The sequence below is a fragment of the Bifidobacterium catulorum genome (assembly GCF_003129925.1).
In the GTDB taxonomy this organism is placed as follows: Bacteria; Actinomycetota; Actinomycetes; order Actinomycetales; family Bifidobacteriaceae; genus Galliscardovia; species Galliscardovia catulorum.
In genome coordinates this window covers 1-53,115 of record NZ_QFFN01000017.1, presented here as the reverse complement: position 1 = coordinate 53,115, position 53,115 = coordinate 1, and the positions used below count along the sequence as shown (strand labels likewise).

The following is a 53,115-nucleotide window of genomic DNA, read 5'->3' as shown; positions in this document are numbered from 1 at the left end:
AAAAAAGAAAAGACGGCAAAACCAGACAGCCAGACACCCCAGGCACAACACCCGGGACACCAGCCGAAAGGAATCACACAAACTCTCCCAAACAGACAACCAGCCACCCCACCACACCGGCAAGGCAACCAGCCATCAACTGGCAATCAAAAACAATTCAGTAGTACAAAACACGCTCTTGAGTTCTCAAACCACCACCACACCAGCAAACAACACCACTCGGAAGCGATGTCCGCCGTGCCGGGCAACGAGTGAATAACTTACACCACACCACACAACCACGCAAACCAATCCCGAACACAACACCCGAAAACCTTACAAAACAAACGCCTCCCCCGGCGTGTCGAAAAACGCGCAAACCACCCACACAACACCACAAACCGCGTTGCACCCAGAATAAAACAGCCAACATTGCCGAAACATGACCGGATACCGACGCCAGCGGAAACAATCATGCAATTCATCGGAGCGAAGACGTCAACCAACGTAAGGCCTGCCGTATCGACATGTTTGCGGTGTAATACTGCATATATGAGCAAAAAAATCGCAGTACTGACCGGCGCCGGCATCTCCACCAGCGCAGGCATCCCCGACTTCCGCGGCCCGGACGGCGTATGGACCAAGCATCCCGAACAAATGAACGTCTACGACATCGACGCCTTCATCACCAGCAGGGAGGACCGCGAATACTCGTGGCGGTGGCAGAAGGAGTCGCCGGTCTGGGGCGCAAGGCCCGGCACGGCGCACAAGGCCCTCGTCGACCTGGAAAAGGCCGGTATGCTCACGCTGCTGGCCACGCAGAACTTCGATGCCCTGCACGAGAAGGCCGGGAACTCACCGGACGTCATCGTCAATCTGCACGGCACCATCGGCACGTCGCACTGCATGAAATGCCATGCCAAATACGATACGGCCGACATCATGGACCACCTCGACGAGGAGCCCGATCCCCGCTGCCACCGTCTCCTTCCCTACAGCGGGAACATGCCGTGCAACGGCATCATCAAGACCGACGTCGTGTATTTCGGCGAGGCATTGCCGGACGGCGCCATGGAGAAGTCGTTGCGTCTGGCCTGCGAGGCCGACGAATTCTGGGTTATCGGATCGACTCTGGAGGTGTTCCCGGCGGCGTCGCTCGCCCCGGCGGCGGTACAGGCCGGGGTTCCGCTGACCATCATGAACATGGGACGGACGCAATACGACCGCCTGGCCACCCGTCTGATCCACGACGACATCGCGACGGCGTTGCCGAAACTCGTGGAGGAGACCATCGCCGAGGGCTGACCGCACGGTGGTCCGCCGCCGACGACCCGTCGTTCACGCCACCCGCGTTTCCCCGCCGTGAACGGTCCTATGCCAACGGTGTCGTGCGGTGAACAACGGCGGGCGAGCGGAACATATGAGCACATGAGGATGGAGGATGAATGAGCACTACGAACAACGACGTCGCGGCGCGTCTGGCCGCCAGCGAGGACATCGACATGGCCGTCGCACCCGTGACGGAAAGCAGCGAGACCGTATACTCCGGGGCGATTTTCCATGTGGAGGACCGTGTGATCCGCCTGACGCAGAACGATGGGGGAGCGGTGCGCATACGCCGCCAGATCATGCGGCATGCGCCCTGCGTGGTCATGCTCGTGCACGATTGCGCGAACGACCGGTATCTGCTGGAGCGCGAATACCGCGTGGGACCGGACATGTACGCGTTCGGAGTGCCGGCCGGTCTCATGGACGACGGCGAGGAGCCGCATGAGGCCGCACTGCGCGAGCTGCGTGAGGAGACCGGCGTGATCCCCGACGACGTGGACATCGACGATGTGGCGCGATGCTATTCGTCGGAGGGCATGACCGACGAGCTGGCCAACATCATGGTGATGCATCTCAGGGCGTGGCATATGGGGGAGCGTCATTTCGACAAGGACGAGCATGTGGAAAGCGCGTGGGTGAGCTGGGAGGAGCTCATCGGGGCGGGAATCGTATCGTCGAACGCCACGATCGCGCTGAAGCATGAGGAGCTGCGCCGGGTGCTGAAATCCCGTTGAACCCCTGAACCGCTGAACCGCCACTGCTGAATTGTGGTCAGAACGTCCATGGAGGCCGGATATTCAAGGCCTTACGTTCGTTTCGACCACATTACCGTTACCGCGTGGTCACGTGGTCACGAAAGTGGGTATGGACGAAACAACCTCGGATACACCCTTTTCCCGCCTGATATATGGAAAAAACGGTGTTTTATTGGTGAATCCACCCACTCTCGGCACGAAACAGGCCTTACGATGGTTGAAAATCAGGAAAGCCGGATTGAAGACTTTGCAATGAATCCAATGCTCATTGTGACCCGATGGGAGCCTCTGCGTACCATGGAGACATTGCGAGAAAGGGATGTTCATGAGCGTTCTCGACCGATTTGAGAAGAGTGTCGAAGGTGCCGTCAACGGCGTGTTCAACAAATTCGGTTCCAAAGACATTCAGCCGGTAGACCTTTCCAGCGCCCTTGAGCGCGAGATCGACAAGGAAGCCATGGCGGTCGGACGTGACCGCACCGTCGCCCCGAACGAATACCGCTTCAAGCTCTCCTCCCCGGACTTCGACCGAATCGAGCAGTGGGGCGCCGAGACGTTGGCCAACGAACTGGCCGACAACCTGACCAAATACGCAGAGAGCCAGCATTACGCCTTCGTCGGACCGGTCGTGGTGATCTTCGAGGAGGACCTCAACCTGAATCAGGGCGACCTCACCCACCTCACCTCCGAATCGGTGCAGGGCAACGCGGCGCCGGTCACGGCGACGAACGAGACCAAGGACTGTCCGGTCCTGGAGATCAACGGCCGCCAGTACCTGCTCACCGCGCCGAAGACGGTGATCGGCCGCGGATCCAACTGCGACATCGTCATCGACGACCCCGGCATCTCCCGCAGCCACCTGGAGATCGACATCACCGACAACGGCGTGATCGCCCGTGATCTCGGCTCCACGAACGGCACATACGTGGAGGGCCATCAGGTTCCGGCGGCCACGCTGCTGGACGGCAACACCATCACCATCGGTCGCACGCGCATTCTATTCTGGGCTTCCTCCGCCCCTCAGGAGTAAAATACGACCGTACGCCACTGTATGAACGCGAGCCAATATGACTGAACTGACATTCACTGTTCTGAAATACGGATTCCTGGTGCTGCTCTGGGTCTTCGTCGGGTTCGCCGTACGCTCCCTGCATCAGGACGTCGCTTCATTCAGTCCGAAGACGTCGAAAAAACATCGCCGGAGGGAGCAGCAGGCGCGCAAGGCCGCGCAGGCGCCTGCCCCCCGGCCGGCACCGTCACCGGTGCCGAATCCCCGCCCGATCACCGAGCAGCCCACGATTCTGGTGATCATCGACGGACCGTTGGCGGGAACAACGGTGCCGTTGGGCAACGAACAAATCACACTGGGTCGTGCCGCCAGCAATTCCGTGGTGCTGGATGATGAATTCGTCTCCTCTCATCATGCGCGGCTGTTCCAGGATCCCTCCAACGGCCGCTGGGCCATAGAGGACCTGGGAAGCACCAACGGAACCGTCGTAGACAACAAGCCACTCACCGGAGCCGCCGTATTGCCGTCCCGCGTGCCTGTGCGCATAGGTGCGACGACCTTCGAACTGAGGTGACGGCATGAACGCTATGAACACACCCGGGTCGGCCGAAGCGCTGACGTTGTATTCCACCACGGTGTCCGATGTCGGATACGTGAGGAAGAACAATCAGGACTCCTCGTTCGCCGGTCGGCATTTCGCCGCCATCTGCGACGGCATGGGCGGCCATGCCGGAGGCGACACCGCCTCGACCATCGCCATTCGTTCGCTGGCGCATATCGAACATGAAGACGCCGCCGACGATGTGGAGATCATCGCATCGATGATGGAGACGTCGGTGCTCGCCGCGCATGACGCCATCGTGGGCAAGGCCAAGCATGAACGCCGTCTTTCCGGCATGGGCACGACCGTGACCGCACTGAGCCTCGTCCAGAACCATTGGATCCTTGCGCATATCGGCGATTCACGCGCCTATCTGCTTCGTGACGGGCATATCATTCGAACCACCAAGGACCATAGCTACGTCCAGCATCTCATCGACACGAAACGCATCACCGAGCCGGAGGCGAAGAACCATCCGCAACGCAACGTGGTGATGCGCGTGCTCGGCGATTTCGACATCGACCCGAGACCGGACATCTCCATCCGCCGCGCACTGCCGGGGGACCGCTGGCTGCTGTGCTCCGACGGCCTGTGCGGCGTGCTGGAGGACTCCACCATCCAGGAGGTGCTGGAGAAGGTGGCCGATCCCGAGGAATGCGCGCAGATGCTGGTGGCCATGGCGTTGAAGGCCGGCAGCACCGACAATGTGACCGCGGTGATCGCTGATGCGACGTTGCCGCTGCCCGGTGGCGGCTCCGACGGTACGAACGCGCCGGTCCCCTTGGTCGGGGGAGCGGTGAGCAGCAGTCTGGAAAGCATCGCCGACATCATCGACGAGCCGGTGGCGACGGCCCCGGCGCTCAAGGCCGATGCGGGCAGCCCCGCCCAACGGGCGGCGGCGCTTACGCAGAGCGAACCGGTCACGCAGGCCGAGCCGGAGCCTCCCCGCGTGGCGCAGCCGTCATCGCAGCGCACCGACGCCGAAGACGTCGCCATGCCGAACACCGGCGAAATCCCGGTGGTGCAGAAACGCGACGGCAGCCTGACCGCCGACCCGCATGACCCGGAAGTGGTGAAGACCATCAAGGCTCAGCAGCGAGCCAAGGCCCAACTGAAACGACGGCGCCACAGCCGTTCGCGCACCGTCGTCATAGCCGTCACCGTCATCGTCCTGCTGGCGCTCGGAGGTCTCGGATTCGGCGCATGGCATTGGTCCCAGAAGCAGTACTATCTCGGGGAATCGGACGGCTCGGTGGCCATCTATCAGGGCGTCCCCACTGATTTCTTCGGGCTGAGTCTTTCGCATGAGGTCACACGCACCGACATCCAGGTGACCGATCTGCCCCAATCATGGCGAGATCAGATCGCCAACGGCAGCATCGCAGTGAACTCCTACGACGAAGCCACCAGCCATGCCGAGCTGATTCGACAGCAGGCCGAGGACCTCGCCAAACAGAACGAGGCGGCCAAGACCCCGCAGCAGACGCCTTCACCGTCATCAAGCCCGGAGAAGAAGCAACAATGATCATCCGTCGTCTTCGCCAAGCCTCGCTGCTCGCACTAGCGGCGATCATCGTCGTGCTTGGCTTCTTCCAGATGTTCATGCGCGTCGAAGGATCGTTCCCCCCGGCGTACACCACACGTCTGGGAATCGTCGGCGCACTGTTCCTGGTGTTCTGGATCGTGCTCGTCAGATTCCAGCCATACACGTCGCAGGTGATTCTTCCCTGCGTGATGCTGCTCAGCGGCACGGGCGTGCTGATGATCGCCCGCATCGACAGCCAGAACGACACGTTCGGTGGACGGACCACCACCGTTGGGCTCAACCAGCTGACATGGCTGGCTCTGGCCCTGGTGCTCTGCATCCTACTGGTGATATTCCTCAAGGACTACCGCGTGCTTCGCAGGTTCTCCTACGTGAGCATGGTCACGGGACTGGCGCTATTGCTGTCCCCGATGATCCCCGGTCTCGGCAAGGAGATCCAGGGCGCACGAATCTGGATCGGATTCGGATCCCACTCGTTGCAGCCGGGCGAATTCGCCAAGCTGTTCCTCGCGTTCTTCTTCGCCGCCTACCTGTTCGACCATCGCGACCAGCTGGCCGTCGGCGGAAAGAAGGTGCTGGGACTCCGGCTGCCGCGGCTCAAGGACCTCGGCCCCATCATCGTGGTATGGGCCGTATGCATGGGCGTGCTCGTATTGCAGCACGATCTGGGCACGTCACTCATGTTCTTCGCCATGTTCGTCTCCATGCTGTATGTGGCTACAGGCCAGAAAAGCTGGATCATCATCGGCGGACTGTTCTTCGCCGGCGGCGCCGTACTGGCGTCGATGATCTTCACCCACGTGGGCAACCGCGTGAACGCATGGCTGCACCCCTTCGACTACGCCGTATACAACGCCGTCGGCGGATCCATGCAGCTGGTCCAAGGCGTGTTCGGCCTGGCCACCGGAGGCATGACCGGCACCGGCCTTGGTCAGGGACACCCCATCGTCACACCCCTCGCCAACTCCGACTTCATCTATTCGTCCCTCGGCGAGGAACTCGGCATGGCCGGCCTGTTCGCCGTCCTGACGATGTATCTCATCATCATCGGCGCCGGCATGGTCACGGCCATGAAGGTCTCCGACGGATTCGGCAAGCTGCTGGCGTCCGGCCTCGTGTTCACGATGGCGTTTCAGGTGTTCACCGTGGTCGGCGGCATCACGCTCGTCATTCCCCTCACCGGTCTGACGATGCCGTATCTGGCGGCCGGCGGCTCCAGCCTCATCGCCAACTGCATCCTCGCGACGCTGCTGCTCATCATCGCCAATGCGGCCAACAAGCCGGAGGAGGATATGGACAGCGACACCTTCCAGTACGAGGCGCTCATGGCGATCCGCGAGAAAGAGAAGGAGAAGCAGGCGGAGGCCGCCGCACGCGCGGAGCAGGAGGCCCAGGCCGGAACCCTTCCCAAGGACATGCCCTACGCGCAACAGGCCATGCAGGAGGCGCGGACCGGCGATCGGGAAGCCACCGAGGTCATCACCGCCGGACGGCATACGCCCGGTGGCCGTCACGGCGCCCACGCCATACGGCGACGCCAACAGCAGGATGAATGGAACGCACAGGACGGCGACACCCTGTCCTCCGGCGCCTCTCCGACATCCAACTGGCCGGCCTCTCCGACATCCAACTGGCCGGCCTCTCCCCGAACTCCACGGACCACGTCAAACGCATCGCCGAACGAAAGGAGGACACGACGATGAACACATCATTGCGTCAGCTGTTCACGGCGGTCATCGCATTGTTCGCCATCCTCGGTCTCTCCACGACGAAGCTCATGACCATACAGGCGAATTCGCTGAACTCCGACCCCCGCAACACCCGTGCGCTGTACCACGAATACGGCGCGCCACGCGGCGCGATCCTGGCCAGTGACGGCACCGTCATCGCCAAATCCGACAAATCGGACGACGCCTTCTCCTATCAGCGCTCCTACGCCAACGGGCCGTTGTATGCGCCCGTCACCGGATACTTCTCCGTCACCACACGCGCCGACCGCGGCATCGAGGCCTCCCGCAACACGCTGCTCAGCGGGGAGAACAGCTCGCTGTGGCTCAGCAAGTTCAAATCCCTGTTCACCGGCGAGGAGAACAAGGGCGCCAACATCGAAACATCCATCAACCCGAAGCTGCAGAAGCTGGCCTACCAGCTTCTGGGCAGCCAGCAGGGCGCGGTCGTGGCCATGGAGCCCAAGACAGGTCGAATCCTGGCCATGGTGAGCACTCCCAGCTATGATCCGAACGGACTGGCCAGCCACAACAGCGCCAACGTCAACAAGACGTATCAGGCCCTGATCTCCGACAAGGGCAACCCGATGCTGAACCGCACCACGAGCGAGCTGTATCCGCCCGGGTCAACATTCAAGATCGTCGTGGCCGCGACGGCGCTCGAAAACGGATACGACACGAACACGTCGGTGCCCGCCGGCAGCTCATACACGCTCCCCGGCACCCGGACGCAGCTGACGAACACATCCAGCGCGGCGGCCGGCTCGAACGGCAACATGCAGTTGCTCGACGCCTTCGCGTACTCGTCGAACACCGCATTCGCGCAGCTGGGCGTCAAACTCGGCAACGAGAAAATCGCCGACCAGGCCAAGAAAATGGGCTTCGGCAGCTCCATCACCGTCGACGGCACCAGCTCGTCCGGTCTGACGATGAAGGCCACCGCATCCAAGTTCCCCGACAACGCAACCAACGACCGTCTCGCATTGGCGTCCATCGGACAGGGAGACACCCTGGAGACCCCGCTGCTCAACGCGATGATCGCCTCGGCCGTGGCCAACGACGGCAAGATGATGCAGCCGACGCTGGTGGACCGCGTCCGCGCAAGCGACCTCAGCGTCGTCTCCGAAAGCTCCCCCTCCACGTTCTCCCAGGCCTTCTCCAAGGACACCGCCGGCAAGCTCAACACCATGATGCAGGCGGTCATCACCAAGGAGGACCCGCAGCTGCAGCTCGCCAACGCGAAGGTGGCCGCAAAGACCGGCACCGCGCAGATCGGCAACAACAGCGCCAACGATTCCTGGATCACCGGATTCGCGCCCGCCGACGATCCGAAGATCGCCGTGGCAGTGGTCGTGCACAACGTCAACGCTTTCGGATCCGAAGCCGCCGGACCGATCATGCAGCAAGTCATGCAGGAGGCTTTGAACAAATGAGACTCATCGAAGGGCAACTGATCCACCGCCGATACCGCCTGGACCAGCGACTCGCGCAAGGCGGCATGGGCGAGGTGTGGAAGGGCTACGACATCGAGCTGGAACGACCGGTGGCCATCAAGGCGCTGCGCGCGGACCTCGCCAACGAGGAGGCCAAGCTCCGCCGATTGCGCGCGGAGGCGCACAACTCCGCGAATCTCGCCCACCCGAACATCGCCGCGTTGTTCGAATACTACGAGCATGACGGCATCGGATTCCTCATCATGGAATACGTGCCCAGCGATTCGCTGGCCGAGATCTACAAGCGGCGTGGGGCGATGGAACCCACCGAGCTGCTGCCCATCCTCATCCAGACGGCACGGGGACTCTACGTGGCGCATTCGCATGGCGTGATCCATCGCGACGTCAAACCGGCCAACATCATGGTCTCCGATACGGGAGAGGTGAAAGTCACCGATTTCGGCGTATCGTACTCCACCAATCAGGCGCAGATCACCCAGGATGGCATGGTCGTGGGCACCGCGCAGTACATCTCCCCGGAGCAGGCGCAGGGCGAGCAGGCCACGCCGCAGTCCGACATCTATTCGCTGGGCGTCGTGGCCTATGAGGGCCTATGCGGGCACCGTCCGTTCACAGGCGCCACGCCCGTGGACATCGCGGCCGCCCATGTGAACGACCCGGTGCCGCCGCTGCCTGCCACCATCGACTGGCAGCTCCGCGAATTCGTGATGACCATGCTCGCCAAGGAACCGGCAGATCGTCCGGCCAACGCATTGGTGGTCTCACGCACGCTGGCCAAAATCGAGCGCAGACTGCTCGACCAGGAGACGGAGACCCCGGAGAACCTCGTCGAGACCATCAGCGGACCACTGGTCCGAAGGGTCACGAGCAAGCCCCACCAGCCGCTGTTGCTGTTCTCCGCCGCCGATTGGGTGGCCAGGCAGAATCCGCAACCGCAGGCCACGCCGCAACCGGACGCGAAGAACGAGATTCCGTCACCGCCGGCGAACGTCCCCGATGATGGGGGCGATGACGGCGACACAATCATGAACGATAATGAGAACGCAGGGAAGGAAGGGTCACGATGAGTATGTACATACCGGCCTCGTTGGCCGGCGGCAGGTACACCGTCGGTGAACTCATCGGCCACGGCGGCATGGCGGAGGTCCATGTCGGAACGGACACCCGCCTGGGACGCACCATCGCCATCAAGATCATGCGTGCCGATTTGGCCAGCGACGCGATATTCCTGGCCCGGTTCCGCCGCGAAGCCCATTCGGTGGCCATGCTCAACAACCCGAACATCGTATCGATCTATGACTCGGGCGAGGAAGCCATCACGGACGACGCCGGCCGTTCCGTCAACGTGCCGTACCTGATCATGGAGTTCGTCAAGGGGCAGACGCTGCGAGACATCCTGAAGGCGAACGGGGCACTGAGCCAACGCGACGCCGAACAGGTGATGATCGGCGTGCTCAGCGCGCTCGAATACTCGCATCGCATGGGCATCATCCACCGCGACATCAAGCCCGGCAACATCATGATCAGCGACCAGGGTGTGGTCAAGGTCATGGACTTCGGCATCGCACGCGCGTTGGATGACTCCTCGGCCACGATGACCCAGTCGCAGGGCGTGGTCGGCACCGCGCAGTACCTTTCCCCCGAACAGGCACGCGGCGAGAACGTGGACATGCGTTCCGACCTGTATTCCGCCGGCTGCGTGCTCTACGAGATGCTGACCGGACGGCCGCCGTTCACCGGCGACTCCGCCGTGGCCATCGCCTACCAGCACGTCTCCGAAGTGGCCACGCCGCCAAGCGCCATCGTGCCCGGACTGCCGAAGATGTGGGATTCGATCTGCGCCAAGGCCATGGCCAAGGACCGCCAGAACCGATACACCACGGCCACCGAATTCCGTAACGACATCATCGCCCTGATGAACGGCGGCACCCCCGCCGCGGCCGCATTCAACCCGCTGACCGATCTGGGCAACGCCAAGACACAGGCCATGAAACCGGTGGTCGGCCCCGAATCCAACGCCCAGCCGGCCGCATACGAACCGGGGACCGGCACCAAGACCGAGGCGTTCAATCCCGTGACCGGCACCATGAACGGCACGGGTACGGCGACGGACGCGGCGGCAGCGACCCGCGGCAGCCGGCGTGCCGCGGCGGCCGCCAAGGCGAAAAAGAAGAAGCAGATCGCCGCGATCGTCGCCGTGCTGGCCGTCGTGGCCATCGGCCTCGGACTCTGGTTCTTCCTGCATGGCGGCGTCACGCAGACGGCGACCGTGCCCACGATCACCGAACAGATGTCAAGCGCCCTGGCCAAGGAGAAGATCGAGGAGGCCGGCTTCACCTACGAGGAGAAGCAGGACAACAACTCCGACAAGGAGAAGGGCACCTTCACCAAGCAGAGTCCCGCCGGCGGATCCCAGGCCGAGAAGGGCTCCACGGTCACCGTATGGTTCTCCACAGGCCCCAAGCAGGTCAAGGTCCCCGATGTGAAGGGGGAGACCCAGGAGGAGGCCAAGGCCGAGCTGGAGAAACTTGGCTTCAAGGTGAACGGATCCGCCTCCGTGGAGGAAAGCAGCGACGTGGACAAGGACATGGTCACGCGCACCGACCCCGCTGCGGGCACCACACAAAGCAAGGGTGCCAGCATCGTGATCTACATCTCCTCAGGCATGACCACCGTGCCCGACGGCCTGACTGGAATCTCCGAGGACCAGGCCACCGCCAAACTGCAGCAGGCCGGCCTCACCGCAACGATTCGCTCCGCGTATTCCGACACCGTGGCCGCCGGCGCGGTCATGCGCGTGGATCCCGGCTCCGGCACCAAGGTGGAGCAGGGGTCGTCGATCACGCTGTATGTGTCCCAGGGCAAGGAGAAGGTGACGGTGCCGTCGGTCGACACCAGCGGTTCGTCCACGCTCTCGTCCGTCAGGCAGCAGCTTGAAGCTGCCGGGTTCAAGGTGTCGGTGAGCGGCAACAGTTCCGACGATGCACTGGTCACGGGAATCAACCCCGCGGGCGGTCAGCAGGTCGACAAGGGCAGCACGATCACGGTGACCACCAAGGCGCCCAGCAGCCCGAGTCCAAGCCCGTCGGACACCTCCACGAGCAACCCGACGCCGGGTGCTTCCACGACCGGAACCGCCGGCGACGACAACAAGGAGTAGCGTCCGTTCCACCGTGGAATCCCCTGAATATGGCTGTGCCCCGGTCCGTGGCTCTCACAGGACCGGGGCACAGCCATATTCGTGCATATGAGCGCGGCAACGCCTCTATGCCACGGCCACCTTGGGATGCAGGCCGGCCGAACGCGCCACCGCGGACTTCTGCCCGCAGACCGCCAGCCAATTGGCGAGCAGACGATATCCGCCCTCGGTCATCACCGATTCGGGATGGAACTGCACCGCATACATCGGCATCCCCTTCACGCGAAGGCCCTGCACGATGTGGTCGTCCTTCGTCCACGCGGTCACCTCCAGCGTATCGGGCACGCTGTCGGGTTCCACGGCCAGTGAATGATACCGCGTAGCGGTCATCGGATTCGGCACGCCGGCGAAGACCTCATCATCGACATGCTCGATAAGGCTGGTCTTGCCATGCATGATCGTGGGTGCATGGCTGACCGTGCATCCATACACCTCACCCAGCGCCTGCATACCGAGGCAGACGCCGAACATGGGCTTATGCTCCTTGGCGCACAGACGGATCATGTCCTCGCTCACGCCGGAATCGGCGGGCGCTCCGGGGCCGGGGGAAATCAGCACGCCATCGTAATCGTCCAGCAGTCCCGGCTTCCCCGGGTCGATGGCGTCGTTGCGCACGACCGTCACCGTGGCGCCAAGCGTCTGCACGTAACCGACGATCGTATAGACGAATGAATCATAATTGTCGATGACGAGCACACGCGCGGAATCCTCCGGCACGGTCATCGAAGAGGATGCTGAATCTGTCATGATGTCTCCTGAAAGATGTCGCCTGAGCAATCAGACGTCGAACCACTCAATCACTCCACCGCTACTCTACGGCAACAAAGTTGGACGTGACCTGAAGATACGGGATATTGGACGCCGCCCACGGGAACCCCCACTGGAACAGGCATCCGACGATGGCGAGCGCCGCGATGAGCAGCAGCACCCATCGGATAAGCGCCGGACCGGGCTGGCGGCGGTAGATCCATCCGTAGATGCTGACGCCGGGTGCCGGACGGTGGCCGGCCTTCAGCCGCCTCAGCGCCGGATACCGCCAGGCGATCAACGACGCCAGATAGACGACGACGTAGGCGATGGCGAGGCCGATGATGGCCTTGGCCATGACGGAGGACAGCCGGGCCAGAGGAGAGGCCTGGTTCTGCACGAATTCGACCTTGCCGGATGACATGTCGCCGGCCAGCTCCTGCGGTATGCCGTCGGACACCTTGGCCCAGTAGTCGAACTTGCCGTAGGAAATCCAACGATGCGTGGCCGTGGTATACCGCGGCTCGCATGTGGTGAGCGTGACGTAACGGTCCTTGGGGGTCTCACCCGGTTTGCCGGGCACGGAGGCCACGACCTCCGTATGCTCGGGCGTCACGATCGTATAGTTCGTGTACGTGTAGACGTACCAGTAGTCCTTCGTACGCAGGATGATCTTGTCGCCCTTCTGGAATTCGTCCACGTGGGCGAGCGGTTCGCCGTATCCGGAACGGTGGCCGGCGATGGCGACGTTGCCGAGTTCACCCGGCATCTGCGTCTCCTCATAGTGGCCGAGTCCGTGGCGGGAAAGCTCATAGGCGTCGGTTCCCTGCACGATGTTGCGATGCCATGCGGAACCGAATCGCGGAATATAGATCTGCCCGATCAAATCGCCGGTGTTGGCGGTTTTCGGCTCGACGGGAGGCTCGCCGGACTGGGCCTTGGCGATGGCGTAGCCGTTGCCCGACTGTTTGGGGGCCACCCATGACGCGTTGCTGCTCTGGTCGGCCTGCGCCTGTTCCGCCACGACGCCCGTCCACCACAGCTGCCATGCGATGTACAACGCCAGTATCGCGGCCATGGTCAGCAGTATCTCGCCGATGATGCCGAGAACGGATGATGCGGCCGTTCCGCCGCCGTTTCTGTTCGTACGGCGCGGCGACACCGTCGACGATGCTTGTCTTGCCATATCAGTTCCTTTGGGTTTCCTTTGCCTTGGCGTATTTCAATGCTTGCAGCGACGACGTTGCCGCGGGGAATCGAAGTTCGTCGGAGCGTTCCATCTTCCATCCCAATCCGATGGAAGCCACGTATTCCTTGTACACCCGTATCGAGGGCGAATCGTTCAGGGCCTTGATCATGGCGTCCTGCGGGCCGATGGCCGAAATGCTGAACGGGGGAGCGTATCGTTTGCCCTGCAGCAGCAGGACGTTGCCCACGCATCGGACGGCGGTGTTGGAACGTACGCGCTGGTCCTCGATCATCATGGATTCCGCGCCGCCCGCCCATAGGGCGTTGACCACGCCCTCGATGTCCTGCTGGTGGACGACGTAGTCATTGATGTCGGCCGACGAACCGGAATCGCCGACCTTCGTCTCCCATAGGGGGGAATCGTCCAGGGTGACGGTGACGCCCGGACCGGTGACGGCGGGCAGCTTCGTACCCGCGCCGGTATCCTCGCCCTTGGGCTGGTCCGTGCCTGAATCCGTGGTCAGGGTCTTCAGTGCGTCGATCTGGTTGCTGAGGTCGTCGACCTCGTTCTGGAGCTCGGTCACACGTTTCGACCGTTCGTTGAGCAGTTGCGACGTATCGGAGTTGACGGTGACGGAACGGTTCACGCGTACGTTGACGGTGAGCAGATATCCGACAAGCGCCAGCACGACGGCGACTGCGACCACGCCCACGAACGACTTGCGCGCAACGTGTCTGCCACCATGCTTTCCCATACTTGCCTTACTATTGAATCTGTCTGTTCGACGGTTTCCACTCTAGTCATTACTATGACTAGTAGCTTTTACGATAAAGGAGTATCCTCTTATGGCTGAACAGGACGAGCAGAAGCTCGACGAGACCACCACGACCGATGACGCGGTCACCGAGACGACCGCCGAAACGGTTGCCGATACGACGGATGCCGACGTGACGGACGCCGATGCCAAGGCCACCGAGGCCAAGGCCGACGACGTCGAAGCCAGTGAGACGGATGCCGATACGACGGATGCCGATACGACGGATGTCAAGGACGGGGGCTCCGACAAGGCCGACGATTCCAAGGGCTCCGACAAGGCCGACGATTCCAAGGGCGACGATGAGGATACCAAGGACGACGGCGACAGCGCCGATACGTATGGCATTTCGATGGACAAGGTCGAGGCCGTGCTGAGCAAGTCCGCCGACGAGAACGCCATGACGCCGCAGATGCGCAAGATGTTCGCTCGCCAGCAGGAAAGCACGAAGCGTGTGGAGGAGTCCATCAAGGGCACGAAGTCGAATCCGTCGTGGTTCGTTCCCGTGTTCTGCGCCCTTCTGATCATCGGACTGGTCTGGGTCGTGGTCTTCTACATGACCGGCAAATACCCGATTCCCGGCATCGACAACTGGAACCTGGCCATCGGATTCGCCATCATGCTGGTCGGCTTCCTTATGACCATGTGGTGGCACTGATATCCATCAGTCATATCGACGGCCTTAGAAAACACTGAAGGGGAGCCCCGCGGGGCTCCCTTTTCGTTCTACATCACCGGAATAAGACACCATGCTCCGATGGCGACGATGACGATCAGCAGGGGGATGCCATAGACCAGCGAACGCACGGTGAGGCTGCTGCCCCGCGTGATCGGAATACGCGTCGTCAACAGCAACGCATAGACGCCGCCGACGACGAATCCTCCCACATGGGCCTGCCATGCGATGCCGGGCATGATGAACGGCATCGCGAAGTTGATGGCCATCCACACCATCATCGACGTGATATCGGTGCCTCGACGCCGATACGTGACCAATACCGCGGCGAACAGGCCGAACAACGCTCCCGAAGCACCGTATACGGAAACCACCCAGCCGGAGCCGCCCGGGTAGAACCGCGCCCACAGCAGCAACGCCAGGTCGCCGCCGAGGCCGGAAAGCAGGTACATGCCCAGGAACCGCCAATGCCCGAGCAGATATTCCATCATCGGACCGACCGCCCACAACGTGAGCATATTGAACAGGATATGGAATATGCCGGGTTCGTGGAGGAACATCGAGGTGATGAGCGTCCAAGGATAATGCGGCACGACGGCCGGCGTGAGCATTCCAAGGCTGAGCAGGGCATTAAGCAGCGCGGGGAACAGGAATCGTGTGATGATCTCCACGGCCCAGATCGCCACGCAGATGACGATGATCGTCTGGGTGATGACCGGACCGCCGCTGCGCCATTCGCGTCGGAGGGCGTCCTTGTCGAACAGCTCGCGTGCCGAAGGGGAGTTGGGGAATAGGCGGAATCGTTGGCTCATGACCTCCACTGTATTGCACGGATGGTAATTGGTGATTGCGGTGCGACGCACATGATGTGGGAAAACACAGCATCGCCACAACGTCGGCATAGAATGGGTAGGAACGGTCTGAATGGGCAGGCTGTACAACCTTGGGAAAGGAGCCATCATGGAGAACAGGTCGTCAAGCGGGTGGAAGTTCTTCGCGCTTCTGTTTGGTGCGTTGCTTGCCGGTCTCGCCGCGCTGTACGTCTACAAGCAGCAGAATCCGGAGTATGACCCGTGGGAGGAGCCGTGGGAGAACAGCTCGTCTCCGGTCGATCTCGGCATCGCGAAGAAGGACGCCGATGACGAGGCTGATGACGAGGCCAACGGCGAGGGAACCGATTCCGCGCCCGAGGCCGAGCCGGCCGTCGCCTGATCGCCGCTCGCTGCAATAGCACGATAACGAAAAAACCGCCGCCGATGGGACTGTTCCCGTCGGCGGCGGCTTTTTCGTATGTGAGGCTTTGGGGCGCTCCCCTCAGACCGCCTACAGCGGCCAGCTCCCCTCCGCCCGGAGGGGAGCCAAGACACAGAGAGCATACAGCCCAGAGGCGCGAGGCTGATGATGCGTGTGTCCTCTAGGCGCAGAGGGTGAAGGCGTACGAAGGTACGTCGAACCTTCTGCAACGACGAGGACACTCCTCAATCACGCGAGCGGCGCGAGTCTGATGATGCGTGTGTCCTCTAGGCGCAGGAGACGGAGGCGTACAAAAGTACGTCGAACCCTCTGCAACGACGAGGACACTCCATCATCAGGCGAGCGGAAGCGAGGCTGATTGCGTGTGCGGTATCAAGGCACGGGAGGTGAAGGCGTACGAAGGTACGTCGAACCTCCCGTAACGCAGATAACGCTCCGCAATCAGGCGAGCGGGCCGGTGTGCCAGATGCGCGGAGCCGTCCATCCGGCAGTCCAGTGGACTGCCGGTAGGCGACGCCGAGCGCGATTCATCGAGCGCTCGGTAATACAGACTGCACGCATTTGGCGTGCCGGGCCACTGGACGTCAGGCCAGAGGGCCGGTGTGCCAAATGCGTTCCAAATAATCCTGGATCGAGCGGTCCGAGCTGAAGTAGCCGGAGTTGGCGACGTTGAGGAGGGCCTTGCGGTTCCACTCAAGCGGGTCGCGGTAGAGGGCTTCGATGTCGGACTGGATCTTGGAGTAGGCGGTGAAGTCGGCCAGGGTCATGAACCAGTCCTTGGTGAGCCAGTCGGCGACCAGAGGAGCGTAGGTGTTGCGGTCGCCGTTGGAGAAGGTGCCGTCGGAGACCATGTCGATGGCGGCCTTCAGACGGGGGTCGCGCTCGTAGTACTCGGCGGGCATGTAGCCCTTCTCGTAGAGAGCTTCGACCTCGTCGACGGTCATGCCGAAGAGGAAGAAGTTCTCGGCGCCGACCTTCTCGCGGATCTCGACGTTGGCGCCGTCGAGGGTGCCGACGGTGAGGGCGCCGTTGAGGGCGAACTTCATGTTGCCGGTGCCGGAGGCCTCCTTGCCGGCCTGGGAGATCTGCTCGTCGAGGTCGGTGGCGGGGATGAGGTGCTGGGCCAGACGGACGTTGTAGTTCCAGGGGTAGTAGACCTGGAGCTTGCCCTTGATGTCGGGGTCGTTGTTGACGACGCGGGCGACGTTGTTGATGAGCTGGATGGTGAGCTTGGCGAGGTAGTAGCCGGGGGCGGCCTTGGCGCCGAAGATGACGGTGCGAGGCTGGACGTCATCGATGGAGACCTTGCCGGACTTGATGTCGGCGTACTTGGCGATCAGGGCGAGAATCTTCAGAGCCTGGCGCTTGTACTCGTGGAGACGCTTGATCATGGAGTTGAACATGGTGTTCGGATCAAGGTCGAAGCCGTACTCGCGCTTGGCGTAGGCGGCGAAGTCCTCCTTGTTGGCCTGCTTGACGGCGGCGAACTTCTTGACGAATTCGTCGTCCTTGGCGAGGGGGACGAGGCCTTCGAGGAGTTCGAGGTCGGAGAGCCACTTGTCGGTGCCGAGGCCTTCGGTGATGAGGGCGGAGAGGCGCGGGTTGGCAAGGCGGATGAAGCGACGCGGGGTGACGCCGTTGGTGACGTTGGTGAACTTGTCCGGGTAGAGGTCGGAGAAGTCACGCAGCGTGACGTCCTTGAGCAGCTGGGAGTGCAGCTCGGCGACGCCGTTGACGTGGGAACCGCCGGCGGTGGCGAGGTAGGCCATACGCACCTTCGGGTTCTCCTCGTTGGTCACGATGCGCATGCGGTCGATCTTTTCCTTGTCGCGGGTCTTGGTCTTGAGCTCGTCGAGGAAGTGCTGGTTGATTTCCTTGATGATGTCGAGGTGACGCGGCAGGAGTTCGCCGATGAGGGAGGCCGGCCAGACTTCCAGGGCTTCCGGAAGCAGGGTGTGGCAGGTGTAGTTGAAGGTCTTGGTGGTGATGTCCCACGCGGTGTCCCAGTCGTAGTCATACTCATCGATGAGGACGCGCATGAGCTCGGGGATGCCGATAACCGGGTGGGTGTCGTTGAGCTGGAAGGTGATCTTCTCCGGAAGCGTGGTGAGGTCCGGCTTGTCCTGTCCGGGGTAGAACACGCGGATGACGTCCTGGATGGAGGCCGCGACGAAGAAGTACTGCTGCTCAAGACGCAGCTGCTTGCCTTCGGGGGTGGAATCCTCCGGGTAGAGGATCTTGGAGATGTCCTCGGCCTTGACCTTGGGCTTGACGGCGTCGAGGTACTCGCTCTTGTTGAAGGTGAGGAGGTCGAACTCGTCGTAGGAGCGGGCGGACCACAGGCGCAGCGTGTTCACGCGGCCGGAGGCGTAGCCCGGGACCATGTAGTCGACGGGGACGGCGCGCACGGACCAGGCCGGCTTCCAGATCTTCTTGCCGTTCTTTTCGATGACGTCGCCGCCGAAGGAGACCTTCTGCGAACGGTTGTAGTCGACGTGGCCCCACGGCTCGTCGTTGGCGAGCCAGTATTCGGGCTTCTCGATCTGACGGCCTTCTTCGTCGAACTCCTGACGGAAGATGCCGTAACGGTACTGGATGCCGTAGCCGAAGGCCGGCACGCCGAGGGAGGCGAGGGAGTCGACGTAGCAGGCGGCGAGACGGCCAAGGCCGCCGTTACCGAGAGCCGGCTCATATTCGGAGTCGACGACGGTCTGCGGGTCGAAGCCGAGGCCTTCGACTGCGGCGTCGAACTGGTCGAGCATACCGGCGTTCAGCAGGGCGTTGCGCAGCTGCTTGCCGATGAGGAATTCGGCGCTCAGGTAGCCGACGGCCTTGGTGTGGCCGTTGACCATGTCCTGCTGGGTCTTGAACCAGGCGTCCTGAAGGTAATGACGGACTACCAGGGAGGATGCGACGTACACGTCGGCAGGAGTGGCCTGCTCGGGAGTGACGCCCTGACCGTACTTGAGCTGTTCGCGAATGCCTTCGGTGAATTCGGCAGTCGTGACAGGCGATTTGGGAGCGGTAATTTCTGTCATAACATACTCTTTCTCGAGGAAACTCCTCTTTTATTATCCGTCTTTGAACGTGCGCGGCGACATCACCGGCATGAATTTTGAGTTACATTACCGGGTATGGGAGTTATCAAACAGCAGGATTTGGCGGAAGGCGAGCATTCCCTCGTCGTGTGGAAAACCACCGCAAAACATGAAATTTCGGGCGTTTTGAACGGTCAAAATACGTACTTTTCGAAGAATTCGACGGTCGACGAACACGTCGACGGCGTCGACGCCCTGCCCCGCCGCACATGGGCGATGGCCGTACGGTATTCGCTGCACCTCATGGAGCAGCGGGCCCCCGGCGAAGGCGTCGAAGTGCGAGTGGCGCCGTGGGGCGCGATCAAGATCCTCGACGGGCCCGCCTCGGACCCGCATAATCTCACCCCGCCCGACGTGATCGAACTCGAACCGGACGTATGGTTGCGTCTGGTCTGCGGCATCACCACCTGGGACAAGGAGAAAAAAGCCGGCCACATCAGCGCGGTCGGCGAGCGCGACGACCTTTCCGACCTGCTGCCATTGATATAGGCAAGATCACAGGCGGAACCATGGGCAGAAAACAATATCGGGTGATGCATGGGAAACGCATCACCCGATATTATTCACGTCATATTGCACGAGATACCGCCACATGACGGATATCGACATCATCCCTTCGCGGAAAACACAATCCCACGACGGACACGGATCATTCGGCCTTCTTCGCCTTCGCGGCAGTCCTGCGGGCCGCCGGCTTACGCGACGCCGGCTTCTTCACTGCAACGGACTTCTTCGGCTGATCCGCGGCATCTTCCTCCGAATCGGCGGACTTCACGGTCTTCTTCAATGCGGAAGGCATCGGCATGGGAATCGGCTTACGACGAACCGGCGCCTTGACCACCGGCTTCTCCTCCGCCTTCTTGGCGGCCTCGGCGGCCCACTGTGCGTACTCATCCAAATCCTCTTCATTCACGGAGCTCACGGCATCATCGTGATCGTGGGCGTGAATCTGAGTTTCGATGGAAGCGAACGGATCCGCAGCGGATGGAGTCACCTCATCCTGACTCGACAGCTCCTTCGCCAGCTCATCATAATCGGTATCAGTGGTGAGGTACTTGAGCTTCCGGGCAATTCGCGTCTGCTTAGCCTTCTGACGTCCGCGGCCCATCTGACCCCCTTCGCCAGTCTCTTGTGCCCTAGGCAACGATTTCCTAATTCATCACATAAGAGAGTACCACTTATTATGTGATGTCGGCTCAGACTTTTACGATTAGAGCGTTATTTTTCAATACCTTCAATATATGGGTTGGTGTGCAATGGCGGAAGATCAGCAGTTGACGGCAGCGGGCAACGAAATGAGCGCGAGTTTCCTCGCGGCGAAAAAACATTCGGACGCCACACTCGCCAAGCTTGAGGAGAATCCCGGCAAATTCACCATGCTCACCGGCGACCGTCCCACCGGACGACTCCACCTCGGCCACTACTTCGGCTCCATCAAGGAACGAGTCGCCATGCAGAACCGCGGCGTCAACACCAACATCATCATCGCCGACTACCAGGTCATCACCGACCGCGACACCACCGAACACATCGAAGACAACGTCCTCAACCTCGTGCTCGACTACATGGCCGCCGGCATCGACCCGAAGAAGACCATGATCTTCACGCATTCCGCCGTGCCCGCGGAAAACCAGCTCATGCTGCCGTTCCTCTCCCTCGTGACCGAAGCCGAGCTGCACCGCAACCCGACCGTGAAGTCCGAGATGGAAGCCTCCGGCCATGCACTCACCGGCCTGCTGCTCACCTACCCCGTGCATCAGGCATGCGACATCCTCTTCTGCAAAGCCAACGTCGTGCCGATCGGCAAGGACAACCTGCCGCATGTGGAGATCACGCGCACCATCGCACGCCGCTTCAACGAACGGTTCGCCAAGAAGAACCCCGTGTTCCCCGAACCCTCCGCCATCCTCTCCGACGCCCCGGAAATCCCCGGCCTCGACGGACGTAAGATGAGCAAATCCTACGGCAACTCCATCATGCTCGGCGCCACCGCGGAGGAAACCGCCAAACTCATCAAGAAAAGCCCCACCGACTCCGAGCGCCGCATCACCTTCGACCCGGTCAACCGTCCGCAGGTCTCCGCACTGCTCACCACCGCCGGCCTCGTCACCGGCCGCGATCCACAAGACATCGCCGAAGAAATCGGCGACTCCGGTGCCGGCGCACTCAAGAAACTCGTCACCGAATCCGTCAACGAATTCCTCGCACCCCACCGCGAACGCCGCGCCGAACTCGCCAAAGACATGGACTACGTACGCGACGTACTCCACGACGGCAACAAGCGCGCCAACGCCATCGCCGAGGAGACGTTGGATGAGGTGCGCTCCGCCATGGGCATGAAATACTGAGATTTGGGGGATGGAGCGTTATCTGCGTTGTGGAAAGTTCGACGTACTTTTGTACGCCTTCACTTTCCACGCCTTGATACCGCACACATCCCCCAAATCTCAGGTACCTGCGCCTTCGCCTCCTGCGCCTTGAAGCCGCACGCATTACCACACCAAATCGGATTCACACAGCTCACGTCTTCCGCGCCTTGACGACACACGCATTACACAACAATCACGGCGCAAAAAACTCCACGCCTTGATACCGCACACATCATCCAAATCTCCAGCGGCCACGGGCGTCGCCTTCCGCGCCTTGACGGCACACGCATTATCAAAACAAATCGTTCATCGTTCTTAGTCGGCAAAATCCTCGCAGCGGTAGTCGCGCCAGTCGGGCAACGGGGCATCGTTCCGCACGGCCTTCCGAATGTCGCCGTAGTAATGCATCTTGCGCAGGATGTGCGCATACGCCTCGTCGAGCGCGCGTCGCTGTTCGGCGAGCGCGTCACGTCGTTTCTCCAACAGGCTCATGATCTCATCGATATGCCCCGGTTCGTCGGATTCATATTCGAAGAACCGTCGCAGTTCGCCGATGCTCATGCCGGCATGCTTGAAGCAGCAGATCGTGCGCATACGGTTGATATGGCATTGCCGGTAGACGCGCTGCCCCTTCGCGTCGCGTCCGACATCGGTGAGCAGGCCCGCATCCTCGTAGTATCGCAGGGCGGACGTCTGCATATGGAACATTTCGGCGACCTCGCGGATGGAGTAGGTCGGTGTCTCTTCGTCGACGGTCGTCATGGTATTCGTCGTGCTGGTCATCATCACTCGTTTTCCTGTAGAAGACCCGATTTGCATTCAAGCTTACTTGAAGTGCGAGGATGAGGTCGGTGGCATGGAAACACGCCAATGAACCACCATGGGCCAATGAAGGAGCATCATGTTCGAATCGACCACCGTCTACACCCCGTCTCCCGCACGTTACGACGACATGGTGTATAACCGCTGCGGGGATTCCGGCCTGAAACTGCCGGCGCTGTCGTTGGGATTCTGGCATAATTTCGGCGACACCACACCGTATGAGCATATGCGGCAGCTGGTGTTCACGGCGTTCGACCACGGCATCACGCATTTCGACCTGGCGAACAACTATGGACCGGAGCCGGGGGCTGCGGAGCGGAACTGCGGCAGACTGCTCCGCGAATATTTCCGAGGACATCGTGACGAGCTGATCATCAGCACGAAGGCCGGCTATGAGATGTGGCGGGGACCGTATGGCGATCACGGCAGCCGCAAGTATCTGCTGGCAAGCCTCGACCAGAGTCTGGAACGGTTGGGATTGGAGTACGTGGACATCTTCTATCATCATCGTCCCGATCCGGAGACGCCGTTGGAGGAGACGATGGGCGCGCTGGCGCAGGCGGTGAGCAGCGGCAAGGCGCTGTATGCGGGATTGTCGAACTATGACGGTCCGACGATGGAGAAGGCGGCGGCGATCCTGAAGGAGCTGCATGTGCCGTTCATCATCAATCAGAACCGGTTGAACATCTTCGACCGCAAGCCGGTGGACAACGGATTGCTGTCGTCGGCGCAGAAGCTGGGCAAGGGAGTGATCACGTTCAGCCCGCTGGCGCAGGGACTGCTGACGAACCGGTATCTCGACGGGGTGCCCGCCGCCAGCCGTATGAAGGCCGCCGGCCGGTTCCTGCATGAGGCGGCGTGGACGCCGGAGCGGCTGACGCGGATTCGGGCGCTGAACGATCTGGCGGCGGAACGCGGACAGACGCTGGCGGAGATGTCGGTGGCGTGGCTGCTGCATCACCCGGCGGTGACGACGGTGCTGGTGGGTGCGTCGAAGCCGCAGCAGATCCTCGACAACATCGGGGCGTTGGGGAACACGGAGTTCAGCGACGAGGAGCTGCGTCGCATCGACGAGATCGCATTGGGGGAGTGATGCCCGGCGGTATATGGGGCGGATGAGGCGATCGTTGGCGTCAACATATGACGGTTCCGAGGAATCGCATGGCACGGAACATCGCAACTGCCGTATGCGGCGTTCCGTGTCTGATGATGTCGGCGGGGGCTGGCAGACGTTGGCGGGGAATGCGATGATCGCGGTTTGCGATGTTCCCTGCCATGGAATCGTGCCAGGGAATGCGCTATCTCTGGCATTCATGATTCCGTGGCAGAGATCAACGATGTCAGGGAGATTGGATCATTGAAAAATCAAGGATTCGTTCATCTCAACACCGAGACAATCCGGTACGGAATCAACATCGGACCTCGGATGCGTTTCCGTGCCGAAAAATCCAGTCACGGAATGTGGGTATCACCATATTCGGAATTCCGTACCACGACACACGCGGGAACACCCATTATCGGGGATGACGCGTGCAGGCGCGCGGCGCCAAGGCGCGGAAGATGAGAGGGGACAGCGGCGCATCAATGCATGAAACGGCGAAACCACGAAACGAAACACAGCATCAACGCCACCGCGCGCTCGATACGATCGCGCGCGCTTCGCCTACGGACAGTCCACCGGACTGTCCGCTTAACGGCTCATGACTCCGACGGACCGCCTCCGGCGGCGAACATACCTGCCGCGCGCTCGATACATCGCGCGCGCTTCGCCTACGGACAGTCCACCGGACTGTCCGCTTAACGGCTCAGCCCCACAGGAAAATCGCCGGATAACGCGCGCGGCGTCAAGGCGCGGAAGACGAAGGCGTACAGAGGCGAAAACCCCCACAGAGAAAAATCCCATGATGCGTGCGGTAACAAGACGCGCGAACGAAGGCGACCGCACACCTCCACAGGAAAATCGCCGGGCAATGCGTGCGGCGTCAAGGCACGGAAGACGAAGGCGTACGAAGGTACGTCGAGTCTTCCGTAACGCAGACGACGCTCCATTGCCCGGCGATTTTCAGATGTCGTAGCGCCAGGATTTGTCAGTCACCACCCTCGCCATGGCGAGTCCGATGGGCAGGCAGATGATGACCATGAAGGCGCGGAAGGCCCAGTCGAGGGCGCTTTGGGTGTTGAATTGGCCGAGGTAGAACATGGCGCGGTACATGTACATTCCGGGGACCATGATGACGATGGAGGGGACGGTGAGGCAGATGCGGGGATAGCCGAGGTGTGGGGGGAGGAGTCCTCGGCGGACGGAGGTGCGCCAGCCGGCGGCCAGAAGTCCGGCGAGGAAGGCGCCGATGAAGGTGGCGACTTCGGGGGGCATGTTGAGGAGGTCGGTGAATTCGAGTCGGAGGGTGTCGGTGATGGCGCCGATACAGGCGGCGACGAGGCACATGCGTTGGGGGGAGTTGAACATGACGGAGAAGCCCCAGACGCCGATGAAGGCGAAAACGAAACGGAGGACGCCGGTGAGCCAGGGGTCGAGCCCTTGAGGCTCGAAGCCTTGGGGGTTGAGCATGACGATGCGGGCTACTGCCCAGCCGGCGAGGGTGGCCATGAGGATGATGGAGAGGGCGTAGGTGAGCCGTTGGATGCCGGAGGGGAAGTCGATTTTGGCGATGTCGAGCCCACCGGTGATGAGGGGGAAGCCGGGGATGACGAAGAGCATGGCGCCGATGTAGGCGGTGTCGTGGGCAAGGGCGATGGGATCGTAGAGGCCGATGAGGCGCAAGGTGCCGGTGCAGGCGAGCGCTGCGACGAAAACGGCGAGGAAAGTGACGAAGAACTGGTTGAGGTGTTTGGCGAAGAGACGACGACGAAGATAGTGGCCGATGCCGGCGCCGACGAAGGCTCCGGCCATGTCGTAGAGGCCGCCGCCGAGGAGGAAGACGAAGGATGCGCAGGCGATCGCGGAGGCGAAGCCGGCGAAGGCGGCGGAATACAACGGTTTGCGGTGCTCGATGAGGTCGAGGCGTTCGTGGGCTTGTCGGACGGTGATGGGGTGGAACTCCGGATGCGCGGGATTCATCATCGGATTGGTGTGATGCTCGAAGTGTTCGGCGTATCGGCGCGGGGGCTTGCCGCCACGCTTGAAGCGGGCCGTATCGGCCGCGCGGGGGGTGGGGTCGGCGGAGTCGTGCGCATGAGCGCGCATCTGTTCGGCGACCGGATCGTCGGCGTCGATTTCGCGCTGCCGGTTGATCTCGCCGAGCCGCTCCTCCTTGGTGGATGCCGGGGTGGTCTGGACAGGTGCCCCTTCGGGGATTCGGATTTCCGCGTCCTCCTCCCTGGCCTGTTTCCTTCTGAGCCGCAGTTCCTTGGCGGCTTTGGCGGAAAGCTGGGACACGTCCTTGGCGTCAAGGTTCTCGACCAGCTTGTCGGAGACTTCGAGACCGCGGCTATGGTAGACGGCGGAATGGCCGAGGTTCACGCTGAACCAGTCGGCGAAATGTTCGAGCAGCCAGATGCGTTCGGTGTTGACGCCGGTGGTGGGCAGGTCAATCACTTCGGTGATGCGATCCTTGCCGTCGGTGCAGGAGGCTTCGATGTCGGTGAGATTCACATCGGCTCGAACGTGGACACCGAGCGGGTAGGCGATGCGGTGCATCATCTGGCGTACACGGAAGCTTCCGGTGCCCGCGCCGAGGTCGAGCATGCCGACGCGCACGATCACGCTGGTTTTCGCGGCGATGCCGGCGTCCACCACCGGCTTGTCGAGGTCACGTTCGATGTCTTCCATATCGAGAGGTATGGAATGCGTATGGTATTTGGTGACCTTGTCCACGCCGGCGGGGATGGCTGCGCCATGGACGGTCGTGCTGTCATCATGCTTCTTCCCGAAAATCACAGCACTATATTTACTCCTTCCATGGGAAGGAGCGGGGGCGGAACAGGGATTGTCCATAATTAATCGGGAAAATTTTCGCCGATAATCCGCTGAAATGAGCCGATATGCCGGGTGTACGAAAACTGTTGGAAATAAAACTCCGTAACACGGTCCTACAATGAAGGGGCGTCTGTTCACCGGCTTTGGGTTTGGAACGGTCGGCGGTCATAACTACGGAGGAGCCGTAGAAAGCCGATAGACGAACAACCGGTGACGAGGCAAAGGAGGTCTGGATGACATCAACAGACGAAACGATCAAAGCCGCGGATTCGGGCATCATCAGCACCGGAACCGGCACGAAGGGCCCTGAGGAGCAGGGTCTTCCCGCCAATCTTCGCGGCAACATGGATCTGTTCCTGCGTCTGCTGCGAACCGTGTTGAGCGAGTACGATGCGAATCTGCTCGAAAAATTCGATACCCTGCTGGATTACGCCAATGAGGCCACCAGCGAGGAGTTCGGCGGCAAGGGACTGGGATATGAAGACCCCGATCCGGAGCAGGCCGGATTCGATAAGGCCGTGAAGCTTATCGATTCGGTTTCCGTGGATGATGCGACGCTGCTGGCGCGCGCGTTCGCGACCTATTTCCATCTGGCGAATCTGAGCGAGGAGAACTACCGCGTCGCCGTGCTGCGCACGCGTGAGAAGGAAGTTCCGCTGAACGCCCCCACCGATCCGATCAACGAGATGACCGGCGCCTACAAGCGCATCATTTCCGAGGTCGGTCCGGCCCAGGCGCAGAAGCTGCTGGACAAGCTGGAGTTCCACCCGGTGTTCACCGCGCACCCGACCGAGGCCCGCCGCAAGGCCGTCGAGGGCAAGATCCGCCGCATTGCAGAGCTTTTGGAGGAGCGTCCCGCTCTGGGAGGCTCCGATCTGGCGGAGAACGAGCGCATGATGCTCAACGAGATCGATGCGATGTTCCGCACGTCGCCAATCGCGCTGAAGAAGCCGACGCCGGTCGAGGAAGCCGACACGATCCTCGACATCTTCGACAACACGCTGTTCGACACCGTGCCGAAGGTGTACCGCCGTTTCGACGATTGGGTGCTGGGCGACAACGCCGGCAAGGTGCCGCCGGTGTGCCCCGCGTTCTTCCATCCGGGCAGCTGGATCGGCTCCGACCGTGACGGCAACCCGAACGTGACCGCCAAGGTGAGCCGTCAGGTGGCCCGCAAGTTCTCCGATCATGTGATCGCAAAGCTGGAGACGGCCACCCGCGAGGTGGGACGCAACCTGACGCTGGAATCCAAGGACACCAAGCCGTGCACCGGTCTGCTGGACCTGTGGAGCCATCAGCGCGAGATGAGCGAGCGTCTGACCGAGAAGGCCAACCTGATCTCCACGAAGGAGCCGCATCGTGCGGTGATGCTGGTGATTGCCGACCGTCTGCACGCCACCATCGTGCGCGACCACGACCTGATGTACCACTCCTGCGAGGACTACATCGCCGATCTGAAGACGGTGCAGAAGTCGCTGGCCGACGCGGGTGCCCCGCGTGCCGCCTACGGCCCGATGCAGACGCTGATCTGGCAGGCCGAGACGTTCGGCTTCCACATGGTCGAGATGGAGTTCCGTCAGCACTCCGTCGTGCATTCCCGCGCGCTGGACGACATCCGCGAGCATGGCCTGCACGGCGAGCGCGGCGAACTGCAGCCGATGACCCGCGAGGTGCTCGACACCTTCCGCGCGCTCGGTTCCATCCAGCGCCGCAACGGTCTGAAGGCCGCCCGCCGCTACATCATCTCGTTCACCAAGTCCGCGCAGAACATCAAGGACGTGTATGAGCTGAACCGTCTGGCGTTCGCGCATCCCGAGGATGTGCCGACCATCGACGTGATCCCGCTGTTCGAGCAGCTTGAGGATCTGCAGAACTGCGTTGGCGTGCTGGACGGTATGCTGCGCATTCCGGAGGTTCAGGCCCGTCTGAAGGCCACGAACCGCAAGATGGAGGTCATGCTCGGCTACTCCGATTCGTCGAAGGACGCCGGTCCGACCACCGCCACCCTGGCCCTGCATGAGGCCGAGGCCCGCGTGGTCGCATGGGCCGAGGCCAACGACATCGACCTGACGCTGTTCCACGGTCGTGGCGGCGCCGTCGGTCGTGGCGGCGGCCCCGCCAACCGTGCGGTGCTGGCCCAGCCTCGTGGCTCCGTGAACTGCCGCTTCAAGCTCACCGAGCAGGGCGAGGTCATCTTCGCCCGCTACGGCAACCCGATTCTGGCGGTCCGCCACATCGAGTCCGTCGCCTCGGCGACGCTGCTGCAGTCCGCTCCGAGCGTCGAGAAGACGAACACGGAGATGACTGAGAAGTACGCCGACATGACGAAGCAGCTGGATGACGCGTCCCACGCACGATTCCTCGACTTGCTGAACACACCGGACTTCGCCCCGTGGTTCTCCATCGTCACGCCGCTCACCGAGGTCGGCCTGCTGCCGATCGGCTCCCGTCCGGCCAAGCGTGGTCTGGGCGCGAAGTCGCTCGACGATCTGCGTACGATCCCATGGGTGTTCTCCTGGGCCCAGGCGCGAATCAACCTCGCCGCCTGGTATGGTCTCGGTTCCGCCTGCGAGCAGTTCGGCGACATCAAGACGCTCCGCGAGGCATACGAGGAGTGGCCGCTGTTCAGCACCTTCATCGACAACATCGAGATGTCGCTCGCCAAGACCGATGAGCGCATCGCCAAGCTGTATCTGGCGCTCGGCGACCGCGACGATCTGCGCGACAAGGTGCTTCACGAGATGGCGCTCACCCGCAAGTGGGTGCTGAAGATCGTGGGCGACGAGTGGCCGCTGCAGCACCGTCACGTGCTCGGTCAGGCCATCCGCATCCGCTCGCCGTACGTGAACGCGCTGTCGGTCACGCAGGTGCGTGCGCTGCGTTCGGTCCGTCGTCGTGATGAGAAGAACGAGTTGAGCGAGTCCCAGACCGCCGACTTCATTTATCTCATTCTGTGCACCGTCTCCGGCGTCGCCGCAGGCCTGCAGAACACCGGCTGATTTTTTAGTGGTACCGTGTACGGGAAGACCCCGTCTCGTATGAGACGGGGTCTTTTCATACACGGTTAGCCAGTTCACGAATTGCGAGATACCCGTGAAGTTAACGCTCACAACGACCGCATCTCGCAATTCGTGAATTACCCAGCGAAGGAAATACCCATGAACACACGAATCACAAACCTTATTAACGGCAACCGACGGTTCGCAACGGGGAATGCCGAACATCCGCGCCAGAACAAACCGACACGTGCGATGCTGGTCGACGGACAGCATCCCGATGCCGCTGTGCTGTCCTGCTCGGATTCTCGGGCGACACCGGAGATCGTCTTCGACCAGGGTCTGGGCGACCTGTTCACCATCCGCACCGCCGGCGAAGTCGTGGACGATGCCGTGCTTGAATCATTGGAATACGCCGTCGAACATCTGCACGTCCATCTGATCGTCGTCATGGGTCATGAGAACTGCGGCGCCGTGGCCGCCGCGTTGAAGGTGCTTGCCGGCGACGAACACGCCGAGGACGAAGGCTTCCGCTCGATCCTCATGCGCGAGGTCGGCGCATCCGCCAGACTGGCGTTCTCCGACAATGAAGACGCGACCGCGGAGGATGTGGAACGCATCCACGTGACGCAGACCATCGAGGCGATCGTCACCGACTCCGCGGTGATACGCAACGCGGTGCGTGCCGGAGACGTCGCCATCGTCGGCGCACGGTACAGGCTTTCCGACGGCCTCGTCGAAGTCCTGTCGTCCTAAAAATCAATACCGCCACAACCATACGAACATCGTAAGGGGCCTCGGCTAGGGTGGAGTCATGTCCCTTGGCCTGAACGTACTGCTGATTTTCGTGTTCCTGCTGCTTGGCAGCATCTTCGCCGGTACCGAACTGGCGCTGGTCTCGCTGCGCGGCTCGCAAATCGACCAGATGGAGCAGGAGGACGTGCGCGGCGCCCGCGTGGCGAAGATCGCCCGCGATCCAAACACCTTCCTCTCCACCGTGCAGATCGGCGTCACGCTGTGCGGTTTCCTCTCGGCATCGTTCGGCGAATCCTCCATATCGCCGTTCATCGTGCCCGTGGTGGAAAGCTGGGGCGTGCCCGCACGCATCGCGGCGCCATTGACCACCATCGTGCTCACGCTCGTCATCTCCTACTGCTCCATCGTCATTTCGGAAATGGTGCCGAAACGCATCGCCATGCAGAAGACCGAGGCGATCGCCAGGGCCGTCGTGCCGGCCATCGACATGTTCGCCACCATCTGCCGCCCCATCATCTGGCTGATCGGCAAGAACACGAACGGCATCGTACGACTGCTCGGATACGACCCGAACGAAACCGAATCCGAAGTCAGCGACGACGAGCTTCGCGTGCTCGTCTCGTCGAACACCAATCTCAGCAAGGACGAACGCGTGATCCTCGATGACGTGTTCGACGCTTCGGAGACCATCGTCGCCGAAGTCATGCGGCCACGCGCCGACGTCGTGTTCATCGACGGCGACATGACCATCGACAAGGCCGCCGACTTCGTGCGCGACAAGCCGTACTCCCGATATCCCGTCATCGGCAAGGATTTCGACGACGTGCTTGGGTTCGTCCATGTGCGCGACCTGCTCGACATACGCAACAGTCAGGCGAAGACCGTGGCCGACGTCACCCGTGAAGGCATCTCGCTGCCCGGCACGTCGAAACTGCTGCCCAGCCTCTCGCTGCTGCGCAAACGCGGCATCCATCTGGCCATCGTCATCGACGAATACGGCGGCACCGATGGCATCGTCACCCTTGAGGACATGACCGAGGAACTGGTCGGCGACATCCGCGACGAATACGACCTGCCCACCGAGCCCGGCAGCAAGAAGCCGGGATCCGCGTTCGTGGGCGGGGTGGCGCGCATCGACGGCGGCATGACCATCGAGGACTTCGACGAACTCACCGGCATCGAACTTGAGGATGGTCCATATGAGACCGTCGCAGGATATTTCCTCGCCAAGACCGGAGAGATGGGCAAGGTCGGCGCGGTATTGCATTCCGACGACGGATACGACATGGTCATCACCGAAGTGGACGGACGACGCATCCAGACGATCGAGGTGCGTCGCAGCGGCGTCGCCGGAGGAGCGACCGACCAGCCGACAGCCGCCGCACCGTCCACGGAATCCACGACGGCAAGCCGCACGACGACCGACGACATCCCCGATGGGGAAGCGGAAAGGAAATAACGGAAGCAGCGGAAACAACGCACACGAATATGACCCGCCGGCACGCCGACGGTTGCAACGCTCACAACGCCGCAACCGTCGGCGTGCCGTTTCCTGCGCCCTACGCTGAATGCTTTGCCCCGCCCCGGCTCCTACAATGGAAACCACAACGAAATCGGCCATGCCGGCAATGGCATCGTCGATGAAGCAGCAACAGAAGATGAAACAACAACAGAAAGCATAGGAAATCATGACCCTGAAATTCACCGTCCCCGGCCTTTCCGAGGAACAGGCCGAAAAGACCATCGCCATCCTGCAGAACCGTCTCAGCCAGGAGCAGGAGGCCGCCCTCGTGCTCAAGCACGCCCACTGGAACGTGCAGGGGCCGAACTTCATCGCCGTGCATGAGATGCTCGACCCGCAGGTCGAGGTCGTGCTCGGCCAGGCCGACGAGACCGCCGAGCGCATCGCCACGCTGGGTGGTTCCCCAGACGGCACCCCGGACGCCATCGTGCGCAACCGCTCGTGGAAGGGCCTCGACCTCAAGGGCCGCGCCTCCACCGAGGATTACATCAAGGCGCTGATCGACTACTACGACGTGTTCATCACCGACGACCGCAAGGCCATCGCCGAACTCGACGAACTCGACGTTGTCAGCTCCAACATCATCCAGGACCATGTGCAGGCGCTGGAACTGTTCCAGTGGTTCCTGCGCAGCCATATCGCGTAGTCGCGGCACATCCGCGAAACCGCGAAACCGCGTTGGAGGCCCGTAGCCATGTCGAACCGCATGGCTACGGGCCTTCATCATCGTTGCATCACGCAAATTGCATCGAGCGAATTGCATCGCGCAAGATCATGTAGCACACAAGTCGCATCGCATGACCACGACCATGGTCATGACCATAACCATGACCGATGATGAACGGCGGCACATGGCGGGCTACACCATCTGATTCAATTCCCTGCGCAGTCGCTTCCATTCCGGCAGATACGACGTCATCCGCCGCTGGAAGCCCTCGCCGTGGCCCCGCTCCCACAAATGCGTCAGCTCATGGACGAGCACGTATTCCAGATACGCTTCCGGCAGGAACGCCAATTCAAGATTGATGCGGATACGTCCCGTGGCCGGCGTGCATGACCCCCAACGCGTACTCATGCGCCGCAACGAAATGTTCGTCGGCACCTTGCCTACAATCGGCACCCAATACAGCAGCATCTGCGATATGCGCTCGTTGAGGATGCGCTTGGCCTCGCGTTTGCGTTCGTCACTCCACGGCTGTTTGAGAGGGGAGCGGGAGTCCGATTCGATGACGTTGCGACGCGTGGCCTCAATCCATTCACGGCGGGAGTGTACGAATCGGGCGATCGACGCACGGCTCAGCCGTTTCGGCGCCGTGATCTCCACACGACCATCCGGAGGCTTGATGCGCAGATACATGTTCTTGACCGCCTTGCGGGTCACCGTGACCTCAAGCCCTTCGACGTCGAGAATCTCCACCGACAGCGTTTTCGCGCGGCGCCGGGAGGAGGCCCCTCGCCCCCGGCCGGCGGATGGACCACCGGAAGTCATGCCGCCTCGAACGGCAGCGCAGAAGGATTCGCTCATGCCCACATCTTGCCGCGACGGGACGATAACGGTACGGCTTCGCATTCACCGCTTCTCGAATGCGACACGCCGATTAGACATATTGAACACCCCTCGCTAGTATAAACACTTGTGCGTTCGAGAGAACGCAACGAGTTGGGCCCGTAGCTCAGGTGGTTAGAGCGCATCCCTGATAAGGATGAGGTCGGAGGTTCAAGTCCTCCCGGGCCCACACAGAGAAGAACACAGCGGCTTTTCGAGCCGCTTTTTTTCTCTCTGAACAAGGGCTTACGAGGCCTGCGGGGCATTGGCGCAGCTGGTAGCGCATCTGCTTTGCAAGCAGAGGGTCACCGGTTCGAACCCGGTATGCTCCACTGATTGAAACCCTTGGAATTCCAACGATTCCGAGGGTTTTTCATTCTTGCATTTTCTGCTTATTTTCCTCTCAATTTCGCTATTTTCAACAAGTCTAACGGTGCACAGGGGATGCAAACTCTCAAAGCCCCTTAGACCGACGACACGCCGAGCGGCAAAGAATCTAGATAACGTTATCGCAGGGTAATGCACGACGCATTCGGAGGACACCACGCAAGCGGTTTCCACAATCGCAGCCCCACAACTCGTGTTTCCGGTGATCAGGCCGATCTCAGCCCTTGAACATGAGCGTACCGATGCCGCCCATGCTGTTGGGATTGTCATGGACTTCGATCTTCGGCGTGTTCGTCGGATCGGTGATGCCTGCGGGAGCCAGGAATTCAGGCGTCATAGTGGACTGCAACGGCGCATAGGTGCCCGCGGGGTAGTAGGTCAGCTTGCTGCCGTCGGACGTGCTCCACGAGAAACGGCCGCCACCAAGATTCTTGTATGAGCCGGACACGTACTGCGAGGCGGGCCAAGCCCCACTTCCGATGTTGCAGCCGGCATCGACGGCTGGCCCTCCGCCCGAATTCGCCGGCGCGTATACCCCGACGATGGCCGCACAGCGGGACTTGTCGGCGGCGGCCTCCTGTGCCTTCCTGTCTGCAGCGGCCTTTTCCCGAACGCTGGTGTTCACGGCATCGATGGACGATCCCACACCCCGCGTTGCGGATTTCAGCGAGTTCAACGTCGTATCATCCGCCGCCGTTGCCGACTTCAGTACGGTCTTCGCGTCCGCGATCCGCCGTTCCAATGCGTGACGACTGCGGTCGTTGTCCTTGACCTTGCCTTTGGACGTTGCCATCAGCTTTTCCGCGGCGTCGATTTGCTTCTGTAATGCGGCTTTGGCATCGCCGAGCGTTTTGGCGTCCTTACTGGATTCGACGGCTTTCACGGCTTTGCCAAGCGCCGTAGTGGACGTGGTCAGCTTGTCGATCGCGGTTTTCGCCGAGTCCGCGACGGATCGCAGCTCGCGCGCCGGGGCCCCGTCGTTGCACGACAGAGACGCGGCATCGACGTCAACGTCGGATATAGCCGTTTTCAGCGTGGTCAACGTCGTTGCGTCGGCGACGTTGTTGGCATCGGTTCCTACGACTGCGTTCGCTTTTTCGAGCTGGGATTTCGCTGTTTTCTGCGCATCGGCAAGTGCGTTGACCTGCGTCCTGCAGTCGCCCATTGCGTTGGCATACGACCGTGACGCCATGATTCGCCATCCGATGACGCCACCGATGATGATAAGCACCGCCACGATCACGGCGATGATGATGCCGCGCCGTTTCCCGTTCGTCGATTTGCCAGAATCCGATTTGCCACCGTCCGATTTGCCACTGTCCGATTCGCCGGAACCATAGGAGCCGCCGGGACCACCGGGGACGCTTCCGGTCGGGAAACCGTTCCGATGGGATACGTCCAGTATGGTTGGATCCGATTGCTCCAGACCGTTGATGTTCGGCAATGGAACAGGGGGCAGGGGGACCGGCCCAGGATCGTTCACCTTCGTTGAATCATCGTTCATACCCTCTACTCCCGCCTCCGATACTCCCTTGTACACCGCCATTATAGTATTCAAGAGGTAAAAACGAAGGGGGGGTGGACCGCATCCCGACTTCGGGGAACGGCTCACGCGGGGATGACGAAGTTGGCTACGGTCATGGCGACCAGTCCGAGCACGCCCGTGCCGGCCAGGCACAGTCCGGCGAGTTTGGCGTTACCGAGCACGCGATCGGTGAACAGCGTGGAGAACACGCCGACCGGCGCGAAGCAGACGAAAATCACGGCCTTGCGCACCCACGGATCGACCGGCAGCAGGAACCATGCGGCCGCGGAGAGGATGAACGCGAACGCCCATCGCCATGCGATGACGGTGGCGAGCGGCTTGATCTCCTTCATGCCATGGGGCATGTCCATGAGCATGCCGACCATGAACATGGCGCAGAAGGCGTTCGCGCTGGCGAACGGCTGCAGCACGGTGCCGACGACCGGGGGAATGGTGACGTGCGCGACCATCAGCACAAGCATGAGCATGTAGGTCATGAACGCGGCGGAACTGTAGAAGTTGCGTGCGATGCGACGGAAGTTCGCCCATCGTTGGAGCCGGCGCGCGTCCTTGTCTTCGATCCTGCGCGGCGCTTTCGGCCCGAGCGGCTGCGCCTGTTCTTCGGGCGTGAGGGGATGGGTGTCGTCGATGCGCAGCAGCTGGGTGGTGACGGCGTTCATACCGGCCGACATCATGACGGAGTTGCCGATGTCGAACATGACCACGGCCACGGCGGCGTTCGTACCCAAGAGCGCCTGCACGACCGGCATGGCGAAGCATCCGACGTTGAATCCGGAGCCGTTAAGCATATAGAACGCTCGGTTGCCGAGAGGGGTCTTGCCTGTACACAGGTAGATCACGATGATGGGCACCAATGCGGCGAGGAAACCGAACAATGCGACCCACAGCAGACTCATGTCGTGTTCGCTGCTGACGAAGGAGTTGACGACGGCGGCTGGCAACAGCAGGTTGAAGACGATCTTCTGCATGATGCGATAGTCGTCGGTCTTGCACCATCCGATGCGTTTGAAGGCGTATCCCAACAGGATGATGCATAGGAACACGACCGGCTCGATGATCTTCATTCGGCCTCTCTTCCGGTGTCGTCGGGGTCATCGCGTCTGCGGACGATTGTCGCGCTGCCTGTAAAGTCGACGCCTTCGACGTCTTCGACGTGGCAACCGTTCGTTATAACGGTATATCGTTGCACCGAAAACCGCACATTGTTGGCCATGGTTTTCCGAATACGGAGATGACGATAGCGGAACGGTCGTGCGGTGTTACCGAATCGTCACGATTCGCCCAGAGAAATCCAAGGATTTCACAGCGTTATGCCAAGAGTCGTGCTGTTATATAAGAACTGTCAACGGAAACGCTGATGAGATTCCTTCCGAATCTGATAACTGAACCCTTCTTCTCTCTTCCTCTCTCTACCCCGGTGCCCCAACCCGCCGGGGTTCTCTTTTTCCGGACCGTGACTTGGTAAAACCGATCGCCGACTTCGTGACTTGGTAAAACCGATCATGAAGACCACAAAACAGGTCCCTTGATGAACGGATTTACCAAATAACCTATTTGAGGCCGACCCAGACCCCTCACCGATGGTTCAGGGAACGAATCTTTCCGAGGGCGCCGCGTCCGAGCGCGTGGGCCGAGCCCGCGCCCTGTCCGCGTACGCCGAAGAGGGACAGCAGCACCATGATGAGGCACAGCGCGCCGCTGATGCGCAGCGCCCACTGGATGCCGAAGATGCTGGAGGCCACCGCCGTGGCCTGGCCTCCGCCGAGCGCCGCATGACGCGCGTCCGCGATGACCTCCATGAGGATGACAAGCACGGGAGCGCCCATGGCGCCGGCGATCTGCCGCGCGGTGTTCGTGACCGACGAGCCGGCTGAGACATCCTCCGGTTCCAGACAGTTCAGCGACCATGTGGTGACGGGCATGAGCACGAATCCCATGCCGATCTGTCGGATGAACTGGCAGATCGACACCCACCAGATCCACGAGTCGGCGGAGATCAGACTCATGGCGAACGTGCCGACCGTGAGAATGATGCTGCCGGACAGCACGACGGGCCGGGCGCCGAAGGTGTCGAGCGCGCGACCACCGAAGAACTGGGTGATGGCCATGCCGATGGCGCCGGGCAGCATGATGACGCCGCTCATCAATGCGGAATAGCCGCGGTCGTTCTGGATGTACAACGGCATGATCACGAGGATGGAGCTGAACGCGAAGAACGCGACGGACGCGGTGATGGTGCCGACCATGAACCCGCGGTTCTTCAGCACGCGCAGGTTGAGCAGCGGCTGTGGGCGACGCAGCTGGCGGGCGACGAACCAGATGATGCCGACGACGCCGATGGTCATCGGCAGCCATGTCATCGGATGAGTGATGGGATAGGACTCGATGTTGGTGAATCCGAACATGAGGCCGCCGAATCCGAAGATCGACAGCATCACGGAGAAGAAATCGGCCTTGACTGTCGGATCATGTTCGCCGAAGTTGCGCAATCCAAGCACGGACGCCGCCAGACAGACCACGCCGATGATGGTGAGCGTGACGAAGATGGACCTCCAGCCGCCGACATCGACCTGCCAGCCGCCGAGCGTCGGCCCGACGGCCGGCGCCACGCTCATGGCGAGGCCGACCGTGCCCATGGCCATACCGCGGCGGGACAACGGATATATGGAGAACACGGTGATCTGCAGCACCGGCCACATCACGCCCGTGCCGATAGCCTCAAGCACGCGGCCGATCAGCACCAGCACGAACGACGGTCCCAGCCATGAGATCGCCGACCCGAGGGTGAACACGGCCATCGACGTGATGACGATCTGTCTGGTGGAGAACCGTCGTGTAAGGAACGCGGTCAGCGGCACCATCACGCCCATGACCAGCTGGAACACGGAGGTGAGCCATTGGCCGGTCGTGACGCTGATGTGGAATTCGTCGACGATGGCCGGCAGTGCGGAGCTGAGCTGAAGCTGGGTGAAGTTGCCGACGAACGTGATGAGCGTGAGGACCGAGAGCGAAATCAATGCCACACGGGTGAGATGCCCGTCGCGGAATGATTCCTCCCGTGTGAGCGTGCCGCCGCCAAGCCGATTTCGTGTGGTTTCGCGTTCCTGTTCTGCCATGTGTCACCTGTTTCCACTCGTCGCTCATCCTCTATCGTTCCGCGGGCGGTATCGCGTCTGCGTCATTTAAGTGACATGCGTGTCATCCAAGCGACATGCGTCCCATGTGGCGTCGTATCGCGCGCGAATCATCATGCGGCGGTCACCCTATCGACCGCCGCAAGTACTCTACGCCCATTGGGGGATTTACGCCGTGAGCAAGTCGCGCCACCCGGCTGGACGGGTGGACGAGCACCCGTCTCGGCAGGATTTCCGCTATGCCGTCTTCGTCGCCCTGGCGTATTCGTCAAGCAGGAAGGCGATGAGCTCCCTGCCGCCGTCGCTTTTGATCATCGGCATCGAATTGATGGGCATGTTCCTGAGGAAGACGCGCACGATGTCGGTGTCGGGCAGCTGGGGGAGCGTTCCGGCCCTGCCACGCGCCTCCATATCAGCGACGATCGTCGCGCCGATGGGATCGTCCTGCCATTCGCCGTACGTGGACCATTCGGTCAACGGCATCGTCTTGCCGTCACCGTCGAGCGTGACGACGCCGGCGGCGATGATGTCGCGTGAGCTGACGCCGACTTCGACCGTGTATGCGCCGGCTTCGACATGCCAATCGTCGAACGTTTCGGACCAGTAGGCGAAGGCGCGTTCGTCCAGGTCGAACGTGACGGTTGTGGATTCGCCTGCCGTGAGGAACACCTTCGCGAAGCCTTTGAGCTCGTGGCGGGGACGAGCGACCGAGGCCTTGCCGGGGGCGACGTACACCTGCACGACCTCGGCGCCGGCCACGTCGGACGTGTTGGTCACGGTGGCGGTGACATGGGCCGTGTTCGCGCCGGACTTCGTCACGGCGACGTCGTCGATCGCGAACGTCGCGTAGCTCAGTCCGTAGCCGAACGGGTAGGCGACAGGCTTGTCGTAGGTGTCGTAGTAGCGGTAGCCGACGAACACGCCTTCGCCGTAGTCGACGTGGCCTTCCTCACCCGGCCAGTTCATCATGGTCGGATCGTCGAGGATGCTCATCGGGATGGATTGGGCGAGTTTGCCGGACGGGCTGTGTTCGCCGAAGATGACGTCGGCCAGGGCGGGGCCGCCTGCCTGACCGAGCAGCCACGATTCGAGAATGCCCTTGGCGTGGTCGCGCCATGGGGCGACCGACACGACCGATCCGTTGGATAGGATCACGACGACGTTCCTGTTGACGGCGGCGACGGCCTCAAGCAGGGCGACCTGCTTGGCGGGGATGTCGAGCGTATCGCGGTCGAACCCTTCGGACTCGGCCGCTTCGGGAAGACCGAGGAACAGCAGTACGACGTCGTTGGACCCTGCTGCGGCGACGGCCTCATCGGTGAGGACGGGGTCCTGCGGCTCGTCGGCGAAGGTGAAGCCGGGGGTGAAGGTGGCGTCGATGCCTCGCTGGGCGAGGGTGTCAAGGAAGCCGGTCATCCTGGTGGGGGTGATGTGTGAGGATCCGCCGCCCTGATAGCGCGGGGTGCGGGCGAACTCGCCGATCACGGCGACCTTGGCATCTACGGCGAGGGGGAGTATGGCGTCGTCGTTCTTAAGCATGACGATGGATTCGACGGCGGCCTGGCGGGCGACTTCGTCGTGGGCGTCGACGTCGTAACGATAGCCGTCCTGGCTCATGGCCGGACGGGCCTTGTCGATGAGGTCGATCATGCCCTGCGCCATGCGGTCGAGCTGGTCGGGATGGATACGCCCATCGCGGGCGGCGTAGACGATTTGGTCGTCGGTGAAGCTTGGCGGCATTTCAAGGTTGAGGCCGGCGTTGAGCGAGGCGACGCGATCGTGGTCGGCGCCCCAGTCGGACATCACGATGCCGTCGAATCCCCACTCGTCGCGCAATACGTCGGTGAGCAGCCAGTGGTTCTGTGCGGAATGCACGCCGTTGATCTTGTTGTAGGAGCACATGATGGTCCATGGCCGGGCGGTTTTGACGATGTGTTCGAACGCAGGGAAGTAGATTTCACGCAGGGCGCGCGGCGAGATGCGCGCGGAGACGCGCAGCCGGTCGGTCTCCTGATTGTTGGCGGCGAAGTGCTTCAGGGAGGTGCCCACGCCCTTGGATTGCACGCCCTCGACGATGCCGACGGCTTCGTGGCCGGCCAGGTACGGGTCTTCGGACCAGTATTCGAAGCAGCGGCCGCCGAGCGGGTTGCGCTTGATGTTCACACCGGGACCGAGGATGACGGCCACTTTCTCCTGGATGCATTCCTCGCCCATGGCCTCGCCGACCTTCACGGCCAGCGCCGGGTTCCACGAGCTGGCGAGGCCTGCGGCGGGCGGGAAGCATGTGGCGGGTACGGAGTCGTCGAGGTTGGTGTCTCCGGTGTCGGTGGCGAGGGACTTGCGCAGTCCATGCGGACCGTCGGTGATCATGTAGCCGGGGATGCCTTTGTCTTTGATTCCCTGCAGATGCCAGGCATCACCGCCTGAGGTGAGGCTGGCCTTCTCTTCGAGAGTGAGGTCGTTGACGCTGGGGGAGGAGATGGGGTTGGTGTCGGTCCGGGAGTGTCCGCTCATGGCTTCCTCGCTTTCATGATGACGAATCTTCACATCGTCTGGTTGTCACGTTGCCGGTGATGATGTATGGCTCGGCCACTGCGCCTGTGGTCGACGGCTGGCGTCAATGTCACCCACGACGCTTGTACCAACCGGTCGGTAAGTGACAATATATCACGGAACCGCCTTAGTCACTACCGGCATGTCGCCGACATACGGATGGCATCCGACAGCGCGGTCACCACTCAACGCCGGCATCTACCAACCGAACGGTATTGACTATGATGGGATGGCACCACATTATGAGAGAGGCAACAAAGGACACCATGACTTCACAGGCACGTTCGGCGGTGCGGGGTCGACGCCCCGCAGCAGATGGAGCGGAACCGGATCGCCGCACACAGATACTGAACGCGGCGATCGAATACTTCGGCACACTCGGATACTACGGGACGTCGCTGCAGAAGATCGCCACCAAGGTCGGGCTGACCAAGGCGGGCGTGCTGCATTATGTCGGCAGCAAGGAGGGGCTGCTCGAACTGGTGCTCTCCGATATCTACGACCGGGACACCAACGCGCTGCTGGAGGAGTGCGCGGCGCAGCGCAACCCATCGATTCCCGAGATGTTCCGACGCAATGTGAGCATCAACATCCGTCGCCCCAATCTGGTGCATATGTTCTCGACGCTGAGCGCCGAGGCCCTGGATACGAATCATCCGGCGCACGAGTATTTCGCCGGGAGGGAGCAGGCGGGAGTCGACCAGGCGAAGCGGATCGCATGGTCCGTGCCGGATGGCGTCGATCCGACCGACGTCCTGCTGGCCGGTTTCAGCATGATGGACGGCATCCAGCTCCGCTGGCTGCGTACGCCGGGTCAGGATCTCATGGCGATGTGGCGGCAATGCGAGCATGTGCTGTTCCCACTGCCGCTCTGGCAGGGGTACCGCTGACGCCCAGACTCCGAAGTCCCCGCTCATGACGAACGCACCGGCCATGCACCTCCGTTCAGTTTGACCACGGTCGGCGTTTCATGGAACCCTCCGCCATCTACAATGGTCTTGGATTCAGCGACGGATAGGCATGGCTGCCGGCGTGAAACATAGCAGACGACCTTCGATGTTTCACGTGAAACATCGATCGTGAAACATCGATGTTTCACACGGACGACGTCGCGATGAGCCGCAAAGGAGCATGACATGGGCACGATTTCCACCGAGGATCTTATCACCAAGGCAATCGAGGCGCGGAAGCGCTCCTATTCGCCGTATTCGCATTTCTGCGTCGGGGCCGCTCTGGAGGCCGCGGACGGCACGGTATACACCGGCTGCAACATCGAGAACATGGGCTTCGCGCCGACCATCTGCGCGGAACGTACCGCCTGCGCCAAGGCCGTCTCCGAAGGACACCACGAGTTCACCCGCATCGTCGTGGTCGGGGGAGCGAAGGGGCCACTGACGTCGTTCTGTTCGCCGTGCGGCATGTGCCGGGAATTCCTCTGCGAATTCTGCGAACGCGACTTCGAGATCATCCTCGCCAAGAGCCCGACCGAATACAGGACCTATACACTCGATGAGCTGTATCCGCTCACCGAAAAGCCGGTCTTCGACACCGACGACCCCTTCGGAGGCGCGTTCGGCGGCAAGTGACGCACGACATCGAGGCAGGCAATATGGCAAGGCGGTTCGGAGACATCCTCCCCGAACCGCCTTGCCATATATGTATGCATCAGCTGACGACACAGCCGACGATACGCCCGTTAGACCCTGCTCCGCACCACGTCGGCGATGGTCACGCCGCCCAGCACAGCCATGATGCCGCCGGATACCAGTCCGAGGATACGCTGCGAACGTTCGTTATGCAGACGACCGGCGAAATACGACGCTGTATAGGCGACGACGGTCAGCACCAGCACGCTTTCGACGAAATGCACCAAGCCAAGAGAGACGCCCATCTCCAGGTTGCCGACGCCGGCGACCAAGAACTGGGGGATGACGGCGATGTAGAACACGCCGATCTTGGGATTGAAGAAGTCGGTCAGGAAACCACGCCAGAACGATTGGGCGCAATCGGCGAACGACGATGTTTCACGTGAAACATTCGTATGTTCCACGGATTTCACAGGTTCCGCGGCGACGGCATGACCGTCGTCCGACTGTTTTCTCCTCGCCATGCTGAACGCAAGATAGAACAGATACAACCCACCTGCCACACGAATGGCGTCATACGCCAGCGGGAACGCCTTGATGACCGCGGCCAGTCCGACCGCGGCGGCCACCGCCCATACCAGCACGCCGGTCGCGATGCCCCATGCCGCGGCAACGCCACGACGACGACCGACGTTGATGGTCTCATGCAGCACCATCATCATGTCAAGCCCCGGAACCAAGGCCATCGACCCCGCCACCAACGCGAATCCCAATAACGCCTGCATATAGTTCATGCGATTCCCCCGTCTTCCGTCTGTCTGTCAACACGGACCAGTGTAGAACGCGCACCGACCAGACAACGAACCGGAACCGGGTGGATTCGCCGCACACGACGGGCAAATCCGGTTTTCCCGGCACGGTCAGGTAATCGAGCATGCGAGTTTTGTGATTTTCCCGGACTTAAATCGGACGAATACCGCATGATCAGCAGGAATCCGCCGCCATACAGTCCGACCGAAACCACAAAACTCGCATATGAGCTCATCGCGGAGCCCCATCGGCCACGCGGATGGGAACTCTGCGCATGACATTTCGGTCATGCGAATCGGCGATCAGACGAAGATGTCAATGACCAGCACGGCCAGCAGGCCGACCAGCGAATTGATCAGCTCGAGCAGGCCCCAGGTCTTGAAGGTATCCTTCATCGAAATACCGAACGTCTCCTTGAACAGCAGGAATCCGCCGTCGTACATCAGCGTGATGGTGTTGGATCCGCAGGCCACGCAGATCACCATCAGCGCCGGATCGAGACCAAACTGGGTGACCAGCGGTGCGACCATGCCCGCCGCGGTGATGGCGGCCACGGCACCCTGGCCGGTGAGCACGCGGATGATCGCCGTAATAATCCATGCGATGATGAACGGCGAAACCGGAATCGAGGAGACCAGCTGCACGATGTGATCGGCCGCCCCGGACTCGATAATGACTTCCTTGATGATGCCGCCGGAGCAAATCACAATCAGCACGTTGCCCACCTGACCGATGGCCTCTTCCATCTTGTGGGTCAGATCGGCGATGGTCTGCCCCTTGCTGTGCATCAGCAGGAAGAATGCGGCGAAGAGGGCGAGCAGCATTGAGATCTCGGCGGATCCGATGAAACCGAAGACCTTGTAGACCGTGGTCTTCTCGCCGAAGAACTCCTTGATGACCGACGAGGCGATCATCACCACGGCTGGGGTGAGCGGAATGGAGATTGAGGCCGCGAACGACGGCAGCTGATCCTCGGGCATGGTCGGCGCGGGCTTGAGCATGGAGTTCATCGGGATGCCCTTGATGCCAGGCAGGAACTTCGGCAGCAGCAAGCCGGCGCAGATCAGCGCGGGGATGATGGCGAGAATGCCGTAGATGTAGACCTTGGAGATGTCGGCGTCGAACGCGGCGACCAGGGCGACCGGGCCGGGCTGCGGCGGGAAGAGCGAATGACCCATGGTGCAGCCGGTGACGATCGGAATGACCAGCTTCATGTACGGCACCTTGGCCTTCTTGGCCACGGCGAGCACCAACGGCACGGAGATCAGGAAGGCGACCTCGTAGAACATGGCGATGCCGAAGATCACGCCGATGAACATCAGGCCGACGGGCAGGAATCTGGTGCCGCACTTGTCGATGACGGTGTCGGCGATGCGCTGGCTGGCGCCGGTGTCGGTCATGATCTTGCCGATGATGGCGCCGAACAGGATGATGATGGCCAGCTTGCCGAAGATGCCGCCCACACCGGTTTCCACCGCGGTGATGATCTTGTCAATCGGGATGCCCGCGGTGAGGGCGATGAACAGACCCACCAACAGCAGGGACAGCATATTGTGCATCTTGAATTTCAGGTTCAGGACGACCAGCAAGCAAATGCCGACCAGTACCCAGATGAGCTGAATCATGGAATAATTCCCTTTCCTAATATCCCGACGCACGTCCTTCGGCGACTCCACCGTTGGATGTTCATCAACTCTGCTGAATGCGCACGTCGTCTTCCTTCATGTGCGGTTTTTGCACCGTGTACAGTGTTATTGCCTTTGCCGAATCATCGCACTTCGTTGCCATCCGTTGCCTTACGTCTAGGAAAAATTTACGGTAATACGTGGTTCGCGGTTTTTCGTCAGGGCAAGCGAGGGAATCTTGACGACATCGAATTCTCCCAAACCGACTGCCAGACAACGGACTTGCCCACTGCCTCGGTGGCTTATAAGCGTATGCCTGAGTTTCGCCTATTCGCGGAAGAAGTCCTCGCGGGCATGGGAGATCCGCGAATAGCCTTCCCTGGTGTTGTCCAGATGCGCGCGGATGGCCGCGACCACCGCCGGCTCGTCCTGTGCAAGCGCGGCGTCGATGATCGCCACATGCTCGCGGTACGACTCGACGATCCGCTGCGGCGCCACGGCGGAGAAAAAGCGGATGCGCTGACTCTGCGTCATGATCATGTTCATCAGCGAAATGAGATACCGGCTGCCGGATTTCTCGGCGAAATACATGTGGAACCGGTAGTCGAAGTCGTTGCCAACCGAATCTGACGCCGCATCGGGATGTTCGATGCGCTCGACCATATCCACACGGAATGCGCGAAGGTCATCGGGGTCGAGGCTCGGCAGCGACCGGTGCAGCAGATAGGGTTCGATGAGCAGTCGGATGTCCAGCATCTCCTGATAGTCCGACGACGAGATCGGGTTCACGATCACGCCGCGCGAGGGGAAGATGCTCACCAGATGTTCTTCGGCGAGCTTGTTCACGGCCTCCCGCACCGGCATGCGGCTGAATCCGAGTTCCTGCGCGGCCCGCTTCTCGTCCAGCGGTTCACCCGGCTTGATGCGACACAATACGATCTGGTCGCGAAGATACCGATACGCCTGATCGCGCTTGCTCTCTGCCATCAACCATCCTTCAGAACATCCTCGACGGCCCATCCGTGATACGAATCACATCGTATAGCAACCCTTGTCTAACGCCGTGCATCGCCCGCCGACACCCCGACGGCCATCGGTAGATATCGGCGGACGACACGACATGGTATGGCTCATGCCACCGTCTACATCAACGGGATGGACACCAGCATGATGACGATGAGCGCCCACATCGACAACAGGCATTCCATGACACTCCAGGTCTTGAACGTCTCCTTGAGTGTGAGTCCGAAGAACTCCTTGACCAGCCACAGGCCGGCATCGTTGACATGCGACAGGAACACAGAACCTGCACCGATGGCCAGCACCAGCAACGCCACGCCGACCGAGCTGAGCTGCAGAGCCTGTGCAACCGGAGCGAGCACGCCACCCGTCGCTATGGAGGCGACGGTGGACGAGCCGGTGGAGACTCGCACGAACGCGGCGATAAGCCAGCCGACCAGCAGGATCGAGATGTGTGACGACTGCACGAAATGCGTGATCATGTCACCGACGCCCGTATCAATCAGCACGGTCTTGAAGCCGCCGCCGGCACTCAGGATCAGGATGATGCCGCACACCGGTCCCAGCGAGGCTGCGGCCGCGTCATTCAGCCGCTTCCACGAGTAGTGCGTCGCCGTGAACAGTGCGATCATGGCGAACATCAGCGACAGCAGCAGGGCGACCTCGGGATTGTTCAGGAACTGCACCAGCTGCGGTCCAAGTTCCTCGGATTCCTTCACGCCCGGGGTTGATGATCTCAATGGCCGACGTGATGAGCAACAGGATGGCCGGCATGATGATGCACAGCAGCGACAGTCCGAATGATGGGCGGCGGTAGTTCGCGTCGGTCGGGATATCCTCCTGCACGACGGCGCCGGTCTCCGGGGCCATCTTGGGCACCCACTTCTCGCACACCTTGGCAAACAGCGGACCGGCGACGGCCACTACGGGGATGGCGATCAGCACGCCGATGCCCATGGTCAGGCCCATGTTGCCGTTTTCGAACGACGACAGCGCAGCAACCGGACCGGGATGCGGCGGTACCAAGGCCTGCATGGTCGAAACGCCGGCCAGGGTCGGGATTGCGACGCGCATCAGCGGGATGCGGGCCTTGCGGGCCACCATCACCACGACCGGCACCAGGATGATTACACCGACGTCAAAGAACAGCGGCAGGCCGAGCAACGCGCCGATGAGCGCCATCGTCCACGGCAGAAACCGGTCCGGGGTTTTCGCCAGCAATGTGTCGACCAGCACCCCGGTCGCGCCGGTGTCCATCAGCACCTTGCCGAGCATAGCACCGAATCCGACCAGCATGCCGACACTGGCCGCAGTGCTGCCGAAGCCGCTGGAGAATCCTTCGACAGTGTTCATCAGGCCATAGCCCGAGCCGATGCCCGCCACGAACGATGCAATGGTGATGGCGATGAACGGATGGATCTTGGTGAAGCTCACCAACGCAATCAGCACTGCGACACCTACGACGATGCTGATCAGCAGCTGCGTGGAATTGAGGTTCACCTTCGGTGCGTCTTCGGCAAGCGACAAGGCCGCCGCAGGCACAGCCTGCACTAGAGAATTCATGGTTCTTCACTTCCTCGTGAATATGAACTGCAGTATTCGGTTCGTTGACTGGATGGAGATGCTGCCGGCTCCCACGGAAACCGGCAGCGCGGGAATCAGTGATCGAGCACGCCGGTGTAGTCGACGCCGAGCCGGTCGCAGATATCGCAAAGCTCAACCACGGTCTTGTGATACAACGGCACGCCGTTGGCGATGCGGTCCTCGTAGGCCTCGGCCTCCTTGTCGCCGTGCACGTAGATACGCTTGCCGGGCACCGCGTGCAAGTTGCGAATCTCGTCAAGGTAGTCGGAGAAGTTGCGCAGGATGGTGTCAGCGTCACCGAAGATCTTCGGGTCGATGGCCATGAATCCATGGCTGATGCCCTCCACCGGGTCGCCCACGGCCGTGCGGTCGGTGGTGGCGCCCTGCGAGACGATGCCGGAGAAGAATTCGACCAGCACCGAGAAACCGTAGCCCTTGTGACCGCCGGTGTATTCACTGTTGCCGCCGGTGGCAAGCAGACCGGCCTCGTTGTTGTACCGCATCAGTCGGCTTAGTGCGTCGGTGGAATCGTAGATCGGCTTGTTGTCGGGATCGACGGCCCAGGCCGCCGGCAGGTCCTTGCGCTGCTTGGAGTAGAGCTCCACCTTGCCGTAGGCGACCACGGAGGTGCTGGCGTCGAAGAAGAACGTGTGCGGCTGCGTCGGAATCGCGCAGGCGATCGGATTGGTACCCAGCCACACGTCGTTGGCGTACAGCGGGTATACGGCGGGTTCGGTGTTCGTCACCGAGAAGCCGATCAGGCCCTGCTCGGCGGCGAGGTTGGCGTAGTATCCCGCAGCACCGTAGTGGCAGGAGTGGCGGACGGCGGCGATGGCCATGCCGGTCTTCTTGGCTTTGGCGATGGTGGCGTCCATGGCCTGGCGGCCGTTGAGCTGTCCCATGCTGCGATGGCCGTCGATGACGGTGCTCACCGTGGTGTCCACCACGACCTCGGACTTAGCGGTCGGGTCGATCTTGTTCCCCATCTGTGCATCGTAGAGCTGGAAACGCTGCAGGCCGTGCGAATCAATGCCGTGGGTATCGGCGAATGACAGCACCTCAGCCACGATATCGCCGTCATGCTCGCTCAGGCCGTAGCCCTGGGCAATCTTGCTGGTCAGGTCTTTGATGGCATCGGCGTCATACCGATGGCGGTCTTCGGCGGCTTCCGCCGGCCCGTCGCTGATGTTGGATTGCACCGTGACGTTCATCTTCGGTGCGCCCTGTGGGGTGCTCATATGCCTTCCTCCTTGAAAGCTCGCGGACCGTGTTGGCACCGTGTCCGTGTTGTCGGTTGCCGGGTTCCCGGATGGAGACCACCGTGCGGCGCCGTATTGCGTATCATGCAGTGCCACACAATCAATATCCAACCGATATATCGGTTGGATAACACAATATGAGTGCACGGCTTCAGCGTCAATCTTTGTTGCCAGCGGTTTCACACAACACGCCAATTCGCGGGGAAGACCTCGCATTCCGGAACACCGATCAGCCAAATGACCCCAGGCCGGAACCACATCTCACGCACCGTCCTGCAACCCTTCCGCATCGAATGCCCGCACAACGCAAAAGAGGTCGCGTCGCATGAGGCTTTTGCCCTGACCGCATAGGCCGGGAAGCACACAGGTTCGTCTCTCGGAAAAGGGCGTGCTCGTCCCATTGCCGGTCGAGCATGCTTGTCATCAGCCCACTCAGTCAGACCGTGAAATTGCCGGACCGGTCATTGACGCCACGCTGGCAACATTCTCTGCATGCTTCCGACCAGAAAACCAACCCCTTACATCCCGCCGCGCACACGTGACACCGTGTCCAGCGCCTGGTTGACGGCCGCGACCGACAATGGACGATGCTTCGCATCACCGCACCACGCGTACTGGTTCGCCCAGCGCGCCACGGTGTCGAAGTACTGTCGGCGTGCGGGCCCGCGCGACATCGACAGATCATGCAGCCCGCCGCGGATTCGCGCCAGCGACACGAAGTCGCCGAGATTCAGGGCGTTCTGCCGTATGGCCGTCACGTCCAGCACGGTATCCGCCTCGCGCATGGCCTCATCCCATTTGCCGAGGATCATCGATTTGTCGGATGTGCACACCAACACGGGAACGTCGACGTCGAGGCCGCGAGAAACCTCGTCCTGCGCCCGATAGACGGCGTCGAACCATCCGGCCCGCGTCTGGAAGTCGGCTTCGGGCCACGGATACCGGGTGTTGTAGTCCCATTCGCCATCCTGATTGGACCATAGCGTGCGTCCGTAGAAGCCGGGGTCTCGGATCGGTATGACGTTCTTGGCGCCGGTCAGGCCGAATCCCTTCACGACCGGCGTGGTCATGATGCGGGTGATGCGGTTACCCTGCAGTTCCAGCCACGGGGAATTCAGCGCCAACGCCGTCACATGGTGAGGGTGCTCGTTGGCCAGCCACAGCGCCGAGGTGAGTCCGCCCAGAGAATGCGCAAGCGCCAGGATGCGCACGTCGTCGCCCAGCTCATCCACGATGACGTCGCGCAGGGCGTTGAGTTCGGTGAAGTACCCATGCAGGTCGTCGATGAATCCGGCGGTCTGCCCGGCGTGGAGCGAACGTCCGTATTTGCGCAGGTCGACGGCGTAGAAGGCGACCCCCAACGACTCCCAGAATTCGGAGACATGCCTGCGATAGAAGAAGTCGTTCCAACCATGCACATACAGGATGGCGAGGGGAGTGTGTTGGACCGTGGCGTGCTTCCACCGGGCGAACCGCTGCCTCCATGGCAGCGTCGACGGATCCTTGCGCACGAACGTGGCGGTGAGCTCGCCTTCGTCGTCATGGCCGAGGTGCAGCGTGCGCCGTTGGTACCCGGGGATGATGGTGTCGGACACCCAATCGTCGATGGACGGATTCCGGGGAATGGCGTCGCCATCGACTACGGATGGGCCATCGTTCGTACCGCGTTCGTCGCGACGGCCTTCATCATGATGGCCGTCATCGTCGGAACGCTCCGGACCAACGGCTTCGTTCACAACGGATACGGCCGAACGGTCATCCAAAGGGTCTTCGATATGCGAGTCCGATGTTCCTGTCATGGCAGCCTCCCGTAGTCAACGATAATCATCGAACCCGAGTTTGTGCATCAACATCGATACGCGGTTTGTCGCGTTTCATCGCCGTGATAAAGCTAGTCGGAACCACCCACCTCACACCTCACCGTCATGCTGAGCGAAAGGCGAATCCCAACATCGAAGGATGTTAAGACGTCACAAGATCCTTCGACTCACTACGTTCGCTCAGGATGACACAAGAAAGACCTCGCCGACACAGTCGTCTGAGAGAAGGGCGTCACCGCCTCATCATGCTTCACTCCGCTGGCGGGCTGTCAGCGAGCCGACAGGGGAACCACCACTTTCGCAGTGACCCAACCACCCTCAGTCATGCTCCGCATGACAGCCCCCGCCGTTTTATACGACACGCACCCATAGGGGTACGCTACCACCTTATCTGACCATCGGACACTGGGGACTACCCCAAGGACAGCCACCACGATACGACAATCGGGAATACCCATCCGCAACTTCTTGCCCTACCATGCGCGAGCAATAATCCAAGTCGATGATTCTTGCCAGACAATAGATAGTCACACGCTGTGCTCCATGCTGTTTCAGCATAATTGCCGCTGATTCGACGGTTCCTCCCGATGTCCATGTGTCGTCGATAAGCAGCACATGCCGCATCATTTCCGACGGATACATCTCGGACAGAAAAAATGTTTCAGAACTAATTGCCCTGGTTTTCGGACCGTTGACCAATAAACGTATCTCGGGTATTGCTTTCAAAATCGGAGACACCAATCCATTGAGAGGGTGTGGTTGACCATAACGCTCACTGCTCTTAGTGGAGGGGATTGTTGTCCATGAGCTCGGAGATATTCCACCCGACATACGAGCTAAACAATCCCGATGGACCGCCAATGCATCGCCAAGCACGTATTTTAGAGTCTCCTGATAGTCCTTGGATTCTTTGCGATTACGCTTGTAGCCGTCCATGACACGGTACATCTGGTCGAATTTAATGGCGTAGTTGGCAATTCTCACCTGATCGGCCATCTGATGTTCCACGCCTAATGCCTTGGCCTGTTCCCGTAGGATTGAGCAACTATAGCAAATGGGATTAGTGCTTCTTTTCGGACCTCCGCAAATTGGGCAAACGTGATTCTTGGCGCTGTGGTACACCACGGTTTTCGCATAGCTGCCTAGGCGCCAGCGCATGTTGCGCTCAAAACGGCTATATGCATTCAGTAGCGTCCGGCTCGGGGAAGCATCAGGCATACTGGACTCTTGCTGTAAGGATGTCATCCAGCAGTGCGTCCGCACCGTTATCGATGTGCGCAATCATATCTAGTGCGTCTCCAACCTCTTCGACACTGCGCACGATGAATACGCCCGGCTTGTCACGGTATTGACGAGCCCATCGGGCCTGTTCCATCACGGTGTCGCGAAAAATCAATGGACGACCATGCCTCTGTGCCTGACGCGCCTGAATCCGGGTCCCGGAATGCTCAGATGCCTCCACCACTACAGTGGCCAGTCCATATCCAGACATCAATGCGTTTCGCATCGGGAATGTTTGTTTAGTGGGAGGACTATCCGGCCAGAATTGCGACAATACCAGCCCTTGCTCCTCTATGCGATGCTGTAATTCTCGATTCGAGGCAGGATAGCATCGATTGATTCCTGTGCCGATGAACGCAACTGTCCTTCCGCCACTGCGAAGCGCCTCCTGGTGAGCAAAGGAGTCTATGCCATCGGCCAATCCGGCGATTACCGTCAATCCACGTCCGCAGAGCATGTGCGCAACATCTCGTGCGAATCGCGCTCCCTCCGGAGAGCACTTTCTCGATCCGACGACGCTGACACCCGAATCATCGGCAAGCAATGTTCCTTTAGCGAACAGGAACGGGGGCGTGTCTACAACGGAACGCAGACGGGAAGGGAACCGATCGTCAAACACCGTGACCAGGTCAAGGCCGTGATTCCGCCATTGTGCCACCTGTTGTGTGGCGTGTTCCCAAGCAGCGGAAGCTTTAACGGCGTAGTCTGCGGATGGCAAGTCGTCCAACTGAAACAGGGTGCCCTGCGTATCAGCAGACACATATTCCTGCCCATTCAGGGGATTGTTCTCGGGGTCGATTTTGTGTTCGAGAACCCTGACGGCACTGCCCTCGATTATGCATTCGTTCGTCAACGACGACCACGTGTCCGGTTTTTCACATGATTCGGCCAAGGCAATCAAGGCAGCGTTCTCAGCATCAAGCCAATCTCTGCTGTTGTTATGCTGCATCCTTAATCACCTCCAAAAGCCTGTGAATCAGCCGCTCGGCATTGTGATGCCATTGTAATGCGACGCCGGTAAATTTGGCTCTTCGGGTGTTTGTGTGGGTGTGGATCACTGGTCCGGCCTGCTGGTTATTGGCGTCCGGGGAGTTGTAGGTCGAGTCCTCCGCATTTGAGCATGACGAGGCTGATGAGGTTGTCGAGGTTGCGGTAGCCGTAGCCGATCTTGATGGTGGTCTTGAT

At 61.1% G+C, this 53,115-nt stretch carries 41 protein-coding genes, 2 tRNA genes and 2 pseudogenes; 23 read left to right on the top strand and 22 right to left on the bottom strand.

What is annotated here, in order from left to right:
• The 10 genes and pseudogenes from DF200_RS11000 to pknB all read left to right on the top strand — a co-directional run.
• A pseudogene (locus tag DF200_RS11000) lies at nt 1-255 on the top strand (hypothetical protein); the annotation flags it as partial.
• A 276-nt stretch (nt 256-531) separates the two neighbouring features.
• Nucleotides 532-1,284: a Sir2 family NAD-dependent protein deacetylase gene (locus DF200_RS06935; RefSeq protein ID WP_109137555.1), complete on the top strand. Its 753-nt coding sequence runs from the start codon at nt 532-534 to the stop codon at nt 1,282-1,284.
• Nucleotides 1,285-1,424: 140 nt separating this feature from the next.
• Nucleotides 1,425-2,042: an NUDIX hydrolase gene (locus DF200_RS06930; RefSeq protein ID WP_109137554.1), complete on the top strand. Its 618-nt coding sequence runs from the start codon at nt 1,425-1,427 to the stop codon at nt 2,040-2,042.
• A 346-nt stretch (nt 2,043-2,388) separates the two neighbouring features.
• Entirely contained in the window at nt 2,389-3,093 is a 705-nt protein-coding gene (locus DF200_RS06925; protein WP_109137558.1) for an FHA domain-containing protein, read from the top strand.
• Between the two features lie 37 nt (nt 3,094-3,130).
• Nucleotides 3,131-3,646 carry an FHA domain-containing protein FhaB/FipA gene (locus DF200_RS06920; RefSeq protein ID WP_109137553.1) on the top strand — a complete coding sequence of 172 codons (516 nt, stop codon included), beginning with the start codon at nt 3,131-3,133 and terminating at the stop codon, nt 3,644-3,646.
• Between the two features lie 13 nt (nt 3,647-3,659).
• Nucleotides 3,660-5,198 (top strand): PP2C family protein-serine/threonine phosphatase, encoded by a 1,539-nt coding sequence (locus tag DF200_RS06915; RefSeq protein ID WP_109137552.1) that lies wholly within the window; start codon nt 3,660-3,662, stop codon nt 5,196-5,198.
• Complete coding sequence (locus DF200_RS06910; RefSeq protein ID WP_109137551.1) at nt 5,195-6,922, top strand: FtsW/RodA/SpoVE family cell cycle protein; 1,728 nt, start codon at nt 5,195-5,197, stop codon at nt 6,920-6,922. Before DF200_RS06915 ends, DF200_RS06910 begins: the two co-directional genes overlap by 4 nt.
• Complete coding sequence (locus DF200_RS06905) at nt 6,919-8,379, top strand: peptidoglycan D,D-transpeptidase FtsI family protein (protein ID WP_109137550.1); 1,461 nt, start codon at nt 6,919-6,921, stop codon at nt 8,377-8,379. Before DF200_RS06910 ends, DF200_RS06905 begins: the two co-directional genes overlap by 4 nt.
• Complete coding sequence (locus DF200_RS06900) at nt 8,376-9,467, top strand: serine/threonine-protein kinase (RefSeq protein ID WP_109137549.1); 1,092 nt, start codon at nt 8,376-8,378, stop codon at nt 9,465-9,467. The genes DF200_RS06905 and DF200_RS06900 overlap by 4 nt, the downstream gene beginning before the upstream one ends.
• A complete protein-coding gene (gene pknB / locus DF200_RS06895; RefSeq protein ID WP_109137548.1) occupies nt 9,464-11,560 on the top strand; it encodes a Stk1 family PASTA domain-containing Ser/Thr kinase in 2,097 nt (698 codons plus the stop codon). The genes DF200_RS06900 and pknB overlap by 4 nt, the downstream gene beginning before the upstream one ends.
• A gap of 105 nt (nt 11,561-11,665) precedes the next feature.
• Here pknB and DF200_RS06890 read toward each other — a convergent pair whose 3' ends face one another.
• From DF200_RS06890 to DF200_RS06880, 3 genes are all read right to left on the bottom strand, one after another.
• Nucleotides 11,666-12,346, bottom strand: coding sequence for an anthranilate synthase component II (locus DF200_RS06890; protein ID WP_241520175.1), 681 nt, complete (start codon nt 12,344-12,346; stop codon nt 11,666-11,668).
• Between the two features lie 61 nt (nt 12,347-12,407).
• Nucleotides 12,408-13,532 (bottom strand): class E sortase, encoded by a 1,125-nt coding sequence (locus DF200_RS06885; RefSeq protein WP_109137546.1) that lies wholly within the window; start codon nt 13,530-13,532, stop codon nt 12,408-12,410.
• Nucleotide 13,533: 1 nt separating this feature from the next.
• Nucleotides 13,534-14,289 (bottom strand): DUF881 domain-containing protein, encoded by a 756-nt coding sequence (locus DF200_RS06880; RefSeq protein ID WP_109137545.1) that lies wholly within the window; start codon nt 14,287-14,289, stop codon nt 13,534-13,536.
• 193 nt (nt 14,290-14,482) lie between these two features.
• Between DF200_RS06880 and crgA the strand changes: the two genes are divergently transcribed.
• Complete coding sequence (gene crgA / locus DF200_RS06875; RefSeq protein WP_241520177.1) at nt 14,483-15,007, top strand: cell division protein CrgA; 525 nt, start codon at nt 14,483-14,485, stop codon at nt 15,005-15,007.
• Between the two features lie 68 nt (nt 15,008-15,075).
• Here crgA and DF200_RS06870 read toward each other — a convergent pair whose 3' ends face one another.
• Nucleotides 15,076-15,837: a rhomboid family intramembrane serine protease gene (locus DF200_RS06870; RefSeq protein WP_109137543.1), complete on the bottom strand. Its 762-nt coding sequence runs from the start codon at nt 15,835-15,837 to the stop codon at nt 15,076-15,078.
• A gap of 148 nt (nt 15,838-15,985) precedes the next feature.
• On the opposite strand from DF200_RS06870, the gene DF200_RS06865 reads away from it, so the two are divergent.
• The gene (locus DF200_RS06865) at nt 15,986-16,237 is read left to right on the top strand and encodes a hypothetical protein (protein ID WP_170112493.1); all 252 of its coding nucleotides are present in this window, start codon (nt 15,986-15,988) and stop codon (nt 16,235-16,237) included.
• Between the two features lie 626 nt (nt 16,238-16,863).
• Here DF200_RS06865 and DF200_RS06860 read toward each other — a convergent pair.
• Nucleotides 16,864-19,317, bottom strand: a complete 2,454-nt coding sequence (locus tag DF200_RS06860; RefSeq protein WP_109137541.1) for a glycogen/starch/alpha-glucan phosphorylase — start codon at nt 19,315-19,317, stop codon at nt 16,864-16,866.
• Between the two features lie 96 nt (nt 19,318-19,413).
• Between DF200_RS06860 and DF200_RS06855 the strand changes: the two genes are divergently transcribed.
• Entirely contained in the window at nt 19,414-19,866 is a 453-nt protein-coding gene (locus DF200_RS06855) for a sterol carrier family protein (RefSeq protein ID WP_109137540.1), read from the top strand.
• A 292-nt stretch (nt 19,867-20,158) separates the two neighbouring features.
• Here the strand turns inward: DF200_RS06855 and DF200_RS06850 are convergent.
• Nucleotides 20,159-20,485 (bottom strand): annotated as a pseudogene (locus tag DF200_RS06850) (DUF3073 domain-containing protein); the annotation flags it as partial.
• A 148-nt stretch (nt 20,486-20,633) separates the two neighbouring features.
• On the opposite strand from DF200_RS06850, the gene trpS reads away from it, so the two are divergent.
• Nucleotides 20,634-21,725, top strand: a complete 1,092-nt coding sequence (trpS, locus tag DF200_RS06845) for a tryptophan--tRNA ligase (protein ID WP_109137538.1) — start codon at nt 20,634-20,636, stop codon at nt 21,723-21,725.
• Nucleotides 21,726-22,061: 336 nt separating this feature from the next.
• On the opposite strand, the gene DF200_RS06840 is transcribed toward trpS, so the two are convergent.
• Nucleotides 22,062-22,532, bottom strand: coding sequence for a MerR family transcriptional regulator (locus tag DF200_RS06840; RefSeq protein ID WP_241520174.1), 471 nt, complete (start codon nt 22,530-22,532; stop codon nt 22,062-22,064).
• 115 nt (nt 22,533-22,647) lie between these two features.
• Here DF200_RS06840 and DF200_RS06835 point away from each other — a divergent pair, with 115 nt between their 5' ends.
• Nucleotides 22,648-23,661: an aldo/keto reductase gene (locus tag DF200_RS06835; protein WP_109137537.1), complete on the top strand. Its 1,014-nt coding sequence runs from the start codon at nt 22,648-22,650 to the stop codon at nt 23,659-23,661.
• A gap of 969 nt (nt 23,662-24,630) precedes the next feature.
• Here the strand turns inward: DF200_RS06835 and DF200_RS06830 are convergent.
• On the bottom strand, nt 24,631-26,523 hold the full coding sequence (locus tag DF200_RS06830) for a threonine/serine exporter family protein (protein WP_109137536.1): 1,893 nt from the start codon (nt 26,521-26,523) through the stop codon (nt 24,631-24,633).
• Between the two features lie 215 nt (nt 26,524-26,738).
• On the opposite strand from DF200_RS06830, the gene DF200_RS06825 reads away from it, so the two are divergent.
• The 4 genes from DF200_RS06825 to DF200_RS06810 all read left to right on the top strand — a co-directional run bounded on the left by DF200_RS06825 (nt 26,739) and on the right by DF200_RS06810 (nt 32,425).
• Nucleotides 26,739-29,504, top strand: a complete 2,766-nt coding sequence (locus DF200_RS06825) for a phosphoenolpyruvate carboxylase (RefSeq protein ID WP_109137535.1) — start codon at nt 26,739-26,741, stop codon at nt 29,502-29,504.
• Nucleotides 29,505-29,663: 159 nt separating this feature from the next.
• Entirely contained in the window at nt 29,664-30,257 is a 594-nt protein-coding gene (locus tag DF200_RS06820) for a carbonic anhydrase (protein ID WP_109137534.1), read from the top strand.
• Between the two features lie 58 nt (nt 30,258-30,315).
• Nucleotides 30,316-31,716: a hemolysin family protein gene (locus DF200_RS06815; RefSeq protein ID WP_109137533.1), complete on the top strand. Its 1,401-nt coding sequence runs from the start codon at nt 30,316-30,318 to the stop codon at nt 31,714-31,716.
• 229 nt (nt 31,717-31,945) lie between these two features.
• Nucleotides 31,946-32,425 (top strand): Dps family protein, encoded by a 480-nt coding sequence (locus DF200_RS06810; RefSeq protein ID WP_109137532.1) that lies wholly within the window; start codon nt 31,946-31,948, stop codon nt 32,423-32,425.
• A gap of 213 nt (nt 32,426-32,638) precedes the next feature.
• Here DF200_RS06810 and DF200_RS06805 read toward each other — a convergent pair whose 3' ends face one another.
• A complete protein-coding gene (locus DF200_RS06805; RefSeq protein ID WP_241520173.1) occupies nt 32,639-33,304 on the bottom strand; it encodes a M48 family metallopeptidase in 666 nt (221 codons plus the stop codon).
• Between the two features lie 137 nt (nt 33,305-33,441).
• Between DF200_RS06805 and DF200_RS06800 the strand changes: the two genes are divergently transcribed.
• Nucleotides 33,442-33,515: transfer RNA gene (locus tag DF200_RS06800), tRNA-Ile, on the top strand.
• Nucleotides 33,516-33,584: 69 nt separating this feature from the next.
• A tRNA-Ala gene (locus DF200_RS06795) sits at nt 33,585-33,657 on the top strand.
• A gap of 272 nt (nt 33,658-33,929) precedes the next feature.
• Here the strand turns inward: DF200_RS06795 and DF200_RS06790 are convergent.
• The 4 genes from DF200_RS06790 to DF200_RS06775 all read right to left on the bottom strand — a co-directional run bounded on the left by DF200_RS06790 (nt 33,930) and on the right by DF200_RS06775 (nt 40,906).
• Nucleotides 33,930-35,216 (bottom strand): hypothetical protein, encoded by a 1,287-nt coding sequence (locus DF200_RS06790; protein WP_146192037.1) that lies wholly within the window; start codon nt 35,214-35,216, stop codon nt 33,930-33,932.
• A gap of 104 nt (nt 35,217-35,320) precedes the next feature.
• A complete protein-coding gene (locus DF200_RS06785) occupies nt 35,321-36,322 on the bottom strand; it encodes an AEC family transporter (protein WP_109137529.1) in 1,002 nt (333 codons plus the stop codon).
• A 510-nt stretch (nt 36,323-36,832) separates the two neighbouring features.
• On the bottom strand, nt 36,833-38,374 hold the full coding sequence (locus DF200_RS06780; RefSeq protein WP_109137528.1) for an MDR family MFS transporter: 1,542 nt from the start codon (nt 38,372-38,374) through the stop codon (nt 36,833-36,835).
• A gap of 255 nt (nt 38,375-38,629) precedes the next feature.
• Nucleotides 38,630-40,906: an exo-alpha-(1->6)-L-arabinopyranosidase gene (locus DF200_RS06775; RefSeq protein ID WP_109137527.1), complete on the bottom strand. Its 2,277-nt coding sequence runs from the start codon at nt 40,904-40,906 to the stop codon at nt 38,630-38,632.
• 305 nt (nt 40,907-41,211) lie between these two features.
• Here DF200_RS06775 and DF200_RS06770 point away from each other — a divergent pair, with 305 nt between their 5' ends.
• The gene (locus DF200_RS06770) at nt 41,212-41,835 is read left to right on the top strand and encodes a TetR/AcrR family transcriptional regulator (protein ID WP_109137526.1); all 624 of its coding nucleotides are present in this window, start codon (nt 41,212-41,214) and stop codon (nt 41,833-41,835) included.
• Nucleotides 41,836-42,081: 246 nt separating this feature from the next.
• Nucleotides 42,082-42,531: a cytidine deaminase gene (gene cdd, locus DF200_RS06765; RefSeq protein ID WP_206603423.1), complete on the top strand. Its 450-nt coding sequence runs from the start codon at nt 42,082-42,084 to the stop codon at nt 42,529-42,531.
• A gap of 110 nt (nt 42,532-42,641) precedes the next feature.
• Here the strand turns inward: cdd and DF200_RS06760 are convergent, their stop codons facing one another.
• From DF200_RS06760 to DF200_RS06725, 9 genes are all read right to left on the bottom strand, one after another.
• Nucleotides 42,642-43,325 (bottom strand): LysE family translocator, encoded by a 684-nt coding sequence (locus DF200_RS06760; protein WP_109137525.1) that lies wholly within the window; start codon nt 43,323-43,325, stop codon nt 42,642-42,644.
• A gap of 318 nt (nt 43,326-43,643) precedes the next feature.
• Nucleotides 43,644-44,966 carry a gluconate:H+ symporter gene (locus DF200_RS06755; protein WP_109137524.1) on the bottom strand — a complete coding sequence of 441 codons (1,323 nt, stop codon included), beginning with the start codon at nt 44,964-44,966 and terminating at the stop codon, nt 43,644-43,646.
• A 327-nt stretch (nt 44,967-45,293) separates the two neighbouring features.
• On the bottom strand, nt 45,294-45,953 hold the full coding sequence (locus DF200_RS06750; protein ID WP_158275803.1) for a GntR family transcriptional regulator: 660 nt from the start codon (nt 45,951-45,953) through the stop codon (nt 45,294-45,296).
• A 155-nt stretch (nt 45,954-46,108) separates the two neighbouring features.
• Complete coding sequence (locus DF200_RS11250) at nt 46,109-46,672, bottom strand: GntT/GntP/DsdX family permease (protein WP_158275802.1); 564 nt, start codon at nt 46,670-46,672, stop codon at nt 46,109-46,111.
• The gene (locus DF200_RS06740; RefSeq protein WP_109137521.1) at nt 46,569-47,549 is read right to left on the bottom strand and encodes a GntP family permease; all 981 of its coding nucleotides are present in this window, start codon (nt 47,547-47,549) and stop codon (nt 46,569-46,571) included. Before DF200_RS06740 ends, DF200_RS11250 begins: the two co-directional genes overlap by 104 nt.
• A gap of 95 nt (nt 47,550-47,644) precedes the next feature.
• Nucleotides 47,645-48,808 (bottom strand): Ldh family oxidoreductase, encoded by a 1,164-nt coding sequence (locus tag DF200_RS06735; RefSeq protein WP_158275801.1) that lies wholly within the window; start codon nt 48,806-48,808, stop codon nt 47,645-47,647.
• A 539-nt stretch (nt 48,809-49,347) separates the two neighbouring features.
• On the bottom strand, nt 49,348-50,628 hold the full coding sequence (locus DF200_RS06730) for an alpha/beta hydrolase (RefSeq protein ID WP_109137519.1): 1,281 nt from the start codon (nt 50,626-50,628) through the stop codon (nt 49,348-49,350).
• A 408-nt stretch (nt 50,629-51,036) separates the two neighbouring features.
• Nucleotides 51,037-51,657 carry a ComF family protein gene (locus DF200_RS10695; protein WP_146192036.1) on the bottom strand — a complete coding sequence of 207 codons (621 nt, stop codon included), beginning with the start codon at nt 51,655-51,657 and terminating at the stop codon, nt 51,037-51,039.
• Between the two features lie 202 nt (nt 51,658-51,859).
• Nucleotides 51,860-52,879, bottom strand: coding sequence for a DNA-processing protein DprA (locus DF200_RS06725; protein WP_109137518.1), 1,020 nt, complete (start codon nt 52,877-52,879; stop codon nt 51,860-51,862).
• Nucleotides 52,880-53,115 lie beyond the last annotated feature (236 nt).

Coding starts and splice junctions, on each gene's coding strand:
- DF200_RS06830 (WP_109137536.1), bottom strand. CDS start 26,523: ATGGACAATCCCTGTTCCGCCCCCGCTCCTTCCCATGGAAGGAGTAAA.
- DF200_RS06925 (WP_109137558.1), top strand. CDS start 2,389: ATGAGCGTTCTCGACCGATTTGAGAAGAGTGTCGAAGGTGCCGTCAAC.
- DF200_RS06935 (WP_109137555.1), top strand. CDS start 532: ATGAGCAAAAAAATCGCAGTACTGACCGGCGCCGGCATCTCCACCAGC.
- DF200_RS06825 (WP_109137535.1), top strand. CDS start 26,739: ATGACATCAACAGACGAAACGATCAAAGCCGCGGATTCGGGCATCATC.
- pknB (WP_109137548.1), top strand. CDS start 9,464: ATGAGTATGTACATACCGGCCTCGTTGGCCGGCGGCAGGTACACCGTC.
- DF200_RS06855 (WP_109137540.1), top strand. CDS start 19,414: ATGGGAGTTATCAAACAGCAGGATTTGGCGGAAGGCGAGCATTCCCTC.
- DF200_RS06885 (WP_109137546.1), bottom strand. CDS start 13,532: ATGGCAAGACAAGCATCGTCGACGGTGTCGCCGCGCCGTACGAACAGA.
- DF200_RS06890 (WP_241520175.1), bottom strand. CDS start 12,346: ATGACAGATTCAGCATCCTCTTCGATGACCGTGCCGGAGGATTCCGCG.
- DF200_RS06820 (WP_109137534.1), top strand. CDS start 29,664: ATGAACACACGAATCACAAACCTTATTAACGGCAACCGACGGTTCGCA.
- cdd (WP_206603423.1), top strand. CDS start 42,082: ATGGGCACGATTTCCACCGAGGATCTTATCACCAAGGCAATCGAGGCG.
- DF200_RS06755 (WP_109137524.1), bottom strand. CDS start 44,966: ATGATTCAGCTCATCTGGGTACTGGTCGGCATTTGCTTGCTGGTCGTC.
- DF200_RS06840 (WP_241520174.1), bottom strand. CDS start 22,532: ATGATGACCAGCACGACGAATACCATGACGACCGTCGACGAAGAGACA.
- DF200_RS06815 (WP_109137533.1), top strand. CDS start 30,316: ATGTCCCTTGGCCTGAACGTACTGCTGATTTTCGTGTTCCTGCTGCTT.
- DF200_RS06790 (WP_146192037.1), bottom strand. CDS start 35,216: ATGAACGATGATTCAACGAAGGTGAACGATCCTGGGCCGGTCCCCCTG.
- DF200_RS06860 (WP_109137541.1), bottom strand. CDS start 19,317: ATGACAGAAATTACCGCTCCCAAATCGCCTGTCACGACTGCCGAATTC.
- DF200_RS06880 (WP_109137545.1), bottom strand. CDS start 14,289: ATGGGAAAGCATGGTGGCAGACACGTTGCGCGCAAGTCGTTCGTGGGC.
- DF200_RS06835 (WP_109137537.1), top strand. CDS start 22,648: ATGTTCGAATCGACCACCGTCTACACCCCGTCTCCCGCACGTTACGAC.
- DF200_RS06865 (WP_170112493.1), top strand. CDS start 15,986: ATGGAGAACAGGTCGTCAAGCGGGTGGAAGTTCTTCGCGCTTCTGTTT.
- DF200_RS06805 (WP_241520173.1), bottom strand. CDS start 33,304: ATGAGCGAATCCTTCTGCGCTGCCGTTCGAGGCGGCATGACTTCCGGT.
- DF200_RS06785 (WP_109137529.1), bottom strand. CDS start 36,322: ATGAAGATCATCGAGCCGGTCGTGTTCCTATGCATCATCCTGTTGGGA.
- DF200_RS06760 (WP_109137525.1), bottom strand. CDS start 43,325: ATGAACTATATGCAGGCGTTATTGGGATTCGCGTTGGTGGCGGGGTCG.
- DF200_RS06910 (WP_109137551.1), top strand. CDS start 5,195: ATGATCATCCGTCGTCTTCGCCAAGCCTCGCTGCTCGCACTAGCGGCG.
- DF200_RS06810 (WP_109137532.1), top strand. CDS start 31,946: ATGACCCTGAAATTCACCGTCCCCGGCCTTTCCGAGGAACAGGCCGAA.
- DF200_RS06740 (WP_109137521.1), bottom strand. CDS start 47,549: ATGAATTCTCTAGTGCAGGCTGTGCCTGCGGCGGCCTTGTCGCTTGCC.
- DF200_RS06915 (WP_109137552.1), top strand. CDS start 3,660: ATGAACACACCCGGGTCGGCCGAAGCGCTGACGTTGTATTCCACCACG.
- DF200_RS06725 (WP_109137518.1), bottom strand. CDS start 52,879: ATGCAGCATAACAACAGCAGAGATTGGCTTGATGCTGAGAACGCTGCC.
- DF200_RS06930 (WP_109137554.1), top strand. CDS start 1,425: ATGAGCACTACGAACAACGACGTCGCGGCGCGTCTGGCCGCCAGCGAG.
- DF200_RS06900 (WP_109137549.1), top strand. CDS start 8,376: ATGAGACTCATCGAAGGGCAACTGATCCACCGCCGATACCGCCTGGAC.
- DF200_RS06870 (WP_109137543.1), bottom strand. CDS start 15,837: ATGAGCCAACGATTCCGCCTATTCCCCAACTCCCCTTCGGCACGCGAG.
- DF200_RS06905 (WP_109137550.1), top strand. CDS start 6,919: ATGAACACATCATTGCGTCAGCTGTTCACGGCGGTCATCGCATTGTTC.
- DF200_RS06770 (WP_109137526.1), top strand. CDS start 41,212: ATGACTTCACAGGCACGTTCGGCGGTGCGGGGTCGACGCCCCGCAGCA.
- DF200_RS06735 (WP_158275801.1), bottom strand. CDS start 48,808: ATGAGCACCCCACAGGGCGCACCGAAGATGAACGTCACGGTGCAATCC.
- DF200_RS06750 (WP_158275803.1), bottom strand. CDS start 45,953: ATGGCAGAGAGCAAGCGCGATCAGGCGTATCGGTATCTTCGCGACCAG.
- DF200_RS06775 (WP_109137527.1), bottom strand. CDS start 40,906: ATGAGCGGACACTCCCGGACCGACACCAACCCCATCTCCTCCCCCAGC.
- trpS (WP_109137538.1), top strand. CDS start 20,634: ATGGCGGAAGATCAGCAGTTGACGGCAGCGGGCAACGAAATGAGCGCG.
- DF200_RS06730 (WP_109137519.1), bottom strand. CDS start 50,628: ATGACAGGAACATCGGACTCGCATATCGAAGACCCTTTGGATGACCGT.
- DF200_RS06920 (WP_109137553.1), top strand. CDS start 3,131: ATGACTGAACTGACATTCACTGTTCTGAAATACGGATTCCTGGTGCTG.
- DF200_RS06780 (WP_109137528.1), bottom strand. CDS start 38,374: ATGGCAGAACAGGAACGCGAAACCACACGAAATCGGCTTGGCGGCGGC.